Raw genomic sequence first — 57,671 nt, forward strand, 5'->3', positions numbered from 1 at the left:
TAGCGCATCGGGGCCGATCATTACCGCCACGCCGAGAAAGCCCAGCGCGATGCCGCCGAGGCGCGGCGCGGTGATACGGTCGTCGTGCGTCAGGATCTGCGCCAGGATAAGGGTGAATAGCGGCGTGGTCGCATTGAGGATTGAGGCCAGCCCGCTGGCGATATGCTGCTGCCCCCAAAAGATCAGGCTAAAGGGGATCATATTGTTCAACAGGCCCATGATCAGGAAATCGCGCCAGAGGCGAAGATCGCGCGGGAAAGCCTGACCGCTGGCGAGCAGAATCAGGATCAAGGCGATGGCGCCGATCCCCACCCGCCCCAGTGCGACGGTCAGCGGCGGCAACTCTTGAATGGCGATCTTGGCGAAAAAGAAGGAACCGCCCCAGATGATCGACAGAGCGATCAACAGGGCCCAATCGCGCCCGCTTAAATGTGGCGCCGAAGGCAGCGGCGATACGGCGTTAAAAGACAAGGCAGCAACCCTAGCCGGAGGGGATTGCTGCCTTTATGGCCAATGGCGGGATGAACCGCCATCCGGTTCTTGCGCTACGCCTCAGGCGGCCCGCTGCGGGCTGGGCTCGTCCTTCGGGGCGGGCACGATACGACCGTCGGCCGTCCGGACCAGCCCTAAATCGGCGAGCAACCGCTCATCATTGGCTGAGGGCCGCAAGCCGTTCAGGGCACCTGGCAAAGCAAACGCCCTGGCATGAAGCACCAAACGAGGGAAACGCATGATCGTAGCTCCTGGGTAGAACGCGGCAGCGCCTGCTGGGAGGCTTCAGGCTGGCTGCCGGTTCGAGGAAGGATATAGTACGGCAACTTCCTGTTTGCAGGCGATTTCGAGTAAAGCTAGTGTTTAGCCGGACTAAACCCTCGGCTAATGTTAGGAACGCGATGGCCCGCCCCCTTGCCGCCTTGCCAGCGCTGCGTGCATTCGAAGCGGTCGCTCGCCTGGGAAGCATCCGCGCCGCTGCAGAAGAACTCCATGTCACGCCCGGCGCGGTGAGCCAGCAAGTTAAGGCGCTGGAAGCGGAACTGGGAGTGACGCTGGTGCGCCGACACGGTACCGGCCTGGCCCTCACCCAGATCGGCGAAGAGGCGGCGGGCGACCTGACCGAGGGCTTCCGCCTGTTGGGCCGGGCTACGGCGAAAATGCGCAAGGGCAAGCGCGGCCTCGCTTTGCGCCTGCGCCTCGATGATCCAGCGATTGCCGTCAATTGGCTGATCGCCCGGCTGCAGCATTACCGCGCGCGGCCGAACAGTGTCGATATCGTGCTGGAAACCACGACCGCCCTGTCCGATTGGGACGAGGATGACGATAGCTACGACATGGCTTTGCGCTTCGCACTCGGCGATTTTCCGGGGCTGGAATCACACCGTCTGTTCAGCGATGAGGTCTTTCCGGTCTGCAGTCCCGCCTTGCTGGCCCGCACACCCTTAGTCGAGCCGGCGGATCTCGCCAATTGCACCCTGCTGCACCTCGACTGGTCATCGTCGCACAACCTTCCTTGGCCGGATTGGCCGGCATGGCTGAAGGCGGCCGGCGTCACTCAGATCGATGCCAGCCGCGGCCCCCGCTTCAACGATTATGCGCTCTGTCTGCAATCGGCTGTCGGCGGCCAGGGGGTCGCGCTCGGCACTCGGCCGGTGGTCGCGGACCACCTTGCCGCAGGGACACTGATCGCGCCCTTCGCCAAGCGTATCTTCACGCCCTTTGCCTATTATCTGGTCTATGCGCCATCGGTACGCGAAAGGCCCGAGGCGCAGGATTTCATCGACTGGATCCTTGAGGAAGCACGACAGACTGCCGGTTGAACTCGCGGCAGATTAAATGGCATTCGCTTAGCCGCAGCTTGCCATTTCTTTGGCGCGTCTCTGCAACTCCTCCGGCGAAACATCTTCGACATGAGTCGCGATGTGCCAGATGTGGCCGAAAGGATCTTTGATCGTGCCCATGCGGTCGCCGTAAAACTTGGTCTCGACGGGACGTTCGAGCGTGCCGCCGGCTTCGACTGCCTTCTTCGCCACCGCATCGACATCAGGCACATAGAGCACCAGGCTGACCGGGGAACCACCGATCGACTTGGGGCCACGCGCATTCATCTCCGGATATTCATCGGCCATCATGATGACGCTGTCACCGATCATCAATTCGGTATGGCCAATCTTGCCGCCGGGACGATCCACCCGTAGACGTTCGACGGCGCCGAACACCTTCTTATAGAACTCGACTGCTGCCATACCGCCATCGACGACGAGATAAGGCGTGATCGAGCGGTAACCGTCGGGGATCGCCTTCACATTGCTTGCCATCGGTCGAGCTCCGCCTTGAAAGACCCTTGCCCGACCCTGCGACGGGCTAAGCGGCCTGTCAATACCAAGGCCGCGCCTTAACGGTGAATTTACGAGGTCATGGTGGAATTCCTCTTCTGCCTTGATGTGCACCGACGGAAATATCGGCTCGCTTGGGTCGCCGTTATGAACAGGGAGTCGTCATAAGATGCGAAAGAGTTTGAAGGCCGGCTTAGCCGTGCTTGCTGTCAGCGGGTTATTGGCCGGCTGTGCACTGCGATCAGGCGATACACGCCTGCAGCTTTTGCCACCCGAGACGCCGATCGTTAAAAGCTATGCTAGCGTGCAACCACCGCAGATGACAGATCCCGCCTCGCTGTGATCCAATGCCCGCCTCTCATATTTTCAGGGGCGAAGAATGGCACATGAAATCACCGCGGCGGCACGTCATGCTGCACCGGCTATTTTGCGCAACAGCGATCTGTACGGCGCCGAGATACGCGCCGCGCGGGTCGATCTCGCGGCCTGTTTCCGCATGGCGGCGCGGCTCGGTTTGCAGGAAGGAATTTGCAATCACTTTTCCGCTGTCGTGCCCGGCCATGACGATCTCTTCCTGGTCAATCCGCTGGGCCTCGCTTTCGAAGAGATCACCGCTTCCAAGCTGTTGATCTGCGATTTTCATGGCAATACGGTCGCGGGCAATGGCGAGGTCGAGGCGACGGCTTTCTATATCCATGCGCGCCTGCATCTGCAAAAGCCCCGTGCCCGCGTCGCCTTTCACACCCATATGCCAAATGCCACCGCCCTCAGCATGCTCGAAGGCGAACCGCTGGTCTGGGCCGGCCAGACGGCGCTGAAATTTTATGGCCGCACGGTGGTGGATGAGAATTACCAGGGCCTTGCGCTGGATAATGCCGAAGGAGACCGCATCGCCGCTTCGATGGGCGATGCCGATATCGTTTTTATGAAGAATCACGGGGTGATGGTGATCGCCCCGACCATCGCCCAGGCCTGGGACGATCTCTATTACTTGGAACGTGCGGCCGACGTGCAACTGCGGGCGATGAGCTCGGGCCGCCACCTGAAACCGGTGCCGGCGGAGATCGCCCGTCGAACCGCGCAGCAGATGAATGATGGCGATGCCGCCGGCGCGCGGCTGCATCTCGAGAGCGTTAAGCGCATCCTGGCCCGCGTGGAGCCGGATTTCGCCGATTGATTGGACGCAAACTGAATAAAGCTGGCCGCTTGTGTAACAGGTTTACGCAGGGTTATGATCAATATATAAAAACATCATACTCATTCAAACTGTTTCATGGGCTAGGCCTTAAACGGGGGATTTCATGGGCACTGTCCTGCGGCGCATCTTCAGCGATGGAGGCGACAATCTGCGCGACAAGGTGATTGCACTCCTTATCTTGCTGATCGTCGCGAATATCGGGGTCTGGTGCTGGGCTTTCATGGCCTTCCGTGACCATCCCCTCCTAATGGGTACGGCTTTCCTGGCCTATAGTTTCGGCCTGCGGCATGCGGTCGATGCCGATCACATCGCCGCCATCGACAACGTCACCCGCAAGCTGATGCAGGAGGGCAAGCGGCCCATCGGTGTCGGCTTTTTCTTTTCGCTCGGTCATTCCAGCATCGTGGTCCTGGCCTCGGTTGGCGTTGCCGCCACCGCTGCCGCCTTCAAGGATCAGATCGAGGCGTTTCACGCCATCGGTGGCTTGATCGGCACTGCCGTTTCGGCGAGCTTCCTGCTGGCGATTGCCGTCATCAACCTGATGATCCTGGTTGGTGTCTACCGCACCTTCCGGCATGTCAAGGCTGGCGGGCGCTATGTCGATGAGGATCTCGACATGCTGCTGGCGCGTGGCGGATTGCTGGCGCGACTCTTTCGTCCGGTCTTCGGGCTGATCCGCCGGAGCTGGCATATGTATCCGCTGGGCTTCCTCTTCGGCCTCGGTTTCGATACGGCGACTGAAGTCGGACTGCTTGGTATTTCGGCGGTGCAAGGCTCGCAAGGCCTGCCGATCTGGTCGATCCTGGTCTTCCCTGCCCTCTTCACCGCCGGCATGTCGCTGGTCGACACGATCAACAGCATCCTCATGCTGGGTGCCTATGGCTGGGCTTTCGTGAAGCCGATCCGGAAACTCTTTTACAACATGACCATCACAGCGGTCTCGGTCATCGTCGCGGTGGTGATCGGCGGCATCGAAGCGCTGGGCCTGCTCAGCGACAAATTCAATCTCACCGGCCCGGTCTGGGATCTGGTTGGCAGTCTGAATGATAGCTTGGGTACCGTCGGCTATCTCATTATCGGGATTTTCGTTGTCAGCTGGATCGTCTCTGCGGTGATCTACCGGGTGAAGCGCTACGACGAAATCGACGCGCGCCTCACCACCGATACACCCCGTTAAGAATCAAGGGGCCTTGACGATAATGGTACCGACCATTTTTGGATGGACCGAACAGAAATACCGATAGGTGCCGGGTTTCTGAAAGGTGAAGGAGTAGGCATCATCGGTATCGAGGGGCGGCGATTTGAAAAGGCGCGGATCGTCGTCGCTGACCACCGTGTGCGGGATATCGTCGTGATTGGTCCAGGTGACCTTGGTTCCCGCCACCACCGTCAGGTTGACCGGCGAAAAACTAAAATTACCGATCTCGACCTGATTGGATGACGCGGCGGCGGGGACGCCACCCGGCGCCAAAGGCGGCATCTCCATGCCGTCCGGCATCACGGCATAAGCGAGATGCGACGTCAGCAAAAGACAGGCGATGATAGCGCTGTTTCCCAGCCGGTATGCTCTATTGATCGGCATGAGGCTCTCCTTCAGGCGCTTAACGGCGTGTCGATGATTGCCAGGGGCTGCGTGCTCGATAGCAAGTTGACGTTGCGAATCCCAAGTAGCGACTTGAGACGGCCGGCATCGACCTTCATCGGCCCTGGATTGGGGGCCGAGCCGGGAGCGGGCTGTGGATAGGCCGTCGAATAGGCCGTGTGGAAACTGACCGTGCCTTCGATTTTTTGCATCACCTGGTGGATATGCCCATTGAGCACGGTCACCGAGCCGAACGGCTTCAGATAACTCATCGCTTGCGCGGCATCATCGGTGCCCCAGCCCCATTTGTCATAGACCATCCAGAGCGGAATATGGGTGAAAACAACGATCGGTGTGCTCGCGGACCGCGCCTTGAGGTCGCTTTGCAACCAAGCCAATTGTTCCTCGCCGAGATGGCCGAAGCCGCCTGATTTGAAGCCAAGAACATTCACCAATGCGATGAAATGTACCCCGCCTTGATCGAAGCTGTACCAGCCATCGCTACTCTTGGAAAAACGCTCGAAGAACGGTCTGCCATCGTCAATCAGGATGTCATGCTCACCGGGAACGTAATGTGTCTCCAAGCCGGTTTCCTTGATGATTTGCTCGGCTGTGTCGAACTGATCGGGCTTGGACAGGTGACTGACGTCACCGGTATGAATCATGAAAGCCGGCTGAGCCGGAAGTGATTTGATCCGCTGGAGAGCTTGTTGGAAAGTTGACGCCGGATCGGGGTTGGGGGCCTTGTTGAAGCCGATATGGCTGTCGCTGATCTGCACGAAGCTGAAGCTCGCGGCATCTGCCATGGCGGTATCCACGAGATCAAGGCTCACCGATCTCAGAATGCCCCCGCTCATCATCCAGACAACACCGGTCCCCGCCCAAAGGCCGCACTTCAGAAAGCCACGCCGGTTTGTGCCTTGCCGTTCGTCCGAGCTCCGCGGTGCATCAAATGTTACAGATTCGTTCATCTCCAGCCTCCCGCATCCGATCCACTGTTGGATCTGCTAAAGACGGAGATCACCCGGGTACCGGCGTTATTCTGCAAAACGGGAGAGAATTTTATTCTTGTTTTTTTTGCATTTTTTGACTCTCGATCGAGAATAAATCGAGGCGCCGCATGATCTAATCGTCCAGGACCAAGTGAACTGGGTCAGACATGTTCATATGCAGATCACTGCCGACACCGATCGGTAACTGTTATCTCACGGCCGGGTCCTGAACGTGGCCGGCCGTCCAGACTCTCAGCGTTTTCAGGCTGAAGTCCTGGTGCATCTCGACGCGGCGCATAATTTAGCGCGCTGGATTTTGCGCGATCCGACCGATGCGGAAGATGTGGTGCAGGAGGCCTTGTTGCGTGCCTTTTCCTATTTCCCATCCTTCCGGGGCACAAATGCCCGCGCCTGGCTTTTGCAGATTGTCCGCAATGCCGCCTATGGCGCCCTGAAGAAGAAACGGGGCATTCATCTGGTGAGACTGGGCGAGAATGCCGAGGAAGCAGGTGAGAATGCCGAGCTCGCCGATCCGGCGGACGATCCGGAAGTCCACTTGATCCGTAGCGAAGCGCAGCGCCAGATCGACGCGCTGCTACAACAACTGCCCTTGGAATTACGGGAATGCGTGATCCTGCGGGAGTTGGAGGAACTGAGTTACAAGGAAATCGCCGAGATCATCGAAGCACCGATTGGCACAGTCATGTCGCGGTTATGGCGAGCCCGGAGATTGTTGAGCAAGGCTTCGGCCGGAGCGTCTGTATCATGAGTACCAGGGAAAATTGCGACAAGGTCTTGCTCGTTCAAGCCGATTTCGACGGGGAGCTTGATGCTCAGCAATCCGCCGCACTCGTCACGCATCGCGAAACCTGTCCCTATTGCCGAGAAGCCTGGGCACAATTGTCGGACACTCGTAATGCCCTGCGCAGGGGAGCGACTTATCATTCTGCTTCGGACGCCTTGCGTCGCCGCCTCGACCGGCAATTGGCCGTCGCCGGCATGGTCCCGGTCGTCACACATCCGCGGCCCAGTGCGACGGGGACTGGCGGCCTTTTGGCTTGGTGGCGGTCCTTGGTCGGATTCGGCCTCGGTGCGGCGGTCGCGACCGTTGCGGTGCTCATGCTGATCCAGCCGGTCCCCTCCGGCGATATTGCCGATCTGGTCATGGAAAACCATATCCGCTCGCTTCAGCCCGGCCATCTGGTCGATATCGCCTCCAACAATCAGCACAATGTGAAGCCTTGGTTCGACGGCAAAATCGATTTCGCGCCGCCAATTAAGAACCTCGCCGATCAAGGTTTCCCGCTGGAAGGCGGCCGGCTGGATTATCTCAAGAACCGCGAGATTGCGGCCCTCGTCTATCGCGGCGGGCAGCATCTGATCAATGTCCTGGTCTGGCCGGCTGACGGAGCTTCCGAGCCCCCACAACTCCTGGAGCGAGCGGGCTATAACATTATTCACTGGCAGGAAAAGGATATGACCCTCTGGGCCATCTCGGATCTTAATACGGCGGAATTGCAGAATTTCGTCGCCTTATGGCGCACGCATCCGTGAACTCGTAGAACCTCCGGGCAAAGAAAAAGCCGGAAGCGATTGCCTTCCGGCCTTTTTCATGGATTTGCCGAAGCTCAGAACGGAATATCGTCGTCGAGATCGCCGCCGCCGGAACGGCCACCACCGCCCGAGCCGCCGCCGAACCCACCGCCCCCGCTACCGCCGCCATAGCCACTGCCGCCATTGCCGTAACCGGAATCAGGCTCGCCGCCCATGCCGCCGCCTTCGCCGCGGCCACCGAGCATGGTCAGTTCGCCGCGATATTTCTGCAGCACGACTTCGGTCGTGTACTTCTCGACGCCGCTCTGGTCGGTCCACTTGCGGGTCTGCAACTGGCCTTCGATATAGACCGTGGCGCCCTTCTTCAGATAGCGTTCGGCCACATCGACGATGCGATCGTTGAACACCACCACCCGGTGCCATTCGGTCTTCTCGCGCCGTTCGCCCGAACCCTTGTCTCGCCAGGTTTCCGAGGTCGCGATCGACAGGTTGGCGACCCGCGTTCCGTCCTGGGTGGTGCGGATTTCCGGGTCCCGCCCCAGATTGCCGATCAGGATGACTTTATTGACGCTGCCTGCCATTTGATTTGCCCTGTCTGGAATTGCGTTGTCATGGTTTCCATTTATGAGGCTGACTTAACACTGATGGCCGGTGAAAGTCAGCAGCAAAGATACGTACAGGCCGATTACCGGTATTTAGGCGGAAAAGCCGTGAATTTCCGGGCCTTAGCCTAATTCTGCATGCCTCACATTACCTCAGTGCGGCCCGAATCTCATCAGGCCATCTTCCACTTTTGTTCTTTTTCGGCGATAGTCGCCGACCGGCGGCCGGAACCCTCCCGGAAGCCGGTATGACCAGCGGGTTTGAAGGATCGGATCAGGCATGGCGAAGGCAGTAGACGGCGCGAAAATCTCGGTACGGGGCGCCCGCGAACACAATCTGAAGAATGTCGATGTCGATATCCCGCGTGATTCGCTGGTGGTGATTACCGGTCTCAGCGGTTCGGGCAAATCCTCCCTCGCCTTCGACACGATTTATGCCGAAGGCCAGCGGCGCTACGTCGAATCGCTTTCCGCCTATGCCCGGCAGTTCCTGGAACTGATGCAGAAGCCGGATGTCGATTCCATTGAGGGCCTTTCGCCGGCCATCTCGATTGAGCAGAAGACGACGTCCAAAAATCCGCGCTCGACCGTGGGCACGGTGACGGAGATCTATGATTATCTGCGCCTGCTCTATGCCCGGGTCGGTATCCCCTATTCGCCCGCGACCGGCCTGCCGATCGAAAGCCAGACGGTCAGTCAGATGGTCGACCGCATCATGGCGCTGCCGGAAGGAACCAGGCTCTATCTGCTGGCGCCGATCGCACGCGGCCGCAAGGGCGAATACAAAAAGGAGTTCCAGGATCTGCAGAAGCGCGGTTTCCAGCGCGTGCGGGTCGACGGCACGATCTATGAGATCAATGAGGTGCCGACGCTCAACAAAAAGCTGAAGCATGATATCGAAGTCGTGGTCGACCGCGTGGTCGTGCGCGACGGTATCCAAACGCGCCTTGCGGACAGTGTGGAAACGGCGCTCGGGCTTTCGGATGGATTGCTCTACGCCGATCCGGCCGATAAAGGCGGCGAGCGCATTATGTTCTCGGCCCGCTTCGCCTGCCCGGTTTCCGGCTTCACGATCGATGAAATCGAGCCGCGTCTTTTCTCATTCAACAATCCCTTCGGCGCCTGCCCGGTCTGCGATGGCCTCGGCAACAAGCTCTATTTCGATCCCGACATGGTGGTGCCGGATGAGGGTAAGAGCCTGCGCCAAGGTGCCATCGCGCCCTGGGCTAATTCCTCATCGCAATATTACATGCAGGCGCTCGACAGCCTGGCGCGGCATTACAAGTTCAGCGTTACAAAACCCTGGGAAGAGCTGCCGAAGAAGATCCGCGACATCATCCTCTTCGGTTCGGGCGAGGAAGCCGTCACCATGACCTTCGATGACGGTGTGCGCAGCTACAAGACCACCAAGCCGTTCGAGGGCGTGATAACGAACATGGATCGGCGCTTCCGGGAAACGGATTCGTCCTGGGTGCGGGAGGAACTGGGCCGCTTCCAGTCGACCAGTCCCTGCGAGGCTTGCGGCGGCCAGCGCCTGAAGCCGGAAGCGCTGGCGGTGAAGATTGACAAGCTGAACATTGCCCAGGTGACCGATATGTCGATCGCCCAGGCGGGCGAATGGTTTGGCGGGCTCAACAAGAAACTGACGACGAAGCAGCGTGACATTGCCTATCGCATTCTCAAGGAAATCAATGAACGGCTTGGTTTCCTCAACAGCGTGGGTCTCGATTACCTGACGCTGAGCCGTGCCTCGGCCACGCTCTCGGGCGGTGAGAGCCAGCGTATCCGGCTCGCCTCACAGATCGGTTCAGGCCTGACCGGCGTGCTCTATGTGCTCGATGAACCCTCGATCGGCCTGCACCAGCGCGACAATGACCGGCTGCTGGCAACCCTCAAGCGATTGCGCGATCTCGGCAATACCGTGCTGGTAGTCGAGCATGATGAAGATGCCATCCGCAGCGCCGATTACCTGATCGATATGGGACCGGCAGCCGGCATCCATGGCGGTGAAGTGGTGTCGGAAGGCACCCCGGCCGAAGTCATGAAAAGCAACAGCCTGACGGCGCAGTATCTCAGCGGCCGGAAACAGATCGCGGTGCCGAGCGAGCGGCGAAAAGGGGCCGGCAAGGAAGCGCAGCTGCGCATCGTCGGAGCTCGCGGCAACAATCTGAAGAATGTCAGCGTCGATATTCCGCTCGGCACCTTTACGTGCGTGACGGGCGTTTCGGGGGGCGGAAAATCGACCCTGGTGATCGAGACGCTGTATAACGCCCTCGCCCGCCGGCTGCATGACGCGCGGACCCATCCGGCCGAGCACGACAAGATCGAGGGCATCGAATTCCTCGACAAGATCATCGATATCGATCAATCGCCGATCGGCCGCACGCCGCGCTCCAATCCGGCGACCTATACCGGCGCCTTCACGCCGATCCGGGACTGGTTCGCCGGTTTGCCGGAAGCCCAGGCCCGCGGCTACAAGGCCGGCCGTTTCTCCTTCAATGTCAAAGGCGGCCGTTGCGAAGCCTGCGAAGGCGATGGCGTTATCAAGATCGAAATGCACTTCCTGCCCGATGTCTATGTGCAATGCGACCAATGCAAGGGCAAGCGCTACAACCGCGAAACCCTGGATATTACTTTTAAAGGCAAGTCCATCGCGGACGTTTTGGAGATGACGGTCGAGGAAGGCGTCGAGTTCTTCAAAGCGGTGCCGGCGATCCGCGACAAGCTGGCGATGCTGCAGCAGGTCGGCCTGAGCTACATTCACATTGGTCAAGCGGCGACCACCTTGTCCGGCGGTGAAGCACAGCGTGTCAAACTGGCCAAGGAATTGTCGCGCCGCGCCACCGGCCGCACGCTCTATATCCTTGATGAACCGACCACCGGCCTGCATTTCGAAGATGTGCGCAAGCTGCTGGAGGTGCTGCATCAACTGGTGGATCAAGGCAATACCGTTGTCGTGATCGAGCATAATCTGGAGGTCATCAAGACCGCCGATTGGATCATTGATCTCGGCCCCGAAGGCGGCGACAAGGGCGGGAGTATCGTCGCCACCGGTACGCCGGAAACCGTCGCCGATACCGCTGCCAGCTATACCGGACAGTATCTCGCGCCCTATCTGACGCCCCGCAAGGTGAAGCGTACCGGCAGCAAGGGTTGAGCGACCAAGTAATGGCAACGCATCGCATCATTTTCGATACCGATCCGGGCATTGACGACGCGGCGGCGATCCTCCTGGCGATGAGCTCGCCGGAGATTGAGATCCTCGGCATGAGCACCGTGGCCGGCAATGTACCGCTGGCGCTGACAACAACCAATGCGCTGAAACTTTGCGAGCTGGGCAACAGGACCGATATCAAGGTTTATCCGGGTGCCGATCGTCCGCTGAAGCGTGAAGCCGCCACGGCCGAACATGTGCATGGTATGACGGGGATGGATGGCGCTGTTCTGCCGGAGCCGAAGAAACGCGCCGAGACGCAGCATGGCATCGACTGGCTGGTGGCAACCCTGCTGGCGGCGGAACCGAAAAGCATCACCCTGATCGTGCTGGGGCCGCAGACCAATATCGCCCTTGCCTTGCGGCGCGCACCGCGGATTCGCGAAGCCTTGCGCGAGGTCGTGATCATGGGCGGCGCATCGGAACAGGAAGGCGGCAATATCACGCCCTATGCCGAGTTCAATATTTACGTCGATCCAGAGGCGGCGGCGGAGGTCTTCGATGCCAAATTGCCCGTCACGCTGGTCTCGCTGGATGTAGCGCGCAAGGTCGTTGGCACGGTGGAGCGGCTCGACCGGCTGCGGCATAACGGAAATGCTGCCTCTGTCGCCTTGGCGGATATGCTCGGCTTCTATACCGGCCGGGGCAAAGGCAATGAGCCAATGTACGATCCGCTGACGATCGCCTGGCTGTTGCAGCCGGATCTATTCACCAGCCGCATGGCGCAGATAGAAGTCGATATCGGGGATAAGGAAACGGCCGGCCAGACCAGAATGACTTTCGATGTGCCTGGAGCGACGAACCGTGTATTGGTGGATTGCAAAGCAAGCGGGTTCTTCGACCTGCTGACAACGCGTGTCGCGCGGATATAGGGGTTAAAGGGATGTATAAGCTGTACTGGAGTGCGGGCGGCGCCAATATGGTGGTGCATGCGTTGTTGCGTGAGATCGGCGCCGATGTCGAGATGATCAATATCGACATCCATAAAGGCGATCAGCGTTCAGCGGCGTATCTCAAGCTCAATCCTCATGCACGTGTCCCCACTTTGGTTTATGACGGCGACAAGGTCATCTATGAGAGCGCCGCCATCACCCAGTTCTTGGCGGAGCGGCATCCGGAAAGTGGTCTCGCCCCCCTGCCCGGCCATCCGGATCGCGGCGCCTATCTGCAATGGATGGTCTATCTGACCAACACCCTGCAAGAAGCCACGATGCATTACTGGCACAATGACAACTTCATCGATGGCGCCGACGAACAGGCCAAATTGAAGGCACATTCGCAGCAGCGCATTGCCAAGATCGCGCAATTCCTCGACGATCATCTCGCGGCCAAGGGGCCGTATCTGTGCGGCGGTAAATTCTATGCCTGCGATTACTTCCTCGCCATGCTGGCGCGCTGGACACGTTTGATGGCCAATCCGCTGCATCAATGGCCGCATCTAAATAAGCTGATCCGCGCGGCGCTCGACCGTCCCGCCTACAGGCGGATGCTGGAAGAAGAAGGCATCGATCAGCCGGTGTGACGGCCACGGCATAGCTGCGTGGCTGATTGGTTGACAATTTAAAAGTGTCTCGCCTAGCATCAACCTGGAACAATCAGGAGCAATACCATATGAACACAGCATTCATCATCGTCGTAGGAAGTTGGCGCGTGGTCCGGTGACGGCACCAAGCCGGCACCGCATGCGCCCCCGACAAGTTCGGGGGCTTTTTTTATGCCTGAACGAGATCGATTCCGATTGGACATGCAGATGATTTTCGCTCCCTCGCCTCCCAGATTTTTCATGCTTAGTCTGCTATGCGCTTTCTCGGTGCTGCCGTTGAACATATTTTTGCCGACATTGCCGAGCATCGCCGCGGATTTTCACGCCGATTACGGGCTCATCAGCCTGTCAATCGCGGGATATGCGGCCGTTTCCGCCATACTGGAACTAACCATGGGACCATTGTCGGACCGCTTCGGGCGACGGCCGATCGCGCTGACATGTTTGGTGGTATTCGTGGCCGGATCGATCGGCTGCGCATTGGCAACGAATATCCAGGTCTTTCTGGCCTTCCGGGTGCTGCAGGCGACCATTACATCCTGCTATCCGGTGTCGATGGCAATGATCAAGGATACAGCCGGCAAGGATCAGGCCGCGAGCCGGATCGGCTATGCGGCGATGGCAGCGGCTCTCGCACCGATGCTTGGTCCGACTTTAGGCGGTGTCATCGATGAAGCATGGGGGTGGCGGGCCATTTTTTGGAGCCTTGGTCTTGCCGGGACAGCTCTGTTTGCTCTGTGCTGGTTCACGCTTGATGAGACCAACAAGAACCGGTCGAGCACCATCCGGCAGCAGCTTGAGGCTTATCCAACGCTGCTTCGCGCACCGCGTTTCTGGGCTTATGGGCTTTGCATGGCATTCTCGACGGGCACATTTTACGCCTTTCTGGCGGGTGCGCCCTTGGCGGCAAAAGTGGTGTTCGACATACCGCCGGCCATGCTCGGTTTTTATATGGGCACCGTTACGGCAGGTTTCGTGGTCGGCAGTTTCGTATCCGGCCGCTATGCTCGCGGGTATCCTTTGACGGTGACCATGATTGCCGGGCGCATCGTCGCCTGCGCCGGTCCTCTGATCGGCTTGGTGATCCTTTTCACCGGCGCCAGGCATCCGGTCGCGTTCTTCGGTCCTTGCATACTGATCGGCCTGGGCAACGGCCTGACAAATCCAAGCGCTTTCGCTGGGGCACTCTCGGTGCGGCCGAATCTGGCGGGAAGCGCTTCCGGCCTGGCCGGCTCGATGATGATCTTGGGCGGTGCGGCGCTGTCCTCAATGACCGGCGCGGTGCTGACGGAGGCTAACGCAGCTTATGCCACGCTTTGCATGATGTTGCTTGCCGCCGTTATTGGGCTGATAGCCGCCTTTTATGTGCTCCTGCTGGACAGACGCGAGGCCCTGGCGTGAGGAGCCGGCTATTCGCGTCAGCGAGAGCGGATAGCGTCACTGATCAATTTGATGCCGAGGGCGCCGATGATGCCGCTGGCAATCCGGTCGATCCAGACCTTTGAGCGCAAATAGGCTGCACGCGGCGGTGCCGAAGAAAAGAGCACGGCGACGATCGTGTACCAGCCCGTCTCGATGGCAAAAATCAGCGGCAGCAATACGGCAAATGTCCAGCCTGGCATATTCGCCGGCAGCAAGGCGGCGAAGATACTGCCATAGGCAATTGCGGTCTTGGGATTGCTAAGCTGCGTCGCGAGGCCGATCAGGAAGGAGCGGCGAAATCCGATTGAGGCTGCGATGGTCGGCATCTCAAGGGATAGCGGCTGCTTGGCACCACGCCAGATGCGGAACGCCAGATAAACGAGATAAGCACCGCCGGCGACCTTCAAACCCAGATAAAGCCAGCCGACCTGGGCAATGACAACCTGCAGGCCTAGCAGCGCCAAGGCGGCAAAGGACATTCCGCCGATGCCCATGCCGAGCGCTGTTGCGAGGCCGGCGCGACGTGAGAGCGCGACAGAGGTTCGAACCACGAGAACGAAGCTGGGTCCGGGACTTATGGCACCGATCATTACGGCGCCGGCGATGCTCAGGATGGGCAGCAAGGCGGCCATAAGTGTTTCCTCCGGCTCCATCGATGTTGGCGATAAGCCTAGCCCGCGAGACCCGGAACCCTCAATGCCGGTTAGGCCGCGATATCCTGGTTGGTAAGGAAGCGCACACCGAATTCGCTCCCGGTGGAGCGGACCCATTCGCAAAGCTGCGTGCCTATGCCGTTGATGGTCAGTTCGAAACGCCGCGGCAAAGGCTGAAACAGACCGAGCGACAAGCGCGCGCCGGAGGCGGAAATATCCTGCACCGTGCAATCGAACACGCTTTGCCCGCCATTGATGAGAATCTTGCCCCCTTTGAGCGCGCGGCGGCGCGGCGCAAGGCGACGATCTTGAGGCCGCGATTCCTGATGCAATGTGACATCGGCTTGCATGACGATATCCTGCGCACTGTCCAAAGGGTCCCAGACAATAACCTGACTGAGGCCGAATTCCTAGGAGATATTTTAGTCGAAATTGACCGAACCGGTGGTTAAACGGTTACCTTAAACGGCAGCTTTCGCGGCGATGGCTTCAACCTCGATCAGCATGTCCGGATGGGCCAAACCGGCAATCACCATCAAGGTCGAGGCCGGTTGTGCACCGTGCAAGGCCCGGTCGCGAATGATGCGGCTTGCCGCCACATCGCTGGCCCGGGTCAGCAGGATATTAACCTTAACGAGATCATGCACGCTCATCCCGCCAGCGGTGAGCAGTGCGACGAGATTGGACCAGGCCAGTTCCGCCTGCGCCTCGAAGCCGGTCGCCAGTTTCTGGTTGAGGTCGCACCCTACCTGGCCGGAAATATGCAGCCAGCGATAATTTTCGGGTACCAGGACTGCTTGGGAATATCGGCTGAAGGGTGCCGGGGCACTTGCCGGATTGAGACGTTCCAACATGAGCTTCTCCTCAGGACGGCGTTAATTCATCATCTTTCTGCAGCAGGAAGATCAAGACAACCATCATGGTCATGTAGAAGCGGAAAGCGCCTTCTTGGCCGTTCCAGATCTGTGATTGCCACATCGCAAACCATTCGCCGCCGATTACCATGAAGCCGATGAACCAGTTGACGAAGCCGATCGCGGCGGCAATGACGCCGAGCGATTTGACACGGTGAAAATCGCGCGCCGGGGCATGCAGCCTCCGCAGAAGCCGGTAGCTACAGATCAGGAAGCCCAGACCGGTCAGGCCCTCCGCTACGATGATGAGCCAGTAGCCGGCATGGTGCAAAATGGGCGAAGATATCGCACGCCACATCAGGACATTGCCGGGAAAGGTCGTATCCATCGTCAGGACATGTTGGACGAAGGCGAAGTTCGAGCCGTAATCGATGATATTGTCGAAAGCGACGAGTAATCCAAACAGCGCCAAACCGAAGGTCATGACGATCTTGGCATAGCGTGTGGCGATCATGTCCGTCCCCCCCCGAAAGAAGGCGGCTATATTCGGTTGTAAGCGGCGCGGTGTCAAAGTCAGACAGGTTGCGGCATTTGTGGCTTGTTTCCGGGGCATTGCAGGGCTATCTCTCGCCCATGACGAACAATGCACCTAAAACCGTTCATGTGATCGGCGCCGGTCTCGCCGGCAGCGAAGCCGCCTGGCAACTTGCCCAAGCGGGTGTGCCGGTCATCCTCCATGAAATGCGGCCGCTGCGTGGCACAGAAGCGCATCAGACCGATCGTTGCGCCGAACTGGTCTGCTCCAATTCGCTGCGCTCGGATGATGCCGTTAACAATGCCGTCGGGCTGCTGCATGAGGAAATGCGGCGCGCCAATTCGCTGATCCTGCAAAGTGCCGACCGCCACAAGTTGCCGGCCGGGGGTGCTTTGGCGGTCGACCGCGAGGCATTTGCCGAAGGTGTGACCCAAGCATTGGCACAACATCCCCTGGTCACCATGACCCGTGAGGAAATCACCGGCCTGCCGCCGGAGGAGTGGGACAGCGTCATCGTCGCGACCGGCCCCCTCACCTCGCCGGCCTTGTCGCAGGCGGTGCTTGATGTGACAGGTGAAGCGGCGCTGAGCTTCTTCGATGCAATCGCGCCGATCGTGCACCGTGACAGCATCGATATGGAAAAGGCCTGGTTCCAATCGCGCTATGACGAGAAAGGCGCCGGCGGTACCGGGGCCGGCGGCGACGGCGCCGATTACATCAATTGCTCGCTCGATAAGCCGGTTTATAACGATTTCATCGAGGCGCTGCTGACCGGCGAAAAGACCGACTTCAAGGAATGGGAGCAATCGACGCCTTATTTTGAAGGCTGCCTGCCGATCGAAGTCATGGCAGCGCGCGGTCCGCAGACCTTGCGCTTCGGGCCGATGAAGCCGGTCGGCTTATTCAACCCGCATGACCAGCGGCGGCCTTATGCCGTCGTGCAATTGCGCCAGGACAATGCGCTCGGCACGCTCTACAATATCGTCGGTTTCCAGACAAAGCTGAAGCATGCCGAACAGGTACGTGTCTTCCGCATGATCCCCGGGTTGGAAAATGCAGAATTTGCCCGTCTGGGCGGGCTGCATCGCAACACCTTTCTCAACAGCCCCAAATTGCTGGATCGCAGCCTGCGGCTGAAAGCGCGGCCCAGCTTGCGTTTCGCTGGCCAGGTCACCGGCGTCGAAGGCTATGTAGAAAGTGCGGCGATCGGCCTGCTGGCGGGACGCTTCGCCGCCGCCGAACGGCTAGGCCGCGTGATCGTCACACCGCCGCCGACCACGGCCATGGGCGCGCTTCTAAGCCATATCACGGTCAATGCGGATGCAAAGACGTTCCAGCCGATGAACGTCAATTTCGGCCTGTTCCCGGAGATTGCCTCGCCTGGAGGCCTAACCAAGGCCCAGTTGCGCGAGTGGAAAGCCGGCCGTAAACCGCGTTTGTCCGAACGGGCGCTGCAGGACCTGAGCGGCTGGCTCACGGCCTGACTGCAGCTAGGCATCGCGCATGCTCAGACGTACAGCGGCGCGATGAAAGAACTGCAATCCCATGGCCTCGCCGATGCATTCACTGTAATCGCCATCATCGCTGAGTTTCTCGCAGCGCTGCCGCAGCGGTTGGACGATCTCCAACTGACGCGGCATTTCCTGGCGAATGCAGGATCGCGTTTCCGTCTTGCGGTCGACGCATACATTGATCACACCGATGGCGAAGCCTTTCACCAGCTTCTTTAAAAACGGTTGCGGCTTGCGCCAATCGGCCGATTGCATCTCCGGGCGATTGGAAGGCGGAATTTTGCTGCGCATATCGGCGGCGAGACTGCCCATGCTGATGCATTCGACATACGGATCGATCGCCATCAGCGGCGCGCAGGCCCGCTGACCTTCCGCCGGGGTGGCGAAAGCTTGGACTAGTTTCACGCGAAAGCATTTCTGCATGGCCGGCACCGCACCGCTTTGCTGGCAGTTCTCCGCAAGTTCCTCTCCGATCACGCGCGTCACCGCATCATATTCGGCGGCGAAGTAACGAGCATCATGGCTAGTTTCCGATTGCTGCGCCGCCGTATCAGCCTCGGGTGAGCCCGATTGGCAGGCTGCAAGGGGCAGGATCAGGAGAAGGGCCAGCAGCGTCACGAGAAGGATGCCGGCAGCTCTGTTCATTTGCCCTCACCTCCTCTTATAACAGGTTCCGTCGTCAGGTCGGGCTGTTCTGCACGCGTTTAACGGCGGCCCGCCATCCCTTATAGAGATGCTCCCGGTCGACCTCGGGCATCCTCGGTTGGAACAAGCGATCCCGCTGCCATGTTCCGGCGACCTCGTCCAGTGAGGCGAAAAGACCGCTACCAAGGCCGGCGCAGATCGCAGCACCCAATGCCGTGGTTTCCGCCACCACCGGGCGTTCCACCGGCATATTCAGAATGTCGGCAAGAAACTGCATGACCCAATCATTCTTCACCATGCCACCATCGACCCGGAGCTTTCGGGTGCTGAGATCGGCATTGCCGCCGCCGCTGCCGGTATCGCTCGCCCCGGCATCGTTCGCCATGGCTTCCATCAGATCTCGGGTCTGATAGCAGACGGCTTCCAGGGCGGAACGAACCACTTCGGCAATACCGGTATCGCGGGTGAGGCCGAACAGCGCACCGCGTGCCGAAGGGTCCCAATAAGGCGCGCCAAGACCGGTGAAGGCTGGCACCAGATAGACACCATTATTGCCGGCAATCGACCGTGCCAAGGCTTCTGTTTCGCCGGCTTGATGTATCAATTTCAATCCGTCGCGCAGCCATTGCACAGCGGCGCCGGCGACGAAAATGCTGCCTTCGATAGCATAGGCAAGCTCGCCTTTTAGGCGATAGCCGATGGTCGTGAGCAGGCGGTTGCGCGATGTCACCGCTTTGGAGCCAGTGTTCAACAAGGCGAAACATCCCGTTCCATAGGTGCTTTTGATCATGCCGGGTTTGAAGCAGGCCTGACCGATCACGGCCGCCTGCTGATCGCCCGCCATGCCACTGATCGGCAGGCTAATGCCAATCGCGCTGATCTCGCTCTGGCCGAACAACCCTGCATTGTCGCGGACCTCCGGCAGCATTGAGGCTGGAATCCGGAAGAGATCCAGCAACTCTTCATCCCAGCGGAGATCGTGGATATTGTAGAGCATAGTGCGTGAGGCATTGGTAATGTCGGTCGCATGCACCTTGCCCCCGGTCAGGCGATAAAGTAGGAAACAATCAATAGTTCCGAACATCAGGTCGCCGGCATCGGCGGCCTCGCGTGCACCCGGCACGTTTTCCAGGATCCAGGCGATCTTGGTCGCGGAGAAATAGGAATCGATCAGAAGGCCGGTTTTCGCTTGGATCTTCGGTTCGAGGCCGCGGTCAATCAATTGACGGCACAAAGGTGCTCCGCGCCGGTCCTGCCAGACGATGGCATTGTGGATCGGCTTGCCGGTGCGCCGATCCCAAACGACAGCGGTTTCACGTTGATTGGTAATGCCGATTGCGGCGACCGTTTCCTTCGCTTTCGCCGTCACCTCGCGGCACAAATCGGCGGTATGCGACCAGATATCCTGGGGATCGTGTTCCACCCAGCCGTCATTGGGGAAGATCTGCGGCAATTCGCGTTGCGCTACTGCCTGGATGGTGCCCTGACGATCGAACAGGATAGCCCGGGTCGAGGTCGTGCCTTGGTCAATAGTGAGGATGGCTGCCATATGCGCGCTCTTATTTGGTCCCGAAGATGCGGTCGCCGGCATCGCCGAGGCCGGGAATGATATAGGCGTTCTCGTTCAGATGGGAATCGAGCGAGGCAGAATAGATTTGAATCTTCGGATGGGCGCGGGTGAAAACGCCCACACCTTCCGGCGCGGCCACCAGCACCATCATCAAAATGTTCTCATCGGCAACGCCGTACTTATTCAAGACATCGGCCGCCGCTGCCGCGGAATGACCCGTCGCCAGCATCGGATCGACCAGGATGAAAGTGCGGCCTTCCGGCTCCGGCAGTTTGACGAAATATTCGATCGGCCTTTTGGTTTCGTGATCGCGGTAGAGGCCGACATGCCCGACGCGGGCGGAAGGGATCAGCTCGAGCAGGCCATCGGCCATGCCCAGGCCGGCCCGTAGGATCGGCACCACCGCCACCTTTTTGCCGGCGATGACCGGCGCATCCATCGTGGTCAGAGGCGTCTCGATCCGCATTGTCGTCATCGGCAGACGACGGGTGATTTCGTAGCCCATCAGCAAGGAAATTTCCTTCAGGAGCTGGCGAAACAGGATGGTCGGCGTCGCCTTGTCCCGCATCATGCTGAGCTTGTGCTGGATCAGCGGATGATGGAGGACATGCAGCTGCGGAAAATCCGGATTGATGATCGGCATTGACGGAACCTTCGTTCGTTCTTTTGATGTGTTCATGACCTACCTTACGAACTCGGCCCCCCATCGACAAGCGCCGACCGACCGGAAACGGATCTGCACCGTATTGGTTGAGCCGGGCGGGCGACGGCTTTAATCTCCGGCGCCAGGAAATTGGCGGTTGGGAAACAGATGCCGACGGAAATGCTTCGTCCGACAATTGCTGTGATTGGTGCCGGGCCGGCCGGGTTGATGGCGGCGGAATGCCTGAGCGCCGCCGGTCTCGGCGTGACGGTTTTTGATGGCATGGCGACCCCGGGGCGCAAGTTCCTCATGGCGGGGCGCGGCGGGCTCAATCTCACCCATAGCGAAAGGATCGAACAATTCGTTGAGCGATATGGCCTCCAGGCCACTCGGTTCCGTCGGTATTTGAGCCGCTTCTCACCGCAAGATTTGCGTAGCTGGGCGGATGGGTTAGGAGCCGAGACCTTTATCGGCTCGTCGGGCCGTGTCTTTCCCAAAGCGATGAAGGCCAGCGGCCTGTTGCGCGCCTGGCTCGCGCGGCTGGTCGCCCAAGGTGTCGATCTCCGGCTATGCCATCATTGGCAGGGGTGGTCCGGCGAGCATCTGCTCTTTCGCCTGGCCGATGGTGACGAGATGCGGGTCGCGCCGGAAGCGATTGTGTTAGCTTTAGGCGGAGCTAGCTGGCCGAAGCTAGGCGCTGATGGCGGCTGGATATCTCTGCTTGAGGACCAGGACATCACCGTCCGACCGATGCGTCCCAGCAATTGCGGCTTCGAGACCGACTGGTCGGCGCATTTTCGCGACAAGGCCGCGGGCCGGCCGTTGAAGAATCTCATGCTATCCTTGGGCCATCATCACGCGCGCGGCGAAGTCATGATCACCGGCTATGGCATAGAGGGCGGGCCGGTCTATGCCTTGAGCGCCGCGATCCGCGACAGCCTGGCAGACCGCGAGCCCGTTGCGGTTAGCTGCGATCTGAAGCCGGACATGGCCGTCGGAGTATTGGCGCAGCGTCTGGCCGCAAGGCGGCACGGGCAAAGCCTGTCGCAATTCCTGAAGAAGGATCTTGGTCTCGCTGAAGTGACCTATAGCCTGCTGCGCGAGGTGTCTGCACCAGTACCGAGCGAGCCACATGAAATCGCAGCTTTGCTGAAAGCGCTACCGATCCGGATTTACCGGACTCGGCCGATCGAACAGGCAATCTCCAGTGCCGGCGGCATCGATTTCGCATCGCTGACTGAGGATTTGATGCTGCGCGCCAAGCCGGGCATCTTTGTTTGCGGCGAGATGCTTGATTGGGAAGCGCCTACCGGCGGCTATCTGTTGCAGGGCTGTCTCTCCACCGCCGTCATCGCCGCCGATGGCGTCCGTTCCTGGCTGAGCAGCAATCCGTCTTAAGTGACGACGAAGCCGTGCTTATAGGGATCGCGGTCGTCGATGAAGATCGTGTTATAGCCGGTGACGCGCGCCCAACCTTCGATCGAGGGAATGATGGCGTCGTAATTGCCGACTTTCGCTGGGCCAACCACCCTGCCCTTGAACATGCTGCCGATGATGCTTTCATGCACGAAGCTGTCGCCTGCCTTCAGCTTGCCCTTGCCGGCCAGTTGCGCCATGCGGGCTGAGGTGCCGGTGCCGCAAGGTGACCGGTCGATCGCCTTGTCGCCGTAGAAGACGGCATTGCGGGCATCGGCTTCGTCGGCGCGCGGCGTGCCGGTCCAAAGGATATGCGACAATCCCTTGATGGTCGGGTTTTCGGGATGCTGGAATGTGTATTTCTCATTGAGCCGGCGCCGCAAAATGGGGCTCATCTGCACCAATTGCCCGGCGCTGAAATCGGACATGTCGCGATAGCCCGGCTGCGGCTCGACGATCGCGTAGAAATTGCCGCCATAAGCGACATCGACCTTGAGCGGGCCGATTTCCGGGCATTCGACTTCCAAGCCAGTGGAATGCAGGAAGCCCGGCACGTTGGTGAGCCGCACCCATTCCACATATTGCCCGACTTGGCCATATTCAGCGATCACCAAGCCGGCCGGCGTCTCAAGCCGCAGCACGCCCGGCTCGCGCGGACGAACCAGGCCTTCCTCGATCGCGACGGTCACCGTGCCGATGGTGCCGTGACCGCACATCGGCAGACAGCCGGAGGTCTCGATGAAGAGGATGCCGATATCGCAATCCTCCCGGGTCGGCGGATAGAGGATGCTGCCGGACATCATGTCATGGCCGCGCGGTTCGAACATCAGGCCGGTGCGGATCCAGTCGAATTCTGCCAGAAAATGCTGCCGGCGGTCGCTCATGCTGGCGCCCTTCAGCAAGGGGCCCCCGCCCGATACCACGCGTACCGGATTGCCGCAGGTATGGGCGTCGATGCAGCTGAACGTATACTTGGCCATGATGTTCCTGTTTGACGCGAGGTGACTTATTTGCTCTTCAGCGTGTCGCGGATTTCTGTAAGGAGTTCTTCTGTCTTGGTCGGAGCCGGGGGCGGTGCTTCGTGGCGGAAGCGGTTGATCTGCTTCACGAGGATGAAGATGGCGAAGGCGACGATCAGGAAATTGATGACCGTATTGATGAAGACACCGTAATTCAGTGTCGCAGCGCCGGCATCCTTGGCGGCTTTTAGGGAATCATAATGATCGCCCCGCAGGACAACGAAGTAGTTGGAAAAATCGACACCCTTCATGATCGCGCCGATCACCGGCATGATGATATCGTTCACCAGCGAATTGACGATGCCGGTGAAAGCCGCGCCGATGATGATACCGACTGCCAGGTCGATCACGTTCCCCCGCATAGCGAAGTCGCGGAATTCCTTGAGCATGCGCTTACCCCTTCTCCAGATCAGTCTCTTACAACAGGCTAAAGCTCGATTGGTACCAATCGGAAGCCGGCCCCGATTTGGACCGATTGCCTCTAGCGCAGAGGAAAATCAATCAAAAGTCAAGAAACGAGATCATGCAAGGCCGTGACAACGCGGGCGGCGTCCGCCTCGGTCATATCGGGATAGAGCGGAATCGATAGGGCCCGCTCATAATAGGCATCGGCCCCAGGCAAGGATTCTGTGCCGTAGCGACGGACATAGTAAGGCTGGCGGTGGACCGGCAGGTAATGCACCTGGGTGCCGATTCCGCGTGCCTTCAGGATAGCCATGGCCTCTGAACGGCTGCAGCCGATGGCAGCGAAATCCACGAGCACGACATAGAGATGCAGGGCCGGATCGTCGTCAGGCTGGCGGGGAATCAAGGTCAGTCGCGGCGCGAGATCAGCCAGCGCGCGGTCGTAATAGGCGGCGAGCTTGCGGCGGCGGTCGACAAATGATGGCAGTTTCCGCAGTTGCGACAGGCCCAGCGCGCAGGCGATGTCGGTGATGCGGTAATTCGGCCCCAACTCCTGCATCTCGTAATACCAGGGCAGGGCAGCGCCAGCAGTATCGAAGGCCTGCTCCGCCGCCGTGAACTCGCCCGCGTCGCGGGTCATACCGTGATTGCGGAAGAGCTGCATGCGGCGATAGAGCTGTTCATCATTGGTGGTCGTGACACCCCCCTCACCCGTTGTCATGGTCTTGACGGGATGCAAGGAGAAGCAGCTCAACTGGCTGAGCGCGCAGGCGCCAACCGAGGCGCGCGTATCATTGCCGGCCGCATGCAGGCCACCGAGAGCATGACAGGCATCCTCGATGACGGCCATACCGCTTCTATCGGCCAGTGCCTGGATCGCTGCCACATCGACGCAATGGCCGTTGAGATGCACCGGCAGGACGGCGCGCGGCCGAAACCCAGGCTGGCGCGCCAAAGCCTCTTCCAGGGTCGCGGCTGTCATGCGGCCACTGTGCGGGTCGACATCGGCAAAGATGACTTCAGCACCGCAGAAACGAGCCGCATTCGCGGTCGCCAAAAAGGTCACGCTGGGGACCACGACATGATCGCCAGGACCGAGGCCCAAAGCCATGCAGGCAAGATGCAGCGCCGCCGTGCCGCTATTGCTGGCGACCGCAAACCGGGCGCCAACATAATCCGCGAAGGCCCGTTCGAACTGCCCGACGGTCGGCCCCGTGGTCAGATAATCGCCGCGCAAGGCCGCCGCAACAGCAGCCACGTCCTCATCATCGATGCATTGCTTACCATAAGGCAGGAATGGCGAAGCCGTGCTCAAAGCTGCTCCTGAGCCAGCAGATCGAGAAGCGTTTCAGCGCTCATCCAATCGTCATTGTTGCGGCTGTTATAGTAAAAGCCCTCAGCGACCGCCTTGGCGCCCGGCAGGCCCTCGCGATGCGCGTCCCATTGAATATGCGAGGGTTCGATCACGTAGCGGTCGGCCAGTTCCACGGTGGACCAGGAATCTTCTTCCGTGATCATCACTTCATGGAGTTTTTCACCCGGCCGTATGCCGACGACCTTTTGCTTGAGGCCTGGGCCGATGGCGCTCGCCATATCGACGATCTTCATGCTGGGGATTTTCGGCACGAAAATCTCGCCACCTCGCATCATTGCCATCGATGAGAGGACGAAATTGACGCCCTGCTGAAGCGTAATCAGGAAGCGGGTCATCCGCTCGTCGGTAATAGGCAGTTCGGAAGCGCCCAACGCGATAAGCTTGCGGAAGAACGGTAGGACACTGCCCCGGGAACCGATCACATTGCCATAGCGAACGACACCGAAGCGACAGCCGCCAGCGCCGGCGAGATGGTTGGCGGCGATGAAGATTTTGTCGGACGCAAGCTTGCTCGCGCCGTAGAGGTTGATCGGATTGGCCGCCTTGTCGGTCGAGAGGGCGACCACCTGCTTCACGCCGGCCCGGATCGCGGCGTTGACCACATTCTCGGCCCCGTGGACATTGGTGGCGATACATTCAAAGGGGTTGTACTCCGCGATCGGCACATGTTTCAGCGCGGCGGCATGCACGACCGTATCGATGCCCCGCATTGCCATTTCCAGCCTGGCTATATCCCGGACATCACCGATGAAATAGCGCAGGCATTTATGGGTTGCCGGAGAAAGCTCCTGCGCCATCTCGAACTGCTTCAACTCGTCACGTGAATAAACGATTAGCCGGGCCGGCTTGTAGCGCTCCAGCACCGTTCTGATGAATTTTTTGCCGAACGAACCGGTTCCACCGGTAATCAGAATGGAATGGCCATTGAGATCAACGGCGGGGTTGAGAAACTGCTGCAAGGCTTTACTCGTAAATATATCGGCCGGCTTAGCCCTAGGGACAAACCCATTGGAACTTATGAGAACAGGTCCATAGCAGGGGGTTAAGGCCCCGTCAATTTCCACAACTTGTCATTAATTGGCCTTTTTCTTCACTGCGGTGCCACCATTGTCCAATCCAGCGGCGTTCCCCGTTTGACAGCTCGAGCTGCCTTCCGGCCGAGGACGGCTGGCAAATGCTTCGGCGCCAGCCCTAAGCCGGGCCGAATCGAGCGGATATGGGCGGGACCGATGATTTGGCCGGCGGCAATATCTTGGACCACATAGAGCGAGCGTCGAAGCGGCCGAACGCCCGCTTCGCTGGGGGCAAGGCCGTAACAGACCTGTCCCAGCGCTTCCCAGCCGGTGCGGCAATCGGCGACCAGGGCAGCCAGTTCTGGGGGTTCCAGGCTGAACGCGGAATCGACGCCACCATCCGCCCGCCCGAGGGTTACGTGTTTTTCAATCACCGCGGCACCAAGGGCGACGGCCGCTACCGGCACCGCAGTTCCCATGGTGTGATCTGAGAGGCCGATCACCGCATCGAACATCTCAGCGAGGTGCGGGATGGTGCGCAGATTGCTCTCGGCGGGTGGTGTCGGATAGCCGCTTGTGCATTGCAGGAGGATCAATTCCTTGCACCCGGCCTGCCTAGCAGCCGCGACGGCCTCGGCAATCTCGCCCAACTCAGAAGCGCCGGTCGACATGATCATCGGCTTGCCGATGGCGGCGACGCGTTCGATCAGCGGAAGATCGCACAGCTCCAATGAAGCGATCTTATATGCCGGTGCGTCGAGCGACTGCAGCAGGTCGACGGCGCTGTGGTCGAAGGGCGAACTGAAGATCGCTATACCGATCTCGCGGGCGCGCTTGAACAATGGCTCATGCCATTCCCAGGGCATGGCGGCCGAGGCATAAAGATCGAACAGCCGTTGGCCGTCCCACAATCCGCCGGAGATACGAAATTCTGGGCCGTCGTGATCGATGGTAATGGTATCGGCGCGGTAGCTTTGCAGCTTCACCGCGTCGGCGCCGGCCTGCTTGGCGGCTTCGACAATGCGGAGGGCCCGTTCCAGGCTGCCGTTATGGTTGGCCGACATCTCAGCGATGATATAAGGCGGCCGATCGGAACCAATCTCCCGGCCATTGATGGTAACGCGGCTTATCTGCATCTTCGTTCTCGTCACTCCGGGACGGACCAGTAATAGCCGTCCGACTGTAAGCGATAGCCTAACCCGGTGAACAGCGCGATGGAAGCGGTGTTACCTCGGGCGACTTGCGCCATGAACGTAGCGCCCGGCATCAAGCGGCGTATCATTTGCAGCATGCCTCGACCAATCCCCCGCCGGTACTGACCGGGTGCCGCGGCGATAGAGATCAGGTAAATCGCCGAGCCGCGATTATCGCCGCGCCAATCCAAACGGATGAACCCGACCGCATCGCCACCAATGCAGGCGACCACCAGCAGATCCTTCGCCGCCGCGCGTTTGGCACTGAACCAAGCGTGATGTTCCGCGGCGCTGGGCACAGCCGGATTAAGGGCATAGCGCCTGGTTTCGGGTGCCGCTTGCCACTCGAGCAACATCTCCTCGTCTGTCGCTTCGGCAAGGCGCAAGGATAAATGTGCTTCGTCAGACAGCGTCTCAGCGGCAAGCGATCCCAGCAGAATGCGGTCGACACCACGGCCATCGCAAAGCGTCCTGGCTTGTTCCGACATCGCAAAAAGCCGGTTCGGCTCGGCTATGATGCCAGAGAGCGCGTCCTGGATACGTTGGGAAACCTCTTCCCTGCCGTTCGTCGTCAAAAATCCGCAGATGATCCCTGCCCCTGACTGAGCGACAATCTCCGCATTGCGGCGCTGGTTCTCGGCGATACCGATCAGGATGCTGGGCTTGGCGAGGCAGCCACGTTCCCAGGTCGTCGTGCCGGGCGCACCGATACAGAGATCGGCCTGCACCATCAATCCGGCCATGTCGGCAACATCCCGCAACAGCTGAATCTGCCGGCCTGTCTTTGCAAGGCACTGCACCTGCAAGGCGACTTCCTCGATATGCGGTGCGTTGCCGCCCAGGACGACATCGATGATCGCGTCTGGCAAGCATTTCGCCACGATGTTCAATGCCAATGGCGTTGCGTTGAGCGAATCGACGCCACCAAAGGAAATGAGGACACGGTGGATGGAACCGGTTGGCCGTTGTTGCAGGATAGTGCTTCTAGCAAGGGCGAATTGCTCGCGAAGCGGTGCTGCCATTCCGCCGATCAGCACCGGCGCGGGACGGCGCAATAAGGTGTCATAGCGATCGGCTGTAATACCGGGCGTTGAATTAACTACCAAATCGGCATCTAGCGGCCGGTCCGCAAAATCGTCTATCGTGACGATACGGCTCACAATCTGCCGCGCAGCGGTCGCGAAAGCCGCGGTTAGATCGTAGTGGTCGAGAACCAATAATTCAGCGTGACCAGCGGCTGCTTCTATCGCCGCAATCTGTTCAGCGGGCCCCGCCGCCGGCACAACGATTCCCATTCCCTCTGGAAGACGGCTGCCGAGAAAAGTCGCGGTTTCAGGTTGGATCGCCCAGTAGCTGCGCCAACCGAATTCTTCGAGTCGGGATGAGAGGGTTGCGCAACGCATAGCATGGCCGATGCCGATGCGTCGGTCAGCATCGAAGCGGAAAATGGCGACAGGCCGATCCCCAACCGGAGATGTGACGGTGCGTTTGGTATTAAGCCGACTGAAATCCGGATGTTCCGATAGCAGCGAAAGAACCGATTGCATGTCGGCCAGTTGCGCCTCTGTAGCCTGATTGAAGACAGCACTCAGAAACGCCTGGTCGTCCGGATAGTCGAGCGTCCAACGATAGCTGGTGGCGGGCCAGCCAGGTCCGGTGAGGTTGGCCCGAGTTAGACTCGGATGCCGCCGCAACCAAGGCGTCACATGCTCCCGGTCATAGACATCGGTCGTTACCCGAGCCGCTTCCTCAAGTGCAACCCGCGTGAAGGCTTCGCAATCGAGACCATGCGGGAAAGAGCGTGGCATGTTGTTGGATGCATAATCCGCATCAGTTTCGTGGCGCAGACGCAAAACGGCTGCGCAAATGGCCGGATCGATCAGCGGACAATCCGCCGTGACCCGCATGATGATGTCCGCGTCGACATGCCGGGCGGCACCGAGATAACGGCTGAGCACATCGCTCTCGTCACCGCGAAAAACCTCGAATCCCAGACGGGTGGCTTCAGCCGCAACCGGATCATCGCTAGCCTTGTCAGTCGTTGCACAAACGACAGTGTCCACGCCATGGATCGCCCGACAGCGCGTTAGGACATGTTCAAGCACGGTCCTGCCGCCAAGGGCACCCAACACTTTGCCGGGCAGCCGGGTCGATCCGTTGCGTGCCTGAATGATAACTGCGGTGCGCAAACGGGTATCTTGCGTTGTCACGTCGATGGCCTAGATAAGCCATCCCAGAGCCCGCCGGCATCTGGTGCCGAGCGGTAGCTGAGAGTTGCTGACCAATAGAACTTTGGATCCGGCTTCTGACACATAAGCCGGTGGCTTTACATGAAGCAGCCGGGCAAAGGTGGCGAGTTTGTTGCGGATCGCGACCTCGTCAAGCTGCGGCATCAAAATTCCACGCACATTCTTGTCGCGGATGCACCAGCGATACCGGGTTTTCGGTCGCCATAAGGTCATTACCGATGGTTTCGATATCGGCGCCAATCGACTGGAGATCGAGTTCAAGATCGTTTCGGCGCCGAGCTTGCTCTGATCGTAAGACATCGCTTGGCGGAAAAGAGACAGCATGTCATCAGTATAGAATTTGTGTCCGTTGGGCTGCAGGACCTTGGCCGCCAGATCCAGTGCCTCGCGAACATTCCGGCCGATGGGATTCACGCGATTGGAAAGATATCTTTCATTAGCCGGCGAATCCGATGGCATGAGGCAGATAGCCGGTTTATCCAATGCCAGTGCTTCGACGCCGGTCGTACAATTCGTATGAATCAGGAGATCGGCCGCCATAATCCAGACTACAGCTGGTCCTTCTCTGATTACCTCAATCTGCGGGTGCTCGGCGCCGATTTTTTTCCAAACTTCCAATGCTTCAGATGGATGCGGTCGCAGGATTATCCGGTGATTGGGAAAGCGCGACGGCAATTCCTTCAACAAAGCTTCGATCGCGGCTCGATTAGCTTCTTCCATCGAAATGATCGATTGCACATAAGCCGCGTGGTCAGGGTTCTTGAGATCAAGCTTACCGAGGCGCTCCTGATCGCGAATGATGGTTGCCACGTCACCTTTTTCGCAATTCGTAAAGCCGAGATTGGTATTGATCAAAATGAAACGGCCGTATCGCCGGCGGAGCTCGCTGACCTCGTCGGCATAGATGTCCCGCAAATCGGCCCGCAGCAGGTCCCAGCGGGGATTGGCTGCCTGTACGATACGACTGGTAGCTGTCGGAAACCGTTCCGCAACTGCCGCCGAATTACCATCACCGGCAACGAAAAGCAGATCAGTGGCATCGACCGCTTCCTGTGACATCCATCGCAATTGCGATGAGGACATGAAGAGGCCAGGCAATTCCTCATCAATCGCCGCAACCAGATATCCCAATGATTTTGCCTTGGCCATGGTCAGCCCATCGCGCTGCGTCAGCGTCTTGGAAAGATAAAGGCCCGGTGGCATCCGTTCGATATTGCGCTCGATCAGCCATTTCTGCCCCAGCACCACCTCATATCCCCGGGCAACGGCTAAGGTCGCCAGCAGCAGCCGCGAATCCAATTCGCGCGAGGCGATTTCCATCGGCATGTAGAGGATAGGCTGAGGCGCGACCATCGTTTATGACACAACATATTGAAGTTGGCGGCTTTTTATCAGTGCGTTCGCCATGGCGCAATATCGCCAAGAGTCCGGCCATGGCCCGTTGACCGTACAACATATTTTTGCCCATTGTGTAGGAATTGCACCAAACGTGCTTGCGAGCCGGCGTCCTGGGCGATAATGAGTGGCCAGCGAAATCAATAGCTTGCGACGACTCACGACTTACGAACGCTTCAGGGACGATCGACCACATGAATGACCTGTTCGGGAATTCCGGCAAGAAAGGTACCGATTATTCGGCCAAAGATATCGAGGTCCTTGAAGGGCTGGAACCGGTCCGGCGCCGTCCGGGCATGTATATCGGCGGCACGGACGAGCGGGCTTTTCACCATCTAGCGGCGGAAATTCTCGACAATTCCATGGATGAGGCGGTGGCCGGCTATGCGACCCGGATCGAGGTCGAGTTGGATGCCCAGGGATTTTTCACCGTACGGGATAACGGCCGCGGCATTCCGATCGATCCCCATCCGAAATACAAGGGCAAGTCCGCCCTCGAAGTCATTCTGACCACGTTGCATTCCGGCGGTAAATTCAGCGGCAAGGTCTACCAGACATCGGGCGGCTTGCACGGCGTCGGCTCGTCCGTCGTCAACGCGCTCAGCGATTCCCTGATCGTTGAAGTTGCGCGGGACAAGCAGCTTTATTCGCAAAGCTTCAGCCGCGGCCTGGCCGTTACCAAGCTGACCCCGCAGGGGCCGGTCAATCGACGCGGGACCACCGTCCGGTTCCATCCGGATCCGGACATCTTCGGCAAGCAGGCGCATTTCAAGCCGGCACGGCTCTACCGGATGTGTCGGTCGAAAGCCTATCTGTTCCGCGGCGTGGAAATCCGCTGGTCCTGTGATCCCAGCCTGATCGGCGAAGGCGAAACGACGCCGGCGAATGACACGCTGCATTTCCCCGGTGGGTTGCTGGACTTCCTGAATGCGACGCTGGAAAGCCGCAAGACCATCACCTCGACGCCTTTTGCAGGACAGGCCGAGTTCCCGGACGAACAGGGCCGGGTCGAATGGGCGATCGCCTGGCCGGTCGATGACGATTCGATGTGCAGCTCCTATTGCAATACTGTGCCAACGCCGGAGGGCGGCACTCACGAAACGGGATTGCGCACCGGCTTGCTGCGGTCGTTGAAGGCCTATGGCGATTTGATCGGCAACCGCAAGGCGGCGCAGATCACCTCCGACGACATTACCGGCGGCGCCATGATGCTGCTCTCGGTCTTCATCCGTGATCCGCAATTCCAGGGCCAAACCAAGGAAAAGCTCGCGACAGCGGAAGCCGCGCGCCTGGTCGAAGCTTCGATCAAGGACCATTTCGACCACTGGCTCTCGGGCGATCCGGGCCGCGCCAAGGATCTGCTTGAGCGGGTTATCGAAAAGGCCGAGGAACGGCTGCGCAAGCGCCAGGACAAGGAACTGACCCGCAAGACGGCTACTCGGCGGTTGCGTTTGCCGGGCAAGCTAGCCGATTGCACGCGCGATACCGCCAATGGCACCGAGCTGTTCCTGGTGGAAGGCGATTCCGCCGGCGGATCGGCAAAGCAGGCACGCGACCGGGAAACCCAGGCGGTACTGCCGTTGCGCGGTAAGATCCTCAACGTCGCGTCTGCCTCCGCCGACAAGCTCGGCGCCAATCAGGAACTGATCGACCTGATCCAGGCGCTGGGTTGCGGTACGCGTGACAAGTACAACAACGACAAGCTGCGCTACGAGAAGGTCATCATCATGACCGACGCCGATGTCGACGGCGCGCATATTGCTTCGCTGTTGATGACGTTCTTCTACCGCGAAATGCCACAGCTGATCGAAAACGGTCATCTATTCCTGGCCCAGCCGCCGCTTTATCGCCTGAGCCAAGGCGGGAAATCCGCCTATGCACGGGATGACGCGCATAAGGAAGACCTGCTGAAGAAGGAATTCAATGGCCGCGGAAAAGTGGAGATCAGCCGGTTCAAGGGTCTAGGCGAAATGCCAGCCCAACAGCTGAAGGAAACGACGATGGACCGGCGCAAGCGGACCTTGCTCAAGGTCCGTGTGCCGCAGCGCTATAACGACGAAGACCGTGCGGAAGCCCGCGAAACGGCGGATCTGGTCGAGCGGCTGATGGGCCGTAAGCCGGAGCTGCGCTTCCAATTCATTCAGGAAAACGCCCGGTTCGCCCGCGATCTGGACGTCTAGCCTAGGCGGCCTTGATATCGGCGAGGAAGCGTTCGACAACCTGCCTCAAGGTCGTGGTCCGGCTGCTGAGGTCGGCCGACGCGGAGAGCAGTTCCTGAGAGGCTTCCTTGGTATAAGCGGCGCTTTGCGTGACGTCGCCCATCTTCGCGGAAACATCATTGGTCCGGTCAGCTGCTTCATTGACGTTGCGGCTGATTTCCGCCGTGGCAGCCCCCTGCTCCGTCACCGCCGAAGCGATCACCGACGAACTCATATTGATGTCCTGGATGATCGATGACAGCCGTTCCATGACGGAGGCAGCGTCCCGGGTGGCCGATTCCACCGCGGCCAGTTTGGAGCCGATTTCATCGGTTGCCTTCGAGGTTTCACCGGCCAATTGCTTGACCTCATGAGCCACTACGGCGAAGCCTTTCCCGGCATCACCGGCACGCGCGGCCTCGATTGTCGCGTTCAGGGCGAGCAGATTGGTCTGATTGGCGATCTCGGTGATGAAGCTGATGACACTACCGACATCGCGGGATACACGGGCCAGTCCGGACATGATTTCCTGGCCCCTGGTCGCTTCCTCGACTGCCTTGGCTGCGGTACCCGTCGTCTGATTGACTTGAGACGCGATTTCATCGCTGGAGGCCGCAAGCTCGACCGCGGCTGACGCGACCGTCTGGGAGTTTTCCGTTGCGGTCGATGCGTTGCTCGCAGCAATGCGGGCATTGCCGTTGGTTTCTTCAGCATGTTCCGACAGGCTGCGCGCCGTCGCATCGAGTTGGGCTGCCGAACTGGCGAGCGATTGGAGATGATTACCGATCTGCCCGTCGAATTCCCGGGCCAATTGCTCGAAGATTTCCTGGCGTTGCCGACGACGCTCCCACTCCGCGCGCTGATCCGCCTCCAGATTGCGGGCTTTAATGGCATTCTCGCGAAACACGACCAGTGCCCGCGCCATATTGCCGACCTCATCGGACCGGTTCTCGAGGTCGATACGGAGATCCAGATCGCCTTCGGCTAGCTGCGTCATCGATCCTGTCATCCGGTTGACGGGCTTGATGACAGCCGTCCGCACCGCCATCAGGATCAGGCCGATGGCTAATAGGAAAAGCAGCGCCGTAACGATGAGCGTTTGGATCTGGCCATGTTGGAAGCCGGTGATGCGCTTGACGATCAGACGCTGAAGCTCGCTCGACGCCGCATCGTTGAACGCCTGCACCGTCTTTAGGACCTCGGCCGCCGAGGCTTCGTCGACCACGGTTTTGTTTACGGAGGCCACGAACTCCGCCATTGCCTGTTTGGCGGCGCGATAAGAAGGATCGAGATTGGCTTTCAGACTGCCATCCGGATTACCGCCGTAACCGGAGGCGACAGATGAATCGATCCCGCTCAGGAGCGAGGTCAAGCCGCCTAGGGCAACGAAAAAGTCCACTTGTTCCGAAGCATCCAGCTTGCCGTCGTTCCAAGTCTTGCGGCTGATCAAGGTCATGTCCCGCAGCCGATCAATCAAATCCGGCAGTTTCACCAGGACAAGATCCATGGCGTAATAGCTGTCGAGATCGGGATCGAGGATGAGATTGGATTTGTCGCCAACCCGCCCGATCAAGGCCCGCAGCGCCGAGGTATCGAGCTTCTGCAGGTCGGACGAGGCGACGGCCTGGCTTGCCGCAATGGCAAGGTCGGCACTTTCCATATTGGCGCCATAGGCGTTTTCCAGCGGCGCGATGCTGGCACTCACTTCCGACAGCTGCACCTTGCCTCCAGCGACGGCGGCAGCGGTCAGGCTGTAGTGCAATTTAGCCAGGCCGTGAAGATAGAGCGTGCCGATGCGTTCCTTATTGGAGAAATCGATGGCGAGGTTCTGCTGTGCAATCAGCGCCCACAGGAGATAGCCGACCGGCACCAGAAACAATAAGGATGCCAGCCCTAGTTTGTGGGCAATCTTTAGACGTTGCAGCAATATCCCCTCCGCTCCGCCAGGATGCAGCAGGCGGAATGCCATCCTCCATAGTGCAAAGGAGACGTTAATCTTTGATGAAAGACTGTATGCGTCTCCGAATCTCCAGTAATGCACTCGCTAAAACAGTATTCCGTCGGGCTGCCGAGGCGCGGAATTTCCTCTCATGTCGCCGAGGGACAATAGGCAAAGGGTATTATCGGCCATCTTCACCTGACGACGGCGGCAAAGGAGACACGCAGTGATCGTCCGCGATAGGCCATCAGCTTTTCGGCTCTTCTTCATTACCCGTGGATCGATTGTCCCACGGATCGCGCCGCAAATTCTGCTGGCGGCCATACTGGGCGGTGTCGTCACGTTCCTCCATGAACGTGCGCCGGAGCAGTTTCCCGTACTGACCGTCGTTCCCTTCACCTTGATCGGCTTGGCCTTCGCCATCTTCCTCGGTTTTCGCAACAACGCCGCCTATGACCGTTACTGGGAAGGCCGGAAATTATGGGGCCAGCTCCTGATCGATACCCGCAGTCTTGCCCGCCAATGCACCATGCTGATTGGACCGAGGATGGCCGATGGACAGCCCGGAGAGGCGGCGGAAGCACGGGAGGTCAGCGGCCGGATGGTCTATACGGCGATCGGTTATGCCCATGCATTACGTCATCATCTGCGGGGCACCAAGCCGGACGACGATCTTGCTGGCTATCTGCCCCAGGGGGACATGGCGGCTGCATTGGCGCGCAGCAATGTGCCGGACGGCGTCCTTGCTTTGCTCGGCCGTGATTTGCGCCTGTGTTTGCAGCGCGGCTGGATCAGCGATCAGCTTGCCTTGGCAATCGACGAGCGGCTGACATCGATGGCGGCCGTCCTGGCCGGTTGCGAGCGCATCCGCAACACACCCCTGCCCTTCGCCTATACCCTGTTGCTGCATCGGACAGCTTATCTCTATTGTTTTCTGCTGCCATTTGGCTTGGTCGATACGATCGGTGCCATGACGCCGCTGGTGGTCGCAATCATATCCTACACCTTCTTCGGTCTCGATGCTTTGGGTGACGAGATCGAGGAGCCGTTCGGTGATCTGCCCAATGACCTGCCCTTGAGCGCCATGTCGCGTACCATCGAGATCAATCTACGTCAGGCCTTAGGCGAAAAGGACGTGCCGCCGCCCTTGCAGCCGGTGGATTACTGCCTGATGTAAAGAAAAAACCCCGACCATCGGGCCGGGGTTTTACAAAGCAAGAGGTAAGTTACGCTTACAGTTTTTGCGACTTCTCGATCACGTCATGGGTCCAGGCATTTTCCGGTTTCTTGGTGATCACCGGATCTGAGCCGCCGCTCATCAGCGTGTCGATCGTGTGCTCGTAAGCAGTTTCATCCAGCCAGCCGGTGCCTTTAGGGTTGTTGCCGAGCAGCTTCGCGACTTCCTGCATCATGGTTTTCTGATGCACTTCGGTCTGCGCGCCAGTCTCATCGTTTTCGAGCACGATCTTCACCGCTTCATCCTGATGATCGCGGGCATACTCCCAGCCCTTCATTGAGGCTTTGACGAATTTTGCCAGCTTCTCGACCATCGCCGGATCTTTCAACGTGCCTTCCAGCGTGTAGAGGCCATCTTCCAGGGTTGCGACCTTTTCATCTTCATATTTGAAGGTCAGAAGCTGGTCCGGCTTCATGCCGGCTTCGATCAACTGCCAGTATTCGTTATAGGTCATGGTAGAGATGCAATCGGCCTGCTTCTGCAACAGGGGATCGACATTGAAGCCCTGCTTCAGCACCTTGACACCGCCGGCTGAACCATCCGTCTTGTAGCCGAGCTTGTTCATCCAGTTCAGGAAGGGATATTCGTTGCCGCCGAACCAGACGCCCAGCGTCCGGCCGGGAAAGTCCTTGGCCGTCTTGATGCCGCTATCCTTGCGGCAGGTCAGCATCATGCCCGAAGTCTGGAACACTTGCGCGATATTGACCAGCGGCACGCCCTTTTCGCGGGTCGCCATAGCCGAGGGCATCCAGTCGACGACGACATCGGCGCCACCGCCGGCGATCACCTGGCTGGGATTGATATCGGGGCCGCCGGCCTTGATGGTGACGTCGAGGCCGACATCGTCATAAAACCCCTTGTCCTTGGCGACGTAATAGCCGGCGAATTGCGCCTGCGTCACCCATTTCAATTGCAGGGTCAGCGCATCCTTTGCCTCGGCCGAAGCTGCCCCCAGCATCATGGCGACGCCGACCGCCGCAACGCCCAGAAACTTTCTTCTTGTTGTCATCGTCATCTCCCGTTCGTCACTGACTGCGATAGGATGGATGCCAGAACGTCACCGCCCGTTCGAGAACGGCCAGCAACCCATAAAAGATGGAGCCTGCCAGGGCGGCGATCGCGATGGTCGCCCAGACGACATCCACATTCATGCGCGCCACCTCGACGCTGATGCGAAAGCCCATGCCGGCAATCGGCGAGCCGAAAAACTCCGCCACAATGGCACCGATCAGCGCCAGGGTCGAATTGATCTTCAGCGCATTGAAGATGAAGGGCATGGCGACCGGCAGGCGCAACGACAACAGGGTCTGCCAGTAGCCGGCGCCGTAGGAGCGCATCAGGTCCTTCAGCATCGCATCGGCGGCGGCAAGGCCGGTCAAGGCATTGATCAGCATCGGGAAGAAAATCATGAAGACGATGACGGCAGTTTTGGATTCCCAGCCGAACCCGAACCACATCACCATGATCGGGGCGATGCCGACGATCGGCACCGCGCTGACCAGATTGCCGAGCGGCAGCAGGCCGCGCTGCAGGAAAGGAATGCGATCGACCAGCAAAGCGGTGATGAAAGCGAGTGCATTGCCAAGGATGAAGCCGGCGATGACAGCCTTCAGGAAGGTCTGCCGGAAGTCATCCATCAGGACCGGCCAATTGCGGATGATCGCCTGCACGATCTGGGTCGGCGATGGCAGCAGCACCTGTGGCACCTCGAACCCGACCACGATCGCCTGCCACAGATAGATCAGGCAAAGACCGAATATCAGCGGGACGAGGATCGCCCAGAGCAACGATCTCGGCTGGCGGGTCAGATGCTGCATGATCTGCCAGGCAAAGAGCAGCAGGCCGAGAATGGCGAGCCAAATGCCACTGCCGGCAAGATGAATATCCAGTTCCGCCATCGGCAGCAGGACTGGCCCGAAACTGGCGAGCAGCAATATCAGCGGGCCGAGAAAGGCCCATATGCCACCGGGACCGGGTTTCGGACCCCAGACCGCGCCGAGGACGGCGCCGAGAATGCCGATCACGATAAAAAGCGCGCTGAGCGGAAACTGCCACCAGAAAGCATAATCGTCTTCGTAATAGCCGACGGGCAGCAGCAAGGCGGTGATCAGGATGGCAATCGTCAGGCCAGGTAGGAGCCATCGTTTGAGCACGGGCGACGCCATCACTGCGCTCCCATGCGACGCAGGGCCAGCCGCTCGATCCCGGCAATCGCATAAACCATCGCCATGCCCAGGAAGGCCGCCATGAACAGCGCCGACCAGATCTGCACCGTTTGGCCATAATAAGAACCGCTAAGCAGCCGCGCGCCGATTCCGGCGGAGGCTCCGGTCGGCAGCTCGCCGACGATGGTGCCGACCAGGCTGATGGCGATGGCGACTTTGAGGCTGGAGAACAAGAAGGGCAACGAGGCCGGTACGCGGAGCTTCCAGAATACCTGCCACGCGCTGGCATTATAGGTGCGCATCAAATCGAGCTGCAGCAGATCCGGCGAGCGCAGCCCCTTCACCATGCCGATGGCGACCGGGAAGAAGCAGAGATACATGGAGATGATCGCCTTGGGGATCAGGCCGGTAATGCCGATATTGCCGAGCACGACCACGATCATCGGCGCGATCGCCAAGATCGGTACCGTTTGCGAGGCGATGATCCAGGGCATTAGGCTGCGATCGAGGGTCCGCACGTGCACGATCCCGGCGGAGAGGATAATACCGAGCAAGGCGCCAAAGACGAAGCCGACGAGAGTCGCCGAAGCGGTGACGCCGGCATGGTAGATCAAGGAACGCTTGCTGCTCGGCGCGACCTCCGCCGTGGTTTTCCAGAATTCCGCCGCCACCTGATGCGGCGCCGGCAAAACCGGTCGGTCCATCGACCAAGTGCCGGCGATGAGATCGCTGATGCCCCAGGGTTGGCCGAGACCGTCCAGCCTTTCCGCCACCTGCTGGCGGTTGAGACAGATAGCAAGACCGTACCAGAGGACGATGATCAAGGCGACGACGGTCAGGACCGGCAGCAACCGGCCCCGTGGCGAGAGAAAGCCGGGCCGCTTAGTGGCCATCGTAGGAATGCCCCGCGCGCAATCCCTGTCGGACGCGATGCGCCAGTTCATGTGCGGCTGCCGTTTCGCGGGTGTCCAAACTGCGATCTGCCGGCAGCGGACTGTCGATGACATCGATGATGCGACCGGGACGTGCGCTCATCACCACGATGCGGGTGGAAAGCAGAACCGCTTCGTCGATCGAATGGGTGACGAAGATGACCGTTTTGCGGGTCTGCGCCCAGATCCGAAGCAATTCCTCGTTCATGCGATCGCGGGTGATCTCGTCCAAGGCGCCGAAGGGTTCGTCCATCAGCAGCAATTGCGGATCGAAGCTGAGGGCGCGGGCGATAGAGACGCGCTGCTGCATACCGCCGGAAAGCTGCCAGGGATATTTCTTCTCGAAACCGGTCAAACCGACGAGATCCAGATATTTCCGCGCCTTGCGTTCGGCCTCGCTGCGCCCCGTCCCCATGATCTCATGGGGCAAGGTTACGTTCCGCAGGATGTTACGCCAGGCATAAAGTGCGGGCGCCTGGAATACATAACCATAGCTTCGCTGCAGCCGCGCCTCACGCGGACTCAAGCCATTAACCTTGATCGAGCCGGCGGTCGGCTGCTCAAGATCGGCGATGATCCGCATCAAAGTGGTTTTGCCGCAACCCGACGGGCCGATGAAGGAGACAAATTCACCGGCCCCGATCTGCAGATTGATATCACTCAGCGCGCAGACCGGCGCATCCGCCGTCTGAAAGGTCAGGCCAAGATTGCGGATGTCGATGATGCTATCGTCGCCAGGCACTAAGAGGCCTCCGTGATCCCGGCGTGTCGATTCCAATCGCTCGGACTGCATGCCGCCCTCAGACGGCATTCGCACGTTCGACCATCGCCCGCAGCAGAACATCGACGCCGGCGGCACAATCGCTCTTGGTCGCGTTCTCGATCTCGTTATGGCTGATGCCATCCTCGCAGGGGATAAAGACCATGGCGGTCGGTGCGACCCGGTTCATGTAGCACGCGTCATGCCCGGCGCCGGAGATGATCGGCATGCTGTCGAAGCCGAGCTGTTCAGCGCCCTGCTTCACTGCGGCAACACAATCGGCATCGAATTTGACCGGCGGCGAATACCAGATTTCCTTGAAATCCAGTTCCAGGCCGTTCTTCTTCGCTGCTTCCTCGGCCGCCGCTTTCGCTTCTGCGGCCATCTTGCTCAGGATCTTGTCCTCCGGATGGCGCAGGTCGATGGTGAAGAAAACCTTGCCGGGGATGGTGTTGCGCGAATTGGGGCTGCATTGCACCATGCCGACCGTGGCGCAGGCGAAAGGCTGGTTCTCGTGACCGATGCGGTTCACCGCGCTGATCACATGAGCCGCCCCGACCATGGCATCCTTACGCACCTTCATCGGCGTCGGACCGGCATGAGCCTCCTGCCCGGTCATGACGACTTCGAACCAGCGCTGGCCCTGGGCGCCCTGCACCACGCCGATGGTTTTCTTCTCATGCTCCAGGATCGGGCCCTGCTCGATATGCGTCTCGAAGAAGGCGTGGATCTTGCGGCCGCCGACCTCTTCCGGCCCGTCATAGCCGATGCGCTTCAACTCCTCGCCCATGGTCTTGCCGTCGACATCGGCGCGGCTGAGGCCATAATCGAGATCGAAGACGCCGGCAAAGACGCCGGACGCGACCATGGCCGGGGCGAAGCGGGAGCCCTCCTCATTGGTCCAGATCGCAACCTCGACCGGCCGGTTGGTTTCGTAATTGAAATCGTTGAGGGTGCGGATCACTTCGAGGCCGGCGAGCACGCCATAGACGCCGTCGAATTTGCCGCCGGTCGGCTGGGAGTCGATATGACTGCCGGTCATGACCGGCGCCAGGCTGTCATCCTTGCCGGGCCGCCGGGCGAAGACATTGCCCATTTTGTCGATTTTGACGGTGCAGCCCGCTTCCTTGCACCATTTGACGAAAAGATCGCGTGCCTGCTTGTCGAGATCGGTCAAGGCGAGACGGCAGACGCCGCCCTTCTCCGTCGCCCCGATCTTCGCCATTTCCATGAGGCTGTCCCACAGCCGGTCCGCATTGACGCGCAGATTGGTCGCCGCCATTAATCTCCTCCCAAATCTTTCACCGTTACCGGTGGTTTTAGCGCGGCACCCTGACTCGGGGCAGCCGATTAATTTTCACGATCTTAGGTGAGATTTGACCAGACGGTCAACGCGACCCCCACTCACTGTAGCTTGAACAGGAAATCCACGCTTTCCGGCCTTCCGGGCAGGTTCAGGCGCGCCGTTTGCGCCGGGCTTTCCGCCACGACCTTGCCGCGCCGGATGACCTTGAGCCGGGTCGCGCGAAGCCGGATCGCCTCCACCGGATCGGCGGCCTGCAACAAAACCATGTCGGCAAAGCAGCCCGGCGCGATGCCATAGCCGTGCAGGCCGAGAATCTCAGCGGGATTGCTGGTCACCGCCGCGAAGCAGTTGCGCATCGCCGCCTGCCCCGTCATCTGGGCGACGTGCAGCCCCATGCTGGCGACTTCCAGCATGTCGCCGGATCCCATGCTGTACCAGGGATCCATGACGCAATCATGGCCGAAGGCGACGGCGATGCCAGCCTTCATCAACTCCGGCACGCGGGTCATGCCCCGGCGCTTGGGATAGGTGTCGTGCCGGCCCTGGATCGTGATGTTGATGAGCGGATTGGCGATGGCATTGACGCCGGCTTCCGCCATCAGCGGGATCAGCTTGCTGACATAGTAGTTATCCATCGAATGCATCGAAGTGAGATGCGAGCCCGTCACCCGGCCGCTCAGCCCGAGACGATGGGTTTCGGCGGCCAGGGTCTCGATATGGCGAGACAGTGAATCATCCGTCTCGTCGCAATGCATATCGACCATCAGGCCGCGTTCGGCGGCGAGTTCGCATAAGGCGCGGACAGAAGCCGTGCCATCGTCCATGGTGCGTTCGAAATGGGGAATGCCACCGACCACATCGATGCCGCGATCCAGCGCCTCGTTCAGCAGCGCAACGGCCTTGGGCGAGCGGTAATAGCCATCCTGTGGGAAGGCGACGAGTTGCAGGTCGAGATAGGGTTTGACCCGCTTCTTCACTTCAAGCAGGGCATCGACCGCTAGCAAGCGCGGATCGCAGATATCGACATGGCTGCGGATCGCCAGCAGGCCGCGCCCGACCGCCCAGTCGCAATAGGCCAGGGCCCGTCCGGCAATCGCCTCCTGGGTCAGATAAGGCTTCAACTCGCCCCAGAGCGAAATGCCTTCCAGCAAGGTGCCAGATTGATTGATGCGCGGCAAACCGAGGCTGAGGGTGGCATCCATATGGAAATGCGCATCGACGAAAGGCGGGGTCACCAGCAATCCGCCGGCATCGATCTCCTGCCCCGCTTCGGCTTTCAGGCCGGGTTCGACGGCGACAATCTTGTCGCCCTGGATGCCGATATCGATATTTTTGCGCCCGTCCGGCAGGGTGGCATTGCGCAGGATGAGATCAAGCATGGCACGTCCTCAGTATAATCGCGATCAGCGCTCGCCCTTTCTGTAGGGGACCATCAGCGCGCGGGGATAACCGGCCCGTCGTGACATGACGACCAGCGCCAGGATAGACAAGATATAAGGCAACATCAGGAAGACCTGATAGGGAATAGCGGCGCCGTATTTCTGCTGCAACCGGATCTGATAGGCATCAAAGGCCGCAAACAGAACCGCACCGAGCAAGGCCTTGCCCGGCCGCCAGGAACCGAAGACGACCAAAGCGATGCAGATCCAGCCGCGTCCATTCACCATATTGATGTAGAAGGCATCGACCGCCGACATGGTGAGGAAGGCGCCGCCGACTGCCATCAGCGCACTGCCGCACATCACCGCACCGATGCGGATCCAAGTGACATCGATACCCTGGGCTTCGACCGCCGCCGGATTTTCGCCGACGGTCCGCACCGCCAGACCGATTGGCGTGCGATAGAGGATATAGGCGACCACACCGACGGCGATGAAAGCGAGATAGGTCAAGGCGGTCTGCGAGAACAGCGCTTCGCCGAGAAAAGGAATTTGCGACAGGCCCGGCAGCGGCAAAGGCTTGAATGGCGTGATACGCGGTGGCGAGGTCAGGCTGGGAAACAGCAGGCGATAGACAAAATACGTGAGACTGCTGGCGAGCAGGGTGATGCCGATGCCGGTGACATGCTGCGACAGACCGAGCGGCACCACCAGCACGCCATGAAGCAGGCCAAAGATCGCGCCCACCAAGGCCGCCACCAGCACGCCGAGCCAGAGGTCGCCGCCGGCATAGACTGTCACCCAGCCGGCGAAGGAGCCCGCCACCATAATTCCTTCGATGCCGAGATTGAGGACCCCCGCTCGCTCGCAGATCAGCTCGCCCAAAGTCGCGAAGATGAGCGGCGAGGCGATCCGGATGGCGGCCACCCAGAGCGTGGTGGTGAAGATGATTTCGAAAGCGTCCATCGCCGTCTTCCCTCGCCTATTTCCAGGAGACTTTGAAGCGCGTGAACATCACCGCCACGACCATGCTGAGAAGCGAGACGGCCACCATCACATTGGCGATATAGCTCGGCACGCCGGCAGAGCGGCTCATGGCATCGGCGCCGACAAAAACCGCCGCGACAAAGATCGCGGTGACGACGACGCCCAAAGGATGCAGCAATGCCAGCATGGCGACGACGATGCCGGTGTAACCGAAACCCGGTGACAGATCGAGCGTGAGATTGCCTTTGAGACCGGCCACTTCGCTCACGCCCGCGAGGCCGGCAAGGCCGCCCGAAAGCAGCGCCGTCTTCATCACCACGGCGTTGACCGGAATACCGGCGAAGGCCGCTGCCCGGGAATTATGACCGACGGCCCGCATCTCATAACCGAAAGTGGTTCGGACATTGATGAACCAGACAGCGACAGCCGAAAGCACGGCCAGGACGAAACCGAAATGGAGGCGCTTTCCGTGAATGAGTTTCGGCAGGGCCGCATCGGCGATAACGCGCGAGGATTGCGGCCAGCCCATCCCCATCGGATCTTTCAGCGGACCTTCCAGCAGCAGGCTGACGAAAAGCAGGACGATGAAGTTGAGCAACAGCGTTGTCACGACCTCATCAACGCCGAAGCGCGTTTTCAGCAAGGCAGGCCCCAGCAAGGTCACCGCGCCGGCCAGAGCCCCGGCGATCAGAATCAGCGGGATCAGCACAACGGATGGCAGCGGGACGAGGCCAGTGCCGAGAACGACACAGACAATGGCCCCCATATAGAGCTGTGCCTCGGCGCCGATATTCCAGAGCTTCGCGCGGAAAGCGACGGCGGCGGCCAAGCCGGTGAAGATCAGCGGCGTGGAGCGCGTCAGCGTTTCCAGGAAGGCGAATTGCGATCCGAATGCGCCTTTCACCACCAGGCCGAAAGTCGGCAGGATCGAGGCGCCGGCAATCGCAACCAATAAGCCGCAGATCAGCAGGCTGACCAGTAGGGCGCTGACCGGCGCCAGGAGGTTGAGCGCCAGCGAGGTTTCGGCACGCGGTTCAAGCCGCATAACCTTCACCCCGCATATCTTGCCCTGCCATCATCAGGCCGAGTTGTTGGATGGAGACTGCATCGCGCGGCATCGCCGACGATAGGCGACCGTGATACATGACCACCACGCGGTCGGACAAAGTGAGGACTTCGTCGAGGTCCTCGGAAATCAGCAGCACGGCCCCGCCCCGTTGGCGCACCGCCAGAAGCTGTTGATGCACATAAGTCACCGCACCGATATCGAGTCCGCGGGTCGGCTGATTGGCGAGCACCAGGACCGGCTCCGGCGACAGAACGCGGCCGAGAATGAGTTTCTGCATATTGCCGCCAGAGAGCAGCCGGGTGATCGCCTGCGGCGATGGGCATTTGACCTCGTAATCGCGGATGATCCGCTGGGCGAAATCGCGCGCCGCCGACCAATCGATCAGGCCACGTTTCGAGAAAGGCGGCTGGCGATAGCATTCGGCGATGACGTTTTCCGCCACCGACATATCGCCGACCAGGCCGACTGCATGGCGATCCTCCGGAATGCGGGCAATGCCTTCGGATACCATGGCGGCGGGATGCCAATTGGCGATTGCCTGGCCGCGGTAACGCACCTGCCCGCTTTCCGGTTTCACCAGGCCGCTGATGAGATCGGCCAGGGTGGATTGCCCGTTGCCGGAAACACCGGCGATGCCGATGATCTCACCGGCGCGCAGCGTCAGACTGGCGTCTTCGAGCAGCTTCTGGCCAAGCTTGCCGCGGATTGTCACCCCCGTCATCTCCCAGACCGGCTCTCCCGCCTGTTGCGGCACGACGCGCGGCGGCGTGACCGGCCGGCCGACCATCAATTCCGCCAATTCCTCCCGGCTGGTGGCGCCGGTCTCACGCTCGGCGGCAAGCTTGCCGGAACGCAGCACCAGGACCCGGTGGCTTACCGCCAGGACTTCATAGAGCTTATGGGAAATGAAGATGACCGACAGGCCCTCGGCCACCAGGCGCCTGAGGGTATCGAAGAGCGCATTGGTTTCCTGCGGCGTCAGCACCGCCGTCGGTTCATCGAGGATCAAAATCTTGGCCTCGCGATAAAGCGCCTTCAAGATTTCCACACGCTGCCTTTCGCCAACCGACAGATCGGCGATCCGGGCATCGGGATTGACCGCCAGTCCAAAGGTCTGGGCGAGATCCAGGATGCGCTTGCGGATGGCGCTGCGGTCGGATTTGAGGCGCCAGAGGCTTTCGGTGCCCAGGGAGATATTGTCGAGGACGCTGAGATTGTCGGCCAAGGTGAAGTGCTGATGCACCATGCCGATCCCTGCCTCAATCGCCGCGCGGGGCTTTCCCGGTGGCAAAGTCCGGCCAAAAGCCTCGATATCGCCGCTATCGGCGATGTAATGGCCGAACAGGATATTCATGAGGGTGGTCTTGCCGGCGCCGTTCTCGCCGAGCAAGGCAATCACCTCCCCGCGCCGCAGATCGAAGCTGATATCGTCATTGGCGGTGAGATTGCCGAAGCTTTTGGAAATATGACGCAGCCGGAGGACGACCTCCGGCTGCGTTGAACGGATATCTGTCATGCCGATCGGTTACGCCGTCGCCTTCGGTTCGGTATCGACGACCTTGACCTCGAACTTGCCGTCCTTGATCGCCTGTTCGCGTTCCTTGACCTTCGTCATCAGCTCGGCCGGTACCTTGCCTTCGAAGGTGCCCAGAGGTGCAAGGCTGCAGCCGCCATACTTCATGAAGGAGAACCTGCCGTAATCCTCGGCCTTGAAGCTGCCGCTCTGCACCGCCTTGATTGCATGATCGATGGTCGGTTCCATATGCCAGAGCGCCGAAGCCACAACGGTTTCCGGATAATCCGGCTGCGTGTTGATCACATTGCCGATCGCCAGGACCTTGCGTTCCTTTGCGGCATCAGACACGCCGAAACGCTCGGCATACATGATATCGGCGCCGGCATCGATCTGGGCAAAGGCGGTTTCCTTGGCCTTGGGCGGATCGAACCAGCTGCCGATGAAGCTGACCTGGAACTTGACGTTCGGATTGATCTCCTGAACACCATCCATGAAAGCGTTCATCAGGCGGTTGACTTCGGGAATCGGATAGCCGCCGACCATGCCGATATTGTTCGACTTGGTCATGCCTCCGGCGATCATGCCGGTCAGGTAGGAAGCTTCCTGGATGTAATTGTCGAAGACCGAGAAATTTTCGCCCTGGGGCTTGAAGCTGGAGCCCAGCAGGAAGGCGGTCTTCGGATAATCATTGGCCACGGCGCGGGCGGCCTCCTCGACGGCGAAAGCTTCGCCGACGATCAATTGATGGCCCGCTTCGGCATATTCGCGCATGACGCGCTCGTAATCGGTATTGGCCGTATTTTCCGACCAGACATAGTCGATGTCGCCGCGCTTCTGGGCCCCCTGGAGGGCGGCATGAACACGGCTGACCCATTGCTGTTCGACCGGCACGGTATAGACCGAGGCGACCTTGATCTTATCGGCGGCAGATGCTCCGCGCGGCCAGCCGGCGATCAAAGGGCCGGTCCCCATGGCCAAGGCCAGCCCACCGCCGGCCTGCAGAACGCGACGACGTGAAACGCTCATATACCCCTCCCTGTTTGCGTGCGTTTTTTTAGTGCCTCGCACGTCGTTACGCTAGTCTATTCCGCCGCCTTCCGCATCGGATTTCGCGGGTCCTGGGTCCAGTTCAGATAGGGCTTGCCGGTCTTCACCGATACCATAGTGATACAGTCAGGTACCGGGCAGACATGGAAGCAGAGATTGCAGCCCACGCATTCCTCCTCGATCACCTCGTAGCGGCGTTTACCCTCCAGCCGTTGGGCGGCAATGGCCTGATGCGAGGTATCCTCGCAGGCGATATGGCACAGGCCGCATTTGATGCATTTATCCTGATCAATTTCGGCGATGGATTTGAAGTTGATATTGAGGAACTTCCAATCGGTGACATTGGGCACGGCACGGCCGCGGAAATCCTCAATGGTCGCGTGGCCCTTTTCATCCATCCAGTTCTTCAGGCCGCTGATCATATCGTCGACGATCTTGAAGCCATGATGCATGGCCGCCGTACAGACTTGGGCTGTGCCGGCGCCAAGAGCCATGAATTCCGCCGCATCCCGCCAGTTACTGATGCCGCCGATAGCTGAAATCGGCAGGCCCTGGGTTTCCGGATCCCGGGCGATCTCAGCCGTCATATTAAGCGCGACCGGTTTCACCGCGGGACCGCAATAGCCGCCATGGGTTCCCTTGCCGTCCACCACCGGTGTCGGTGCCATGAGGTCGAGATCGACCGAGCAAATGGAATTGATCGTATTGATCAGTGAAACGGCATCGGCGCCGCCCTTTTTGGCCGCCCGCGCCGGGTGACGGATATCGGTGACATTGGGCGTCAGCTTCACGATCACTGGCATGCGGGTATATTGCTTGCACCACCGGGCGACCATTTCGACATATTCCGGCACCTGCCCCACCGCCGACCCCATGCCGCGTTCCGACATACCGTGGGGACAGCCGAAATTGAGCTCGATCCCATCGGCCCCGGTTTCCTCGACCAGGGGCAGGATGCGCTTCCAGCTTTCCTCCTCGCAGGGGACCATCAGCGAGACCACCATGGCCCGGTCCGGCCAGTCCCGCTTCACCTTCTTGATTTCCTGCAGGTTGATTTCCAGCGGCCGGTCGGAAATCAGCTCGATATTGTTGAAGCCCACCATGCGGCTATCGTTGAGATGCAGCGCGCCGTAGCGCGAGCTGACATTCACCACCGGCGGATTCTCGCCAAGCGTCTTCCAGACGACACCGCCCCAGCCCGCCTTGAATGCGCGCACGACATTGACTTCCTTGTCGGTCGGCGGGGCGGAAGCAAGCCAGAAGGGATTCGGTGACTTGATGCCGACGAAATTCGAACGGATGTCAGCCATGATCGTTTCTCCCGATCGGCGCCCCAGGACCTATGAACCTGCAGGCGCGAGTCTAAAAACTTTTCTTATTTGCTGTTTTTGCGGCGCAAATAGCGGTCGATGGCGATGGCGGCGATCTTGCCGTCCTCGACACCTTGCACTGTTAAATCGGTCCCGCTGGCGACACAGTCGCCGCCAGCCCAGACATTGGGCAAGGAGGTCTGCATATCCTCATTGACGACGATCTTGCCATTGGCGAGATCGAGCGATTCATGTGCTTGACCATTGACCGGATCCTTGACCAGTTTCTGGCCGATCGCCTTGAAGACGACATCGCAAAGGAGGCTGAAGGTCTCGCCGGTGCCGATCAGACGGCCCTGATCATCGAGCTGGGTATATTCGAACTCGACTTCGCGGGCCGCGCCTTGGTGCGAGATCAGCCGCACCGGCTTTGCCCAATGCTTGATCTTGACGCCGTTGACCTGGGCGAATTCCTGTTCGTGCCAGGTGGCGGTCATCTGATCGGGACCGCGGCGATAGACCAGTGTCACATCTTCGGCGCCGAGGCGCTTCGACTGAATGGCGATATCGATCGCCGTATTGCCGCCGCCAATCACCAGGACCTTCCGGCCGACCGGCAATTTGGATTTGTCCGCCGCCTGACGCAGCTTCGCGATGTAATCCACCGCGTCCTGGACATTGGCGACCTCTTCGCCATCGAGGCCGAGCGCATTGACGCCGGCAAGGCCAAGACCCACGAAAACCGCTTCATAATCATGCCGAAGCTGTTCCAGTGCCAGATCGCGGCCGAGCGCTTTGCCGGTATTGACCGCGATGCCGCCGATCTGCATCAGCCAGCGGATTTCACGCTGGGCAAAATCCTCGACGGTTTTATAGGCGGCAATACCATATTCGTTAAGGCCGCCCAGTTTGTCGCGTGCCTCGAAGATCGTCACGTCATGGCCTAGCATGGCGAGGCGGTGCGCACAGGAAAGACCGGCCGGACCGCCACCGATCACCGCCACCTTCTGGCCGCTCGGCGCCTGGCGCTGAAACGGATGAATACCCTGCTCTATCAGCCGGTCGGTGGCATAACGTTGCAGCGCACCGATATTGACCGGCTTGTCTTCCGAGGTATTGCGGACGCAGGCGTCTTCGCAAAGAATTTCTGTCGGGCAGACCCGGGCGCACATGCCACCGAGAATATTCTGTTCAAAAATCTTCTCCGCTGCGCCGCGCACATTGTCGGTCGAAATCATGCGGATGAAGTTCGGGATGTCGATGCTGGTCGGACAAGCTTCGGTGCAGGGCGCGTCATAGCAGAAGTAACAGCGGCTGCTTTCGACAATCGCTTTCTTGCGATCCAGCACGGGCTTCACGTCTTCGAAATTGCGGTCGATATCCTGCGACTGCAATCTGGCAGCAGCGATATCTGGCGTCGCGGATTGCGCCATCTCTCCCTCCCATGTGACGGCATCATCCGCGCGTTTGATCTCGACCGGCGCGGTGTGCCCCTGACGTTTCCCGTCTGTTATTTTCGAGCATGACGAAGCTTGACCATTTGATCAAGTTTTTTCTGACCGCTTGATCAACTTTCCCATGCTAGGCTTTACTGGAATAATATCGCTAACCGGCGGGCCGAGCCGGATCGTTGTGGGGAGGAATATGTCAGTGGCGATCACGCAACATAAAACCGGCCGTTCCGCCATTGCCAAAGGCGTTCGCCAAATTTCCCGCGCCAGCATCGAGGCGCGCATTCTGGCCGCCGCGGAATCCGTCTTCGCTGAAAGCGGATTTTCCGGTGCGACGACGGCGGAAATTGCCAAGCGCGCCGGGGTGCCGAAGGCCAATCTGCATTACTACTTCAAGACCAAGGAAGATCTGTATCGGCAGGTCTTGCAGGGCATTCTGGAACTCTGGCTCGGCACCGGCGATCAGATATTGCCGGAATTCGACCCGGCCCAGGCGCTCAGCCACTACATCGCCGCGAAGATCGACCTCGCTCGACAACGCCCCCTCGCCTCGCGGGTTTTCGCCAATGAGATCATTCATGGTGCACCGCAGATCAGCGACTTCCTGCAGGATGAATTACGCGACTGGGTCGACCGCAAGGCTGAGGTGATCGACGGCTGGATCGCTGCCGGCAAATTGAAGCCAATCGATCCGCGGCATTTGTTTTTCATGATCTGGGCCAATACCCAGACTTATGCCGATTTCGCCGTGCAGATCGCCGCGGTGCTTGGGCGCACGCAATTGCTGCCGGAAGATTACGACAAGGCGGGGCGACAGCTTGCCGAGATCATCCTGCAAGGTTGCGGCCTGACCATGCCGGCGCAATGGCCGCCGGCCGAATAAGCGACCGCACTTCTCAATAAAGGAGCCCTCGACAGAGTGCCGAGGGCCTCATGAAGCGAACAGGCGATGACGAGTTATTGCGCCGCCTTGCTGGTGCGCTGGACCGGCGCCGGCTTGCGGCGTTCGTTGATCTTCTTAACGGCGTCGAAGACCGGCGCGAAAGTCGGCCGGTTGATATAACGTCCGGCGCCGCGCGTGACGTTCAACTGGCCGTTTTCCCAAACCACCTTGCCCTGGCTGATCGTGTGGCTGGGAACGCCCTGTACCGTCATGCCTTCGAAGATGTTGTAATCCACCTTCTGGTGATGGGTCTTCGCCGAGATGGTCCGCGTGCCCTTGGGATCCCAGACGACGAGATCGGCATCTGCGCCGACACTGACCGAGCCCTTGCGCGGATAGATGTTGAAGATCTGCGCGGCCGCGGTCGAGGTGACGCGCACGAATTCCATCGGTGTCAGACGGCCAGTGCCGACACCATGATGCCACAGCACCGCCATGCGGTCTTCGACACCGCCGGTGCCGTTGGGGATCTTGGTGAAATCGTCCCGCCCCATCGCCTTCTGATCGGCACAGAAGCAGCAATGATCGGTTGCCGTTGTATGCAGTGTCCCCGATTGCAAGGCGCGCCAGAGGATTTCCTGGTTTTCCTTCGGGCGGAAGGGCGGGCTCATGACATGGGCCGCAGCCACGTTCCAATCCGGATGCCGGTAGACTGAATCGTCGATCAGCAGATGGCCGGCCAGAACTTCGCCATAGACCCTCTGTCCCTCGCCACGGGCGCGGGCGATGGCTTCGATCGCTTCCTTGCAAGAATTGTGGACGATATAGAGCGGGTTGCCGATTACCTGGGCTACGCGGATCGCGCGATTGGCGGCCTCGCCCTCTACTTCCGGCGGCCGCGACAGTGGATGGCCTTCGGGGCCGGTGATGCCCTTCTTCAGGATTTCCTGCTGCAGGTGATAGACAAGCTCGCCATTCTCGGCATGTACGGTCGGGATCGCGCCCAGTTCCAGGCAGCGGGCGAAGCTCTTCACCAGATCCTCGTCCGGCACCATGATGGCATTCTTATAGGCCATGAAGTGCTTGAAGCTGTTGACGCCGCGTTCGCGGGCCAGCACCCCCATATCCTCATAGACCTGATCGCTCCACCAGGTGACGGCGACATGGAAGGAATAATCTGCGCAGGCCTTCTCGGCCCAGCCGCGCCATTCATCATAAGCTGTGAGCAGCGAGGTGTTCGGCGCCGGGATGACGAAATCGATAATCATCGTCGTGCCGCCGGCAAGTCCAGCCGCGGTACCGGTATAAAAATCTTCGCTCGCCACCGTGCCCATGAAGGGCAATTGCATATGGGTATGGGGGTCGATGCCGCCCGGCATCACATATTGGCCACCGGCATCCACGACCTTAGCGCCCGCCGGCGCGTCGAGATTTTGCCCCACAGCCTTGATAAGACCATCGGCGACATAAACATCCGCCCGCTTCATCTCCTCGGCGGTGACGACAGTGCCGCCCCTGATCAATAGCGACATGCGCTCCTCCCTCAACTGGTATCGGCCGTTCGGTTGACCCGAAACTTGATCATCTGGTCAAAGAATACGCGGAAGGATCGGGGCGGCAAAGTCTTTTCTAGGCCGACGCCGAATCAAGAATCGACCGTTATCAGGGCAGCGGTTGCGGCTGCGATTTGCCATAGGCGATTGACTTACCGTCATGGTCAATGGCGGCGGCTTCGAAATAGTAATAATGCGGTTCGCTTCCCTGGGTGCAGGGGCCGGTATAGCTTTTCAGTGATCCTTCGGGGAGAACACCCGAGCCGGTATTGGCAACCTCGCCACCACCCAAAGCGGAGCTCGGATTATCACGATCGCGCAGACGCACGGCGAAATAGGACGTGCCCGCAGGGAAATTTCCAATCTCGACTTTCGGTGATATGCCCGAGCAGAGATGCGAAGGCTTCCATGCGAAATCCACGGTCATCGTATTGGGGTTGGATTTTTCTGTCGGCTCGGTCGAACTGCAGGCAGTCAGGGCAGCGATACCGATAAGAAGCAACAAATGCTGACGCATAAGGTCTTTCCCTCACAATATCGGTTAACTTGTCCCGCTGATGGTATCGCAGGTCCGCTTCGGCTCGGCAGACAATTTTTAGCTGCGCCGCACACAATATCTTGTATTGCGCCGGATCCGGTTTGCCTGCTGCAGCGATAACCGTACCGGGAAATACCCTCTAGCACCTCAATTCGAGAAACGACCAGCCGCATTCGCCGTTAACAAGAGCGCGAAGCAAAGAGCGCCAATCCACCCCGTGGAGGATGTTGTTGACGGATGAACTCGATGCTTATGGTCGGCAGTTTATTGCCTCGCTCACCTGGATGCCGGATTGGGCGGCCAGCCTCATCCTTCTGAGCCTCGCCTTCATCATCGCGCTCATCATCCATCGGACCGGCTTCCGGCTGCTGACCGGATTGGTGAGCAACCGGGATCTGTCCTGGCGCTCCCTGGTTTCCCGGACTGAGGGGCCGGGCAGATTGGCCGTCATCATCTTCAATCTTTCGGTTGCAACCAAGATCGCACCGCTCAGCGATCGGCAGGCGACGCTGATTCAGCATCTCCTCTTGGTCAGCTTCATCATCCTGATCGGCTGGCTCGCGGTAACCGCACTGCATATCTGGACCACGGTCTATCTGCGGCGCTTCAAACTGGATGCGGCGGATAATTTGCTGGCTCGGAAGCATACAACCCAATTGCGTATTCTGCAGCGCGTGGCCGTGACGATTATCGGCGTCCTCACCATTGCCGCGGCTTTGATGAGCTTCGATCAGGTCCGGCAATATGGCGTGAGCCTGCTGGCTTCTGCGGGCGCCGCGGGCCTGGTCATCGGTCTTGCGCTTCAGCCGATGCTGAAAAATCTCGCCGCTGGCATTCAACTTGCGATCACCCAGCCGATCCGATTGGACGACGCGGTCATCGTCGAAGGCGAATGGGGCAATGTCGAAGAGATTTCGTCGACCTATGTTGTCGTGCGTCTTTGGGATTGGCGGCGCATGGTGCTGCCGCTCGCTTATTTCATTGAGAAGCCCTTCCAGAACTGGACGCGTGAGGGCTCCTCGCTGATCGGCACGGTCATGCTTTACGTCGATTATAGCGCACCGGTGGATGCGATGCGTGAACAGTTGAAGGAGATCGCCGAAGCGTCACCGCTCTGGGACCGACAGGTGGTTAATATGCAGGTCACGGATTTTAAGCAGGATACGATGGAGATCCGTATGTTAGTGAGCGCGAGCACGGCGGGACGCACCTTCGACCTCCGCTGCGTGGTACGAGAAGAAATGATTTCGTGGCTGCAAAAGAACCACCCGGCGGCATTGCCGCGGCGGCGTGCGGAAATCGCCGATTGGCCATCGCTAGGGAAAGCCGTCCTGATGGAGCGTCATGTCTCCAACGGCTCGATATCTCGCCTGACCAATGGCGGTAAAGGTCAGGCATAGGAGTTGAAGATGCGGACGGCAAAACGGCCCCGTCCAATAGGCGGGGCCGCTGTGATGTAACTTGTTGTGAAACGATTACGCTCTCAGCACACCCGATTGCTTGGCGATATGCGTGGCGATCGCGTCCATTAAAGCCGGCGACAGGCAGTCATAGGGCTCCAGGCCCAGCTCCTTCAGGCGCGAGCGGACCGCACCCATCTCCTTCGGATCGGCACCGGATTCGATGATGGAAGAAACGAAGGCGGCGAATTCGGGTGCCGACCAGCCGTCATCCTTCGATAGTTCCGTATGTACGAAATCCAATCCGTAGAATGGATGGTTCTTGTTCTCGATGCGGCCATACATATGTACGCCACACTCCTGGCAGGCGTAACGCTGAATGGCGGCGTTGGAGTCAACGACCTTCAGCTTTTGTTCGTTTTGCGTGACGCTGACCTGGTCGCGCGGAATGACGGCGACCATGGAGAAAAGCGCACCGGATGGTTTCCAGCATTTGGTGCAGCCGCAGACGTGATTATGCGCCGTCTGCCCCTTGAGCGTGACGACCACCGGATTAGACGAGCATTTGCAGGTCAAGGTGCCGCCGGTAAAATCGCCTTTGCCTTGTTTGACGCCGTTATCTACTGACGGATGAATCGAAATCGCCATCTTTTCCTCCCCTTCGCGCCATGTAGGTGATGGTCATTGGTTTTGGTTTGTACGTCATCGACAGTCTCATTCATCTGTAAGGCAATCAAGCCGGACAGTTCAACAAGCATCAGGTGATGTCGTACTAAAGACCAACCCACTCGCGCCAGCTTATGACTGGATTCTGTGACAGGTTGGAATGATTCGAAGATGGAAGGGCGAGAATGGTCGGAGCGACTGGATTCGAACCAGCGACCCCCAGACCCCCAGTCTGATGCGCTACCAGGCTGCGCTACGCTCCGACCGCATTAAATCACCGATCCGGTAAATGGGGGTGGACGGGTGATGGCGGCCTATATAATCGCCTGAGAGGGATGTGGCAAGGATATTGCCGCCGCGAGGCCGAGAGTTTTCGACGATCTTTCCGGGACTTGCCGCTGAGATACGCAACCCAACGAAAAACGGCAGAAGAAAAGGCGCAATCTTGCGATTGCGCCTGCTTCTGCTGTTGAAGGCCAGCCCTCAGGCGTCGGCTGCGCGCCGGAGACGGTCGCGCAATTCCCTAAGCTCCTCGATTACGGACTTCACTTCCTTGATCTGGCTGTCATCCAGCGCTGAGCGGAACAGGGGCAAATCCATCATCTCTCCCGAGGTTCCCTTGCCGCCCTGCCCGGAACCGCGGCCGGTGCTTTCCGCAGCTTCGGCCGTCGGCTGGTCGCCTTCCGGCGACTCGGCGCGAAATTCCACGGCGCCGGGAGCCACGGCGAGACTGTCGCCGGAGAGGCGCAAGCCGCCCTCGCGGATCAGCTTCTGCACGCCCTTAATCGTATAGCCCTGGTCGTAAAGCAGGCCGCGGATGCTCCGCAGCAACTCGACATCTTCCGGCCGGTAATAACGCCGTCCCCCGCCCCGCTTCATCGGCCGGATCTGGGTGAACTTGGTTTCCCAGAACCGCAGAACATGCTGCGGGACTTCCAATTCATCCGCGACTTCGCTGATGGTGCGGAAGGCGTCGGCGGACTTCTCCAACCGTTTGCTGCTTCGGGCGACCGACCGTTTGCCGGCATCGCTGTCGCCCGGAGTATTACGTTGATCGAGAACTCGTCCTGCGCTGCTCATGATGATGGGCCCTTATTCACGCGGTCCTTCAGGACATGCGAGGCACGGAATACCAGTACCCGGCGCGGCTTGATGGGAACTTCCTCCCCGGTCTTGGGATTGCGCCCGACGCGCTCGCCCTTCATCCGGACAAGGAAACTGCCGAAGGAGGAAATTTTGACGCTCTCGCCTTTGGTCAGAGCCGTGGAAATTTCTTCGAGAACGCTGTCGACCAGTTCGGCCGATTCGTTCCGCGACAGGCCAACTTCCTGATAGACGGCCTCGCTGAGATCGGCCCGTGTCACTGTCTTACCCTTCATTCCGTCCCCCTGTTATGAAGCTGGCGCGCAAAGCTGTTGCGCACTGGGGTTTCCGTTACTGTCACGAAGCGTAACGATTCCTCATAAATCAGTCAATTACAGAGACTTGTTCAGATGACAGACAGATCACAGCCGGAACGCCGTGGCTGATGCAGGAATACGGTCGGGATGGTGCCTTAAAGGGCTTACAATCGGATATCGAGGATTACCAGCGGACCAGTGCTGAACCCCAGGTAAATCCGCCGCCCATGGCTTCCATCAGCACGAGGTCGCCGCGTTTGATCCGGCCATCATTGACCGCTTCCGCCAGAGCTAAAGGAATCGATGCCGCCGACGTGTTGGCATGGCGGTCGACCGTGACGACGACCTTCTCTTGGGGCAGCTTCAGCTTCTGGCCCATGCTCGTGATGATTCGCTGGTTTGCCTGATGCGGCACCAGCCAGTCGACATCCTCCGGGGCAATGCCGGCACTGGCGATAGCCGCATCGATGGCCGCGGCGAGATTGACGACGGCATGGCGAAAGACGTCCTTGCCTTCCATTTTCACCGCGCCGGTCGTCTGGGTGGCCGATGGGCCACCATCGACATAGAGCTTGTCGTAATAGCGCCCGTCGGAAAAGAGATGGGTGCAGAGGACGCCCTGGTCGGTGTTGTCCCCCTTGCCTTTGGCAGCCTCCAGGATGACTGCTCCCGCCCCGTCGCCGAACAGGACGCAGGTATTACGATCCTTCCAGTCGAGGATACGGGAGAAGGTCTCCGCACCGATCACCAAAGCCCGGCGGGCCTGGCCGAGACGCAGGAAATTATCTGCCACCGCCAGCGCATAGACGAAGCCCGAGCAGACCGCCTGAACATCGAGCGCAAAGCCGTGATTCATGCCGAGGCGATGCTGCACTTTGGTGGCGGTTGCCGGAAAGGTGTGATCCGGCGTTGTGGTGGCGAGCACGATGCAATCGAGATCGGCACCGCGAATGCCGGCATGATGCAATGCCTGTTCGGCCGCCTTGACGGCGAGATCGGACGTCAGCTCACCTTCCGCGGCA

54 protein-coding genes and 1 tRNA gene (2 of these 55 running past the window's edge) are annotated in these 57,671 nt (G+C 59.6%); 15 read left to right on the forward strand and 40 right to left on the reverse strand.

Annotated features, from left to right (window positions below):
• Together SMD27_RS09930 and SMD27_RS09935 are read right to left on the reverse strand one after the other, a co-directional pair.
• On the reverse strand, positions 1–471 hold the 5' portion of the coding sequence (locus SMD27_RS09930) for a DMT family transporter (protein WP_320508207.1). The gene continues 462 nt to the left of window position 1, outside the view; the window shows 471 of its 933 coding nt (coding positions 1–471); it begins with the start codon at positions 469–471; the stop codon falls past the left edge of the window.
• An 81-nt stretch (positions 472–552) separates the two neighbouring features.
• Entirely contained in the window at positions 553–732 is a 180-nt protein-coding gene (locus SMD27_RS09935) for a hypothetical protein (protein ID WP_320508208.1), read from the reverse strand.
• Between the two features lie 161 nt (positions 733–893).
• On the opposite strand from SMD27_RS09935, the gene SMD27_RS09940 reads away from it, so the two are divergent.
• Positions 894–1,814, forward strand: coding sequence for a LysR substrate-binding domain-containing protein (locus tag SMD27_RS09940; protein ID WP_320508209.1), 921 nt, complete (start codon positions 894–896; stop codon positions 1,812–1,814).
• 27 nt (positions 1,815–1,841) lie between these two features.
• Here SMD27_RS09940 and SMD27_RS09945 read toward each other — a convergent pair whose 3' ends face one another.
• Entirely contained in the window at positions 1,842–2,312 is a 471-nt protein-coding gene (locus SMD27_RS09945; RefSeq protein ID WP_320508210.1) for a VOC family protein, read from the reverse strand.
• Between the two features lie 397 nt (positions 2,313–2,709).
• Here SMD27_RS09945 and SMD27_RS09950 point away from each other — a divergent pair, with 397 nt between their 5' ends.
• Together SMD27_RS09950 and SMD27_RS09955 are read left to right on the forward strand one after the other, a co-directional pair.
• On the forward strand, positions 2,710–3,507 hold the full coding sequence (locus SMD27_RS09950) for an aldolase (protein WP_320508211.1): 798 nt from the start codon (positions 2,710–2,712) through the stop codon (positions 3,505–3,507).
• A 124-nt stretch (positions 3,508–3,631) separates the two neighbouring features.
• Positions 3,632–4,705, forward strand: coding sequence for a HoxN/HupN/NixA family nickel/cobalt transporter (locus SMD27_RS09955; protein WP_320508212.1), 1,074 nt, complete (start codon positions 3,632–3,634; stop codon positions 4,703–4,705).
• 3 nt (positions 4,706–4,708) lie between these two features.
• On the opposite strand, the gene SMD27_RS09960 is transcribed toward SMD27_RS09955, so the two are convergent.
• Positions 4,709–5,110, reverse strand: coding sequence for a cupredoxin domain-containing protein (locus SMD27_RS09960; protein WP_320508213.1), 402 nt, complete (start codon positions 5,108–5,110; stop codon positions 4,709–4,711).
• 11 nt (positions 5,111–5,121) lie between these two features.
• Complete coding sequence (locus tag SMD27_RS09965) at positions 5,122–5,916, reverse strand: metallophosphoesterase family protein (RefSeq protein ID WP_320508214.1); 795 nt, start codon at positions 5,914–5,916, stop codon at positions 5,122–5,124.
• Between the two features lie 418 nt (positions 5,917–6,334).
• Between SMD27_RS09965 and SMD27_RS09970 the strand changes: the two genes are divergently transcribed.
• Positions 6,335–6,871, forward strand: coding sequence for a sigma-70 family RNA polymerase sigma factor (locus tag SMD27_RS09970; RefSeq protein WP_320508215.1), 537 nt, complete (start codon positions 6,335–6,337; stop codon positions 6,869–6,871).
• Entirely contained in the window at positions 6,868–7,656 is a 789-nt protein-coding gene (locus tag SMD27_RS09975; protein ID WP_320508216.1) for an anti-sigma factor family protein, read from the forward strand. Before SMD27_RS09970 ends, SMD27_RS09975 begins: the two co-directional genes overlap by 4 nt.
• A 74-nt stretch (positions 7,657–7,730) precedes the next feature.
• On the opposite strand, the gene ssb is transcribed toward SMD27_RS09975, so the two are convergent.
• Positions 7,731–8,237, reverse strand: a complete 507-nt coding sequence (gene ssb / locus SMD27_RS09980) for a single-stranded DNA-binding protein (protein WP_320508217.1) — start codon at positions 8,235–8,237, stop codon at positions 7,731–7,733.
• A gap of 301 nt (positions 8,238–8,538) precedes the next feature.
• Here ssb and uvrA point away from each other — a divergent pair, with 301 nt between their 5' ends.
• The 4 genes from uvrA to SMD27_RS10000 all read left to right on the forward strand — a co-directional run bounded on the left by uvrA (position 8,539) and on the right by SMD27_RS10000 (position 14,416).
• Entirely contained in the window at positions 8,539–11,415 is a 2,877-nt protein-coding gene (gene uvrA / locus SMD27_RS09985; protein WP_320508218.1) for an excinuclease ABC subunit UvrA, read from the forward strand.
• Complete coding sequence (locus SMD27_RS09990; protein ID WP_320508219.1) at positions 11,412–12,344, forward strand: nucleoside hydrolase; 933 nt, start codon at positions 11,412–11,414, stop codon at positions 12,342–12,344. Before uvrA ends, SMD27_RS09990 begins: the two co-directional genes overlap by 4 nt.
• 11 nt (positions 12,345–12,355) lie before the next feature.
• Positions 12,356–12,994 (forward strand): glutathione S-transferase family protein, encoded by a 639-nt coding sequence (locus tag SMD27_RS09995; protein ID WP_320508220.1) that lies wholly within the window; start codon positions 12,356–12,358, stop codon positions 12,992–12,994.
• A 261-nt stretch (positions 12,995–13,255) separates the two neighbouring features.
• Complete coding sequence (locus SMD27_RS10000) at positions 13,256–14,416, forward strand: multidrug effflux MFS transporter (RefSeq protein ID WP_320508221.1); 1,161 nt, start codon at positions 13,256–13,258, stop codon at positions 14,414–14,416.
• Positions 14,417–14,433: 17 nt separating this feature from the next.
• Here the strand turns inward: SMD27_RS10000 and SMD27_RS10005 are convergent, their stop codons facing one another.
• The 4 genes from SMD27_RS10005 to SMD27_RS10020 all read right to left on the reverse strand — a co-directional run bounded on the left by SMD27_RS10005 (position 14,434) and on the right by SMD27_RS10020 (position 16,458).
• Positions 14,434–15,069 (reverse strand): LysE family translocator, encoded by a 636-nt coding sequence (locus SMD27_RS10005; RefSeq protein WP_320508222.1) that lies wholly within the window; start codon positions 15,067–15,069, stop codon positions 14,434–14,436.
• Between the two features lie 71 nt (positions 15,070–15,140).
• Positions 15,141–15,440, reverse strand: a complete 300-nt coding sequence (locus tag SMD27_RS10010; RefSeq protein WP_320508223.1) for a PilZ domain-containing protein — start codon at positions 15,438–15,440, stop codon at positions 15,141–15,143.
• Between the two features lie 111 nt (positions 15,441–15,551).
• Complete coding sequence (locus tag SMD27_RS10015; protein WP_320508224.1) at positions 15,552–15,944, reverse strand: RidA family protein; 393 nt, start codon at positions 15,942–15,944, stop codon at positions 15,552–15,554.
• A gap of 10 nt (positions 15,945–15,954) precedes the next feature.
• Positions 15,955–16,458: a DUF2165 family protein gene (locus SMD27_RS10020; protein WP_320508225.1), complete on the reverse strand. Its 504-nt coding sequence runs from the start codon at positions 16,456–16,458 to the stop codon at positions 15,955–15,957.
• 119 nt (positions 16,459–16,577) lie between these two features.
• Here SMD27_RS10020 and trmFO point away from each other — a divergent pair, with 119 nt between their 5' ends.
• Entirely contained in the window at positions 16,578–17,963 is a 1,386-nt protein-coding gene (gene trmFO, locus SMD27_RS10025; protein ID WP_320508226.1) for a methylenetetrahydrofolate--tRNA-(uracil(54)-C(5))-methyltransferase (FADH(2)-oxidizing) TrmFO, read from the forward strand.
• A 6-nt stretch (positions 17,964–17,969) separates the two neighbouring features.
• Here trmFO and SMD27_RS10030 read toward each other — a convergent pair whose 3' ends face one another.
• The 3 genes from SMD27_RS10030 to upp are packed head-to-tail and all read right to left on the reverse strand — an operon-like array spanning position 17,970 to position 20,848.
• Positions 17,970–18,635, reverse strand: coding sequence for a hypothetical protein (locus tag SMD27_RS10030; protein ID WP_320508227.1), 666 nt, complete (start codon positions 18,633–18,635; stop codon positions 17,970–17,972).
• Positions 18,636–18,669: 34 nt separating this feature from the next.
• Entirely contained in the window at positions 18,670–20,184 is a 1,515-nt protein-coding gene (gene glpK / locus SMD27_RS10035; protein WP_320508228.1) for a glycerol kinase GlpK, read from the reverse strand.
• 10 nt (positions 20,185–20,194) lie between these two features.
• On the reverse strand, positions 20,195–20,848 hold the full coding sequence (gene upp, locus SMD27_RS10040; RefSeq protein ID WP_320508229.1) for a uracil phosphoribosyltransferase: 654 nt from the start codon (positions 20,846–20,848) through the stop codon (positions 20,195–20,197).
• A gap of 168 nt (positions 20,849–21,016) precedes the next feature.
• Here upp and SMD27_RS10045 point away from each other — a divergent pair, with 168 nt between their 5' ends.
• Complete coding sequence (locus SMD27_RS10045) at positions 21,017–22,246, forward strand: BaiN/RdsA family NAD(P)/FAD-dependent oxidoreductase (RefSeq protein ID WP_320508230.1); 1,230 nt, start codon at positions 21,017–21,019, stop codon at positions 22,244–22,246.
• Here SMD27_RS10045 and SMD27_RS10050 read toward each other — a convergent pair.
• The 7 genes from SMD27_RS10050 to SMD27_RS10080 all read right to left on the reverse strand — a co-directional run bounded on the left by SMD27_RS10050 (position 22,243) and on the right by SMD27_RS10080 (position 30,871).
• On the reverse strand, positions 22,243–23,244 hold the full coding sequence (locus SMD27_RS10050) for a 4-hydroxyproline epimerase (RefSeq protein ID WP_320508231.1): 1,002 nt from the start codon (positions 23,242–23,244) through the stop codon (positions 22,243–22,245). The two genes, SMD27_RS10045 and SMD27_RS10050, sit on opposite strands and share 4 nt — an antisense overlap.
• 26 nt (positions 23,245–23,270) lie before the next feature.
• Positions 23,271–23,672, reverse strand: coding sequence for a large conductance mechanosensitive channel protein MscL (mscL, locus tag SMD27_RS10055; RefSeq protein WP_320508232.1), 402 nt, complete (start codon positions 23,670–23,672; stop codon positions 23,271–23,273).
• Between the two features lie 119 nt (positions 23,673–23,791).
• Complete coding sequence (gene pseC / locus SMD27_RS10060; RefSeq protein WP_320508233.1) at positions 23,792–25,003, reverse strand: UDP-4-amino-4,6-dideoxy-N-acetyl-beta-L-altrosamine transaminase; 1,212 nt, start codon at positions 25,001–25,003, stop codon at positions 23,792–23,794.
• Positions 25,000–26,022: a UDP-N-acetylglucosamine 4,6-dehydratase (inverting) gene (gene pseB, locus SMD27_RS10065; RefSeq protein WP_320508234.1), complete on the reverse strand. Its 1,023-nt coding sequence runs from the start codon at positions 26,020–26,022 to the stop codon at positions 25,000–25,002. The genes pseC and pseB overlap by 4 nt, the downstream gene beginning before the upstream one ends.
• Before the next feature lie 131 nt (positions 26,023–26,153).
• A complete protein-coding gene (gene pseI, locus SMD27_RS10070) occupies positions 26,154–27,212 on the reverse strand; it encodes a pseudaminic acid synthase (protein WP_320508235.1) in 1,059 nt (352 codons plus the stop codon).
• An 11-nt stretch (positions 27,213–27,223) separates the two neighbouring features.
• Positions 27,224–29,479 carry a UDP-2,4-diacetamido-2,4,6-trideoxy-beta-L-altropyranose hydrolase gene (pseG, locus tag SMD27_RS10075; RefSeq protein ID WP_320508236.1) on the reverse strand — a complete coding sequence of 752 codons (2,256 nt, stop codon included), beginning with the start codon at positions 29,477–29,479 and terminating at the stop codon, positions 27,224–27,226.
• A 9-nt stretch (positions 29,480–29,488) separates the two neighbouring features.
• Complete coding sequence (locus SMD27_RS10080; RefSeq protein ID WP_320508237.1) at positions 29,489–30,871, reverse strand: surface carbohydrate biosynthesis protein; 1,383 nt, start codon at positions 30,869–30,871, stop codon at positions 29,489–29,491.
• Positions 30,872–31,107: 236 nt separating this feature from the next.
• On the opposite strand from SMD27_RS10080, the gene parE reads away from it, so the two are divergent.
• Positions 31,108–33,093 (forward strand): DNA topoisomerase IV subunit B, encoded by a 1,986-nt coding sequence (gene parE / locus SMD27_RS10085; RefSeq protein ID WP_320508238.1) that lies wholly within the window; start codon positions 31,108–31,110, stop codon positions 33,091–33,093.
• Position 33,094: 1 nt separating this feature from the next.
• Here the strand turns inward: parE and SMD27_RS10090 are convergent, their stop codons facing one another.
• Positions 33,095–35,038, reverse strand: coding sequence for a methyl-accepting chemotaxis protein (locus tag SMD27_RS10090; RefSeq protein WP_320508239.1), 1,944 nt, complete (start codon positions 35,036–35,038; stop codon positions 33,095–33,097).
• Positions 35,039–35,276: 238 nt separating this feature from the next.
• Between SMD27_RS10090 and SMD27_RS10095 the strand changes: the two genes are divergently transcribed.
• Positions 35,277–36,227, forward strand: a complete 951-nt coding sequence (locus SMD27_RS10095) for a bestrophin family protein (RefSeq protein WP_320508240.1) — start codon at positions 35,277–35,279, stop codon at positions 36,225–36,227.
• A 55-nt stretch (positions 36,228–36,282) separates the two neighbouring features.
• Here the strand turns inward: SMD27_RS10095 and SMD27_RS10100 are convergent, their stop codons facing one another.
• From SMD27_RS10100 to SMD27_RS10155, 12 genes are all read right to left on the reverse strand, one after another.
• Positions 36,283–37,296 (reverse strand): ABC transporter substrate-binding protein, encoded by a 1,014-nt coding sequence (locus SMD27_RS10100; RefSeq protein WP_320508241.1) that lies wholly within the window; start codon positions 37,294–37,296, stop codon positions 36,283–36,285.
• A 16-nt stretch (positions 37,297–37,312) separates the two neighbouring features.
• Entirely contained in the window at positions 37,313–38,452 is a 1,140-nt protein-coding gene (locus SMD27_RS10105) for an ABC transporter permease (protein WP_320508242.1), read from the reverse strand.
• Positions 38,452–39,345 (reverse strand): ABC transporter permease, encoded by an 894-nt coding sequence (locus SMD27_RS10110; RefSeq protein ID WP_320508243.1) that lies wholly within the window; start codon positions 39,343–39,345, stop codon positions 38,452–38,454. The genes SMD27_RS10105 and SMD27_RS10110 overlap by 1 nt, the downstream gene beginning before the upstream one ends.
• Positions 39,335–40,126 (reverse strand): ABC transporter ATP-binding protein, encoded by a 792-nt coding sequence (locus SMD27_RS10115; RefSeq protein ID WP_320508244.1) that lies wholly within the window; start codon positions 40,124–40,126, stop codon positions 39,335–39,337. Before SMD27_RS10115 ends, SMD27_RS10110 begins: the two co-directional genes overlap by 11 nt.
• 58 nt (positions 40,127–40,184) lie before the next feature.
• Entirely contained in the window at positions 40,185–41,426 is a 1,242-nt protein-coding gene (locus SMD27_RS10120) for a Zn-dependent hydrolase (RefSeq protein WP_320508245.1), read from the reverse strand.
• A gap of 122 nt (positions 41,427–41,548) precedes the next feature.
• Complete coding sequence (locus SMD27_RS10125; protein ID WP_320508246.1) at positions 41,549–42,829, reverse strand: amidohydrolase family protein; 1,281 nt, start codon at positions 42,827–42,829, stop codon at positions 41,549–41,551.
• A gap of 24 nt (positions 42,830–42,853) precedes the next feature.
• A complete protein-coding gene (locus tag SMD27_RS10130; RefSeq protein ID WP_320508247.1) occupies positions 42,854–43,795 on the reverse strand; it encodes an ABC transporter permease in 942 nt (313 codons plus the stop codon).
• 16 nt (positions 43,796–43,811) lie between these two features.
• A complete protein-coding gene (locus tag SMD27_RS10135) occupies positions 43,812–44,861 on the reverse strand; it encodes an ABC transporter permease (RefSeq protein WP_320508248.1) in 1,050 nt (349 codons plus the stop codon).
• Positions 44,851–46,401 (reverse strand): ABC transporter ATP-binding protein, encoded by a 1,551-nt coding sequence (locus tag SMD27_RS10140; RefSeq protein WP_320508249.1) that lies wholly within the window; start codon positions 46,399–46,401, stop codon positions 44,851–44,853. The genes SMD27_RS10135 and SMD27_RS10140 overlap by 11 nt, the downstream gene beginning before the upstream one ends.
• Positions 46,402–46,410: 9 nt before the next feature.
• Positions 46,411–47,427, reverse strand: coding sequence for a BMP family protein (locus SMD27_RS10145; RefSeq protein WP_320508250.1), 1,017 nt, complete (start codon positions 47,425–47,427; stop codon positions 46,411–46,413).
• 56 nt (positions 47,428–47,483) lie between these two features.
• Positions 47,484–48,758, reverse strand: coding sequence for an NAD-dependent dihydropyrimidine dehydrogenase subunit PreA (gene preA, locus SMD27_RS10150; RefSeq protein ID WP_320508251.1), 1,275 nt, complete (start codon positions 48,756–48,758; stop codon positions 47,484–47,486).
• A gap of 65 nt (positions 48,759–48,823) precedes the next feature.
• Positions 48,824–50,191 (reverse strand): NAD(P)-dependent oxidoreductase, encoded by a 1,368-nt coding sequence (locus SMD27_RS10155; protein ID WP_320508252.1) that lies wholly within the window; start codon positions 50,189–50,191, stop codon positions 48,824–48,826.
• 211 nt (positions 50,192–50,402) lie between these two features.
• Between SMD27_RS10155 and SMD27_RS10160 the strand changes: the two genes are divergently transcribed.
• Complete coding sequence (locus tag SMD27_RS10160; RefSeq protein ID WP_379990442.1) at positions 50,403–51,092, forward strand: TetR/AcrR family transcriptional regulator; 690 nt, start codon at positions 50,403–50,405, stop codon at positions 51,090–51,092.
• Between the two features lie 74 nt (positions 51,093–51,166).
• Here SMD27_RS10160 and hydA read toward each other — a convergent pair whose 3' ends face one another.
• Both hydA and SMD27_RS10170 read right to left on the reverse strand, forming a co-directional pair.
• Entirely contained in the window at positions 51,167–52,624 is a 1,458-nt protein-coding gene (hydA, locus tag SMD27_RS10165) for a dihydropyrimidinase (protein ID WP_320508254.1), read from the reverse strand.
• 130 nt (positions 52,625–52,754) lie between these two features.
• Entirely contained in the window at positions 52,755–53,162 is a 408-nt protein-coding gene (locus SMD27_RS10170; protein ID WP_320508255.1) for a hypothetical protein, read from the reverse strand.
• A 251-nt stretch (positions 53,163–53,413) separates the two neighbouring features.
• Between SMD27_RS10170 and SMD27_RS10175 the strand changes: the two genes are divergently transcribed.
• Entirely contained in the window at positions 53,414–54,583 is a 1,170-nt protein-coding gene (locus SMD27_RS10175) for a mechanosensitive ion channel family protein (RefSeq protein ID WP_320508256.1), read from the forward strand.
• 75 nt (positions 54,584–54,658) lie between these two features.
• Here the strand turns inward: SMD27_RS10175 and gfa are convergent, their stop codons facing one another.
• The 5 genes from gfa to SMD27_RS10200 all read right to left on the reverse strand — a co-directional run.
• On the reverse strand, positions 54,659–55,231 hold the full coding sequence (gene gfa / locus SMD27_RS10180) for an S-(hydroxymethyl)glutathione synthase (protein WP_320508257.1): 573 nt from the start codon (positions 55,229–55,231) through the stop codon (positions 54,659–54,661).
• A 204-nt stretch (positions 55,232–55,435) separates the two neighbouring features.
• Positions 55,436–55,512 (reverse strand) — tRNA-Pro (locus SMD27_RS10185).
• 220 nt (positions 55,513–55,732) lie between these two features.
• Positions 55,733–56,329 (reverse strand): MerR family transcriptional regulator, encoded by a 597-nt coding sequence (locus SMD27_RS10190; RefSeq protein ID WP_320508258.1) that lies wholly within the window; start codon positions 56,327–56,329, stop codon positions 55,733–55,735.
• Positions 56,326–56,628: an integration host factor subunit alpha gene (locus SMD27_RS10195; protein WP_320508259.1), complete on the reverse strand. Its 303-nt coding sequence runs from the start codon at positions 56,626–56,628 to the stop codon at positions 56,326–56,328. Before SMD27_RS10195 ends, SMD27_RS10190 begins: the two co-directional genes overlap by 4 nt.
• A gap of 205 nt (positions 56,629–56,833) precedes the next feature.
• Positions 56,834–57,671, reverse strand: partial view of a beta-ketoacyl-ACP synthase III gene (locus SMD27_RS10200; protein WP_320508260.1) — the 3' portion only. It continues 137 nt past the right edge of the window; only the last 838 of its 975 coding nucleotides appear in the window; its start codon lies off the right edge, out of view — the gene reads right to left on this strand; it ends in the stop codon at positions 56,834–56,836.

The sequence above is a fragment of the Dongia soli genome (assembly GCF_034044715.1).
Taxonomy (GTDB): Bacteria; Pseudomonadota; Alphaproteobacteria; order Dongiales; family Dongiaceae; genus Dongia_B; species Dongia_B soli.

Excerpts from the sequence above, each read along its gene's own strand:
- SMD27_RS09935 (WP_320508208.1), bottom strand. The coding sequence starts at position 732 with ATGCGTTTCCCTCGTTTGGTGCTTCATGCCAGGGCGTTTGCTTTGCCA.
- SMD27_RS09940 (WP_320508209.1), top strand. The coding sequence starts at position 894 with ATGGCCCGCCCCCTTGCCGCCTTGCCAGCGCTGCGTGCATTCGAAGCG.
- SMD27_RS09945 (WP_320508210.1), bottom strand. The coding sequence starts at position 2,312 with ATGGCAAGCAATGTGAAGGCGATCCCCGACGGTTACCGCTCGATCACG.
- SMD27_RS09950 (WP_320508211.1), top strand. The coding sequence starts at position 2,710 with ATGGCACATGAAATCACCGCGGCGGCACGTCATGCTGCACCGGCTATT.
- SMD27_RS09955 (WP_320508212.1), top strand. The coding sequence starts at position 3,632 with ATGGGCACTGTCCTGCGGCGCATCTTCAGCGATGGAGGCGACAATCTG.
- SMD27_RS09960 (WP_320508213.1), bottom strand. The coding sequence starts at position 5,110 with ATGCCGATCAATAGAGCATACCGGCTGGGAAACAGCGCTATCATCGCC.
- SMD27_RS09965 (WP_320508214.1), bottom strand. The coding sequence starts at position 5,916 with ATGGCAGATGCCGCGAGCTTCAGCTTCGTGCAGATCAGCGACAGCCAT.
- SMD27_RS09975 (WP_320508216.1), top strand. The coding sequence starts at position 6,868 with ATGAGTACCAGGGAAAATTGCGACAAGGTCTTGCTCGTTCAAGCCGAT.
- ssb (WP_320508217.1), bottom strand. The coding sequence starts at position 8,237 with ATGGCAGGCAGCGTCAATAAAGTCATCCTGATCGGCAATCTGGGGCGG.
- uvrA (WP_320508218.1), top strand. The coding sequence starts at position 8,539 with ATGGCGAAGGCAGTAGACGGCGCGAAAATCTCGGTACGGGGCGCCCGC.
- SMD27_RS09995 (WP_320508220.1), top strand. The coding sequence starts at position 12,356 with ATGTATAAGCTGTACTGGAGTGCGGGCGGCGCCAATATGGTGGTGCAT.
- SMD27_RS10000 (WP_320508221.1), top strand. The coding sequence starts at position 13,256 with ATGCTTAGTCTGCTATGCGCTTTCTCGGTGCTGCCGTTGAACATATTT.
- SMD27_RS10005 (WP_320508222.1), bottom strand. The coding sequence starts at position 15,069 with ATGGCCGCCTTGCTGCCCATCCTGAGCATCGCCGGCGCCGTAATGATC.
- SMD27_RS10010 (WP_320508223.1), bottom strand. The coding sequence starts at position 15,440 with ATGCAAGCCGATGTCACATTGCATCAGGAATCGCGGCCTCAAGATCGT.
- SMD27_RS10015 (WP_320508224.1), bottom strand. The coding sequence starts at position 15,944 with ATGTTGGAACGTCTCAATCCGGCAAGTGCCCCGGCACCCTTCAGCCGA.
- SMD27_RS10020 (WP_320508225.1), bottom strand. The coding sequence starts at position 16,458 with ATGATCGCCACACGCTATGCCAAGATCGTCATGACCTTCGGTTTGGCG.
- trmFO (WP_320508226.1), top strand. The coding sequence starts at position 16,578 with ATGACGAACAATGCACCTAAAACCGTTCATGTGATCGGCGCCGGTCTC.
- SMD27_RS10030 (WP_320508227.1), bottom strand. The coding sequence starts at position 18,635 with ATGAACAGAGCTGCCGGCATCCTTCTCGTGACGCTGCTGGCCCTTCTC.
- glpK (WP_320508228.1), bottom strand. The coding sequence starts at position 20,184 with ATGGCAGCCATCCTCACTATTGACCAAGGCACGACCTCGACCCGGGCT.
- upp (WP_320508229.1), bottom strand. The coding sequence starts at position 20,848 with ATGCCGATCATCAATCCGGATTTTCCGCAGCTGCATGTCCTCCATCAT.
- SMD27_RS10045 (WP_320508230.1), top strand. The coding sequence starts at position 21,017 with ATGCCGACGGAAATGCTTCGTCCGACAATTGCTGTGATTGGTGCCGGG.
- SMD27_RS10050 (WP_320508231.1), bottom strand. The coding sequence starts at position 23,244 with ATGGCCAAGTATACGTTCAGCTGCATCGACGCCCATACCTGCGGCAAT.
- mscL (WP_320508232.1), bottom strand. The coding sequence starts at position 23,672 with ATGCTCAAGGAATTCCGCGACTTCGCTATGCGGGGGAACGTGATCGAC.
- pseI (WP_320508235.1), bottom strand. The coding sequence starts at position 27,212 with ATGCAGATAAGCCGCGTTACCATCAATGGCCGGGAGATTGGTTCCGAT.
- SMD27_RS10080 (WP_320508237.1), bottom strand. The coding sequence starts at position 30,871 with ATGGTCGCGCCTCAGCCTATCCTCTACATGCCGATGGAAATCGCCTCG.
- parE (WP_320508238.1), top strand. The coding sequence starts at position 31,108 with ATGAATGACCTGTTCGGGAATTCCGGCAAGAAAGGTACCGATTATTCG.
- SMD27_RS10100 (WP_320508241.1), bottom strand. The coding sequence starts at position 37,296 with ATGACAACAAGAAGAAAGTTTCTGGGCGTTGCGGCGGTCGGCGTCGCC.
- SMD27_RS10105 (WP_320508242.1), bottom strand. The coding sequence starts at position 38,452 with ATGGCGTCGCCCGTGCTCAAACGATGGCTCCTACCTGGCCTGACGATT.
- SMD27_RS10110 (WP_320508243.1), bottom strand. The coding sequence starts at position 39,345 with ATGGCCACTAAGCGGCCCGGCTTTCTCTCGCCACGGGGCCGGTTGCTG.
- SMD27_RS10120 (WP_320508245.1), bottom strand. The coding sequence starts at position 41,426 with ATGGCGGCGACCAATCTGCGCGTCAATGCGGACCGGCTGTGGGACAGC.
- SMD27_RS10125 (WP_320508246.1), bottom strand. The coding sequence starts at position 42,829 with ATGCTTGATCTCATCCTGCGCAATGCCACCCTGCCGGACGGGCGCAAA.
- SMD27_RS10130 (WP_320508247.1), bottom strand. The coding sequence starts at position 43,795 with ATGGACGCTTTCGAAATCATCTTCACCACCACGCTCTGGGTGGCCGCC.
- SMD27_RS10135 (WP_320508248.1), bottom strand. The coding sequence starts at position 44,861 with ATGCGGCTTGAACCGCGTGCCGAAACCTCGCTGGCGCTCAACCTCCTG.
- SMD27_RS10140 (WP_320508249.1), bottom strand. The coding sequence starts at position 46,401 with ATGACAGATATCCGTTCAACGCAGCCGGAGGTCGTCCTCCGGCTGCGT.
- SMD27_RS10145 (WP_320508250.1), bottom strand. The coding sequence starts at position 47,427 with ATGAGCGTTTCACGTCGTCGCGTTCTGCAGGCCGGCGGTGGGCTGGCC.
- preA (WP_320508251.1), bottom strand. The coding sequence starts at position 48,758 with ATGGCTGACATCCGTTCGAATTTCGTCGGCATCAAGTCACCGAATCCC.
- SMD27_RS10155 (WP_320508252.1), bottom strand. The coding sequence starts at position 50,191 with ATGGCGCAATCCGCGACGCCAGATATCGCTGCTGCCAGATTGCAGTCG.
- SMD27_RS10160 (WP_379990442.1), top strand. The coding sequence starts at position 50,403 with ATGTCAGTGGCGATCACGCAACATAAAACCGGCCGTTCCGCCATTGCC.
- hydA (WP_320508254.1), bottom strand. The coding sequence starts at position 52,624 with ATGTCGCTATTGATCAGGGGCGGCACTGTCGTCACCGCCGAGGAGATG.
- SMD27_RS10170 (WP_320508255.1), bottom strand. The coding sequence starts at position 53,162 with ATGCGTCAGCATTTGTTGCTTCTTATCGGTATCGCTGCCCTGACTGCC.
- gfa (WP_320508257.1), bottom strand. The coding sequence starts at position 55,231 with ATGGCGATTTCGATTCATCCGTCAGTAGATAACGGCGTCAAACAAGGC.
- SMD27_RS10190 (WP_320508258.1), bottom strand. The coding sequence starts at position 56,329 with ATGAGCAGCGCAGGACGAGTTCTCGATCAACGTAATACTCCGGGCGAC.
- SMD27_RS10195 (WP_320508259.1), bottom strand. The coding sequence starts at position 56,628 with ATGAAGGGTAAGACAGTGACACGGGCCGATCTCAGCGAGGCCGTCTAT.